We start from the raw sequence: 43,711 nt of genomic DNA on the forward strand, positions 1-43,711 counted from the left end.
CTTTACCGTTATTGCTAACCATATTATCACGCAGCTTGAATCAGGGACTGATTTAAAACCCGTCGCTTTAATACAGAACAATCAAAAGCACCCATTACATTGCTGTCTACCTAAGAGCTCTCTTGGTTCGGTAATGCGTGCGATTACTTCACGGCACTTTAAGTTAATTAAGTGGCTTGAAGATGAAGGGGTTATTTGGGCAACCGGCCCTTCTGTTTGTTTTGACAATGCAAACTCTCTCGAGGACCTAGCCCTTTTAGAAAGATAGATTATCTTAAATACAAACTAACCAAATGGTTAAATGTTGATCTTTATGGTTAATTTGTATACTATCTGTTTCGAAATTCAAACAAGCGTTTTAAAAGGGCGTTTAGATTTAATTAGGGATATTTTAAACATGTTTATTGATGTACATGTCGCATTTCTTTTAGCTGCATTATCTGTTCTTTTTGGTATTACTTATACGCTAGGCACGTTTCTAGATCATCAAACTAAGAAACTTCTTGAACGAAAAAGAAGTGAGGACTCAGCAGCTACGAACGCAGCGATTAAAGCATAGAACATTAAAAAGGCGGGTAACTGATCAAGTCCCCGCCTTTTTAGTTTAATGATCAAGTATTTGACTGAGGAACAGCTGCAAGCGATCAGTTTCAGGGTGATCAAAGAATACATCGGGCGTATTCTGTTCAACGATTTCTCCCGCGTCCATAAATATGACTCGGTCAGCAACCTTTTTGGCGAAGCCCATTTCATGGGTAACACAAAGCATCGTCATCCCTTCATCAGCTAGCTCGACCATCACGTCAAGAACCTCTTTAATCATTTCTGGATCAAGCGCAGATGTTGGCTCATCAAACAACATAATCTGTGGGTTCATACATAGAGACCTAGCAATCGCTACACGCTGTTGTTGTCCACCAGATAACTGTCCTGGGAATTTATTCGCCTGATCCGGTATTTTAACGCGCTCTAGGTATTTCATTGCCGTTGCTTCTGCTTCTTCTTTCGGCTTTTTCTGAACCCAAATTGGCCCTAAGGTGAGATTTTCTAGAATCGTTAAATGCGGAAACAGGTTAAAGTGCTGGAATACCATCCCTACTTCGCGACGAATAGTTTCGATATTCTTAACATCTTCAATCATCTCAATTCCATTAACCACTAAAGAACCACGTTGGAATTCTTCTAAGCGATTGATACAACGAATCATCGTTGATTTACCGGAACCAGAAGGACCACAAATTACTATCTTCTCGCCCTTCTTTACATCTAAATTGATGTTTTTCAGTACATGAAAATTTCCGTACCACTTATTTAAATCTTTAATTTGTATTACCGGTTCATCAGAAGAAGCGGTCTGAACTGTTTCTTGTGTATTTTCACTCATGTGTAATAACCCCTAATTCCTATGACTCGTATCTAGTTTCTTCTCGATATTTGCACTGATCATCGACATACCAAAACAACACACCCAAAATACAACAGCTACAAATATATACCCTTCAGGAGCATGCCCTCCTAACCAATTTGAGTTTGTAAGTGCGGTTTGTGTTGTACTCAACAATTCAAAAATACCAATGATCAATAAGAAAGTTGTATTCTTGAATAGCATGATGAACGTTGCCAAGATGTTTGGCATTGAAACCTTAATTACTTGTGGAAAGATTATCAGCAGTGTTTTTTGCCAGTAACTTAGACCTAGTGAATCTGCGGCTTCATATTGTCCTTGTGGAATTGCCTGGAACCCACCTCTAAATACTTCAGCCATATATCCTGACATAAATAGAATTAGAACAATCCACACACGCAATAACTTGTCTACGTTCGTTCCCTCAGGAAAAAACAATGGAAGCATTACTGATCCCATAAAGAACAATGCGAGAACCGGAACACCACGGAAAAATTCGATCAATACAACACACACACTTCGTATAAAAGGCATGTCTGATCGACGTCCTAGAGCCCATAGGAAACTCAAAGGAAAGGCAATAATGATGCTTGCAGCAGCTAGAAAAATATTAAGAGAAAAACCACCCCAATAATCTGTGCTTACAAATTCTAATCCAAAGAGCCGACCATCTAATAAGGCCGCACAAATAAACGGATAAGCCAAAAATAATGGTACACCCACAGTATTACGCAGATGTTTAGGCAATGCGTATGGCGCAGCAATAACCAAGATCAATGCTACTAAACCTGTATTTACTCGCCACAGTTCTCCTGTAGGATAACTTCCATATAAGAATTGCTGCATCCAAGCAGAAACGAATACCCAACAAGCCCCATTATCATTTGTACAATCAGCCTGTGCGTTGCCGGACCAATTTGCTTGAATGAATAACCAATCAATTAAGCCAGGTAAAACGCTCGCCAATAAGCCTAGAATTACGATCGTGGCGATGGAATTTGGAACATTAGAAAACAAGTTAGCTCTAATCCAAGCAGCTACGCCCATAGTCTCCTCTGGAGCTGGCTGAGCTTCTTGCGGTTTAAAAACTCTCATATCACCCTCTCCTATTTACGTTCGACTAACGCAACGCTAGCGTTAAACCGATTCATTAAGAATGAGATCGTCATATTAATGACGAAATAAACGGCCATCGTCATAAATACAATCTCTATAGCTTGTCCTGTCTGATTAAGCGATGTGCCTACGAAGACTGTAAACAAATCAGGGTAACCAATGGCTGTTGCCAACGTAGAGTTTTTCACCAAACTTTGATATTCAGAATTCAACAGAGGAACAATTACTCGCATCGCTTGAGGAACAATGATCAACGACATAATTCTGTTTTCACGCAGACCAATACTGCGCGCTGCTTCAGTTTGCCCATGTGGAACAGATTGAACTCCCGCTCTTACCGCTTCTGCGATAAAAGCTCCCGTATAAACAGACAGAGCAATAGTCAGTGCCATTAACTCAGGTATAACAGTAATTCCTCCACGGAAATTAAAACCTTTGAGCTCAGGAAAATCCCATGTGAAAGGAACACCCATTATGAAAAGGGTGATAAGTGGCAGCCCCAAAAGGATCCCAAGACTTGTTAACGCAACGGGGAACTGCTCTCCTGTATCGTCTTGACGTTTTTTAGCCCATTTCTTAAGAAAAACTATTGCTGCGATAGCTACAACAATCGAACCATAAACAATGGATGAGCCAGCGCCACCAACTAAATCAGGTAAATATAATCCACGTACATTGAGGAAGATGACTTCGCCTAAACTTAAGCTCTCGCGCGCGCTTGGCAACGATGCTAAAACAGCGAAATACCAGAAGAATACTTGTAACAATAATGGGATATTTCTGAAGGTTTCTACATAAACAACAGATAAGCGTTTAATAAGCCAGTTGTTGGAAAAATATGCAACACCTATAAGAAAGCCTAAAACGGTCGCAAAGAAAATCCCAACGATCGAGACTAAAATTGTATTTAACAACCCAACAACAAATGTCATTCCATATGTTGACGTTGCCGAATACGGCACCAGGGTCATGAGTATATCGAAACCAGAGGCGGTAAATAGAAAATCAAAACCGCTCTTTATGCCTCGCGCCTCCATATTGTTCAGCGCATTTGAAACTATAGAATAGAAAAAATAACCCAGTCCAAACAATAGTAAAGCCTGATATAAGATGGCCCTAACTCTTGGGTTATTGAGCATTGAGCCTGAGCTTGATGCTTTTGCACGAATTTCTTCGGACATATAGTGCCTCTAGTCTTGGGGTGTAATTTAGAACGGCAAAAGGGGCATAAAGCCCCTTTATTTACCTATTCGAATTAACGAATCGGTGGTGAGTATAGGAAGCCACCTTTATTCCATTGCTCGTTAATGCCACGTGCAATTTTAAGAGGAGAACCCATACCTACATTACGCTCGAATGACTCGCCGTAATTACCTACTTGTGAAACGATGTTGTAAGCCCAATCAGCACTTAAACCAAGCTTCTCGCCAGCATCACCTTCAGTCCCAAGAAGACGCTTCTGAGCAGGCTTACCGTTGTCTTTCATATCAGCTGCGTTCGCAGAATCGACACCCAAGAACTCAGCTTCGATCATTGCTACCAAAGACCACTTAGCGATGTTGAACCACTCGTCATCACCCTGACGAACAACTGGACCTAGAGGTTCCTTAGAGATAACCTCTGGAAGAACCATTGCTGAATCTGGATCCTTCAAACCAATACGAATTGCGTATAACTGCGATTGGTCAGAAGTAAGAACATCACAACGACCACTTTCAAAACCAGCACGTGTTTGATCTGAAGTATCAAATGTTACAGCAGTATATTTCATACCGTTTGCACGGAAATAATCTGCTAAGTTCAACTCAGTTGTTGTACCAGCTTGAATACAAGCCGCAGCACCATCTAACTCAAGAGCACTTTTAACACCAAGCTTTTTCGACACCATGAAACCTTGACCGTCGTAGTAGTTAACGCCTGCAAAGTTTAATCCCAGAGAGGTGTCACGAGTGTGTGTCCATGTAGTGTTACGAGATAAGATATCAATCTCACCAGACTGAAGCGCTGTAAAACGCTCTTTAGCAGTTAAAGGCTTGTATTGAACCTTAGATGCATCGCCTAAAACAGCTGCTGCAACAGCTTTACAGACGTCGACATCTAGACCACTCCATTCACCCTTTTCGTCTTTCTGAGAAAATCCAGCAAGACCAGTACTCACACCACAAGAAAGCATTCCGCGTTTTTTAACGTCTTCAAGCGTTCCTGCATTTGCACCAAAAGATAAGCCTACTGCAAGACCTGCAGCGACCAATGAAGAGAATTTCAACATTCGTGTTCTCCTAAGTTTTTGTTTTCTTCCAAAAAGGATTTCGCAGCGCACCTAAGCAACAACAGAAAGCTGACACATGCACTGATGTGAGCTCTATATACAAAATTGATGCCACCACGATTCGCATTATTATTGTTCGCCCGAAAGTTCGGACATTTCAGCGTCATCATTAGCGACTCAATCAGTGTCATCTATTTCAAATAGATTTACAACAGGCTTAAACGCTTAAAAACACCGCATTTATTCAGCCTAGTTCATAATGAGATATTGTATTCTTTCCGTTGATAACTATTGTGAAATGAAATGCTTGTATAAGAAACGCTCACATAGTGCATTAAAGACTTGGGGTTTCTCGGCGTGTAACCAATGAGATGTATCAGGAATGACCTTTAATTGGGCATGAGGAAATAATTTCGTTGTAATATCGCGATATTCTGGCGCAATATAATCTGACAATGCACCAGCTATGAACAATGTTGGACCGTTAAATTCTTCGCCAACCGGCGCTGCAAGAACATTATAATAATTGCTTTGAATTGCGTTTAAGTTGAAACGCCAACCAAGCTTTTTTGATTCTTCCCCTACAGCCTTCAAATTCTTAATAAGAAACTGTCTGACTCCAACATCTTCCACAAACTTATTAAGTGCTGTATCTGCCTCTTGTCTATTTGCTGGAGGATAGTTAGCTAAATACTCTAAACCCTTCAAGATTTGAACATGACCGGGCTTATATTCTACCGGCGCAATATCAGCAACGATTAAAGCTTCAACTGTATCTGGGTAAGATAAAGCATATTGCATTGCTGTTTTCCCTCCCATTGAATGACCAATAAGAGCGACGCTGTTGATATTTTGATGTGTTAGGTACTCATTAACATCATTTGCCATCAATAAATAATTCATATCACTGACATGAAATGAATTGCCATGATTTCTCAAATCCAATAAATGGACGGTGTACCCTTCCGCTAAGTGTTTTCCTAGTCTCAATAAATTATCAGAAGAAGCAAATAACCCATGAAGGATGACGACATGTTTGCTAACTTCTTCTGGTCCTTCAAGAACACGCGCGTTCAATAGCATATTTCATCCACGTATTATTTGTCGTTAGTCAGCTATCAGTCGGAATTTTAACTATAAGTAAATATCTACTAACGCTGAGTAGCAAAGATCAGATAACAAAAAGCCGTACTTTTATTCAAAGTACGGCTTTAACAGAACATTCGATAATGTTCTAGCTATACATCTAGGTTGGTGACTTCTAGAGCATTAGATTGAATGAAGTCTCGACGAGGTTCCACTTCATCACCCATTAGCGTTGTGAATATCATATCAGCTGCAACGGCGTCTTCGATATTTACCTTCATCATTCTGCGAGTGTCTGGATCCATTGTAGTTTCCCATAATTGATCTGGGTTCATTTCACCCAAACCTTTATAGCGTTGGATCGATAATCCTCTCTGTGCATCTTTCATAAGTAAATCAATGAGAGAACCGAAGTCTTTCACCGGAATATTCTTTTCACCCTTCACCACAAATGCATTGTCTTCTAATAAACCAAGTAAGGCTTCAGCAGTTTTCACAATAGCTAAGTAAGAACCTGATTCAAAGAAGTCTGATTTGAATATATATGGTGTCGAAATTCCATGAACATAAGCTTCGATCTTAGGTAAGAACAATCCTGTTTCTTGATCAGCAAAAACTGATGTCACGTAGTTTGTACCGGTAGATGTGTCTAGACCCAAATTCTCAGCCAATACATCAGTCCAAGTTTTTACTTCATTCTCATCTTTTAAGTTTTCAGAAGTAAGGCCTTTGACTTTCAATAATGCTTTAAGGACTTTCTCAGGGTACGTACGAGACAATCTTGAAATCGCATCTGAGGCAATACGATAATCATTTACTAAGGCTTCTAATGCCTCGCCAGTTAAAGCAGGAGCATCTTCATTTACGAATAACTGTGCACCATCTAGCGCTGTTTGCGTCAGATAAGCTTCTAGAGATTTCTCATCTTTTAAATACTGTTCTTGCTTGCCTTTCTTCACTTTATAAAGAGGTGGCATGGCGATAAAGACATGGCCTCGCTCAATGATTTCACGCATCTGCCTGAAGAAGAAGGTAAGCAATAAAGTACGGATGTGTGAGCCGTCAACGTCAGCATCGGTCATAATAATGATGCTATGGTAACGAAGTTTTTCAATATCGTATTCTTCACGACCGATACCACACCCCAGAGCAGTAATTAATGTGCCAACTTCAGCAGAAGACAACATTTTATCGAAACGCGCTTTTTCGACATTTAAAATCTTACCTTTCAGCGGCAAGATCGCTTGGGTTTTTCTATCACGCCCTTGCTTAGCTGAGCCACCTGCTGAGTCACCCTCCACGATGTATAGTTCAGATAAAGCCGGATCTTTCTCTTGGCAATCTGCCAACTTACCTGGTAAGCCAGCGATATCTAAAGCACCTTTACGTCTTGTCATTTCTCGTGCTTTTCGGGCTGCTTCTCGTGCTCTTGCCGCTTCAATCATTTTGCCAACAACAGCTTTAGCTTCTTGTGGAGCTTCCATTAGATATTCACCAAATGAAGCATTCATCTCTTGTTCAACTGCTGATTTAACTTCTGACGAGACCAATTTATCTTTAGTCTGAGAAGAGAACTTAGGATCTGGAACTTTGACAGAGATTACCGCTGTTAGCCCTTCTCTAGCATCATCTCCAGACGTTGCTACTTTAGCGTTCTTACCCAACCCTTCCCGATCAATGTATTGATTGAGAGAGCGTGTTAGAGAGGCTCTAAAACCTGCTAAATGCGTTCCGCCATCTCGTTGAGGAATGTTATTTGTAAAGCAGTATATATTCTCTTGGAAGCCATCATTCCATTGTAAGGCGACTTCAACGCCAACGCCGTCCTCACGCTGAGTTGTAAAGTAAAATACTTTATTGATGGTAGTTTTGTTTGTATTCAAATACTCAACAAAAGCTTTTAAACCACCTTCATACTCAAATACTTCTTCTTTGTCTGTACGATTATCTCGTAGGACAATTCGAACACCAGAGTTCAAAAAAGCAAGTTCACGAATACGCTTGGCCAATAAATCATAATGAAACTTGATATTTGAAAAAGTCTCGGGAGATGGCTTGAAATGAATTTCTGTACCAGTCGTTTCAGTTTTTCCAATTACAGCCAAACGTTCTTGAGGGACACCATCGTGATAAACCTGCTCATGCACTTCACCATTACGACGGATCGTAAGTTTTAAGTTACTCGATAAAGCATTTACAACCGAAACACCTACACCGTGTAAACCACCAGATACCTTGTAAGTGTTGTCATCAAACTTACCACCTGCGTGAAGTACAGTCATGATTACTTCGGCAGCAGATACACCCTCTTCTTCATGTATATCAGTTGGAATTCCTCGACCATCATCAGAGACTGATACAGATTCATCTTCGTGAATCGTAACTCTGATTTCTGAACAATATCCAGCCAAGGCTTCATCGATAGAATTATCAACAACCTCAAAAACCATATGGTGCAAACCGGTTCCATCATCGGTGTCGCCGATATACATCCCGGGGCGTTTTCTTACCGCATCTAAGCCTTTTAGAACTTTAATGCTAGACGAGTCATAAGAGTTTTGAGTATCGCTCATTAGCTTTCCTGAATTACGTCAGATTAGTTTATTTATAATCGCTTATCTTACCATGTTCCACGTGAAACATTCGTGTTTTATCCAGTAAATTACAGCGTTCTAACACTCTGCTATAAAGCATTGTATCGAGCGTTGTTGCTATGACAGACGTTCCGCTTTCATAAAGCAGACATAATAATCGCGCTAAATTGGGTTCATCTAACTCAGCAGCAAGATCATCCAGCAAAAGAAGACTGGTACTATTATTTTGTTCTCGAACAATTCGTAAGTTCGCCAAGTGAATTGCTAAGACAACGAGCTTTTGCTGTCCACGCGACAAACCCTCCTGAATTGGCAAGCCTGAATAAGTTATTTTTAGATCAGCACGATGCGGCCCAAATTGAGTTGTTCTTTTCTTAATATCGGACTCTATGCTTTCGGCCAAAACATTTGATAAATCGTGATTTGAGTCCCAACCAGATTTAAGCGTTATAGTTATGTGTTCAACAATTTCAGGACTTAGTAACTCACCGATTGCTGATTCAAAATAGTTTTGATAACCCTTAAAAATTTCAAACCTTAAGTTATTAATTTGTGAACCGTAGTATGAGAGTTGTCGGTCCCACGGTGCTAAATGCGAAGGTTTCATAACACCTTTTCGTAAAAGAGCGTTACGTTGCTTTAAACAACTTTGGTAGACTTTTAAAAGGTCATTGAATGAATGTTCCACGTGGAACATCATCCAATCGTATAAACGTCTTCTGGAAGAAGCTCCACCATCGAACACATTAAAGCTACGCGGTTCAACAATCTGGGTAGGGTAAATGGATGCAAGCTCGGAGATTGACTGAACAAAATCACCATCGACTTTGGCAACATACTTATCGTTTAAAGATTTTCTTAAAGCTACTTGATGAGATCTATTAGCAAACTCAAGTTCAGCACGGACAATGAAGCTGTCCTTATTACTGTTATTAGAGATTATGTTTTTTGTCTTACCAGAGCGAAAAGACTTACCGTTCAGAGCAGTATAGATACTTTCAAGGAAACTAGTTTTACCCGAGCCGTTATTTCCAAAAACAATCGTGAATGGAGACGAAAACTGGAGTGTTTGATCTTTTAAATTTCGAAAACCAGCTACCTGAAATCTATTAATCATGTTCTAACAAAATCAAATAACTGGTGTATTGAAGAGTACTACAAAAGATTCTAATGCAGCATGCTTAGCCGAGCATCGACAAACATATCTAATTCAGGAGCTAAAATATGAACATAACGATCAAAATAAAGGAACTGTTTTAGCAGCAGGGCAAACTCTCTAGGAAAATGTAATCCATGCTCTTCCCCTACCCTAACCATTTCCATCAAAATATTATTAATATCGTCGTCATCACTACCAGATGAATCCCCTACCAACGCATAATCTGGAACCATTACATCCATCTTATTGAATAAACCACGAAGATCTGCGGCTAAATCCTGTGACTGAACATCTGTGTCAGTAATACCGATACGGATCATCGCATCAGCCATACCTTCAAAATTCCCGATCATAATAGATGAAATAAAATCCGAGACAGCTTCCCACGTGCCAGGATTTATCCGACCAACGATCCCAAAATCAATAAATCCAATTCGACCGTCGTCTAACACCATCAAGTTACCGGCATGTACATCAGCGTGGAAAAATTCACACTGAGTCAAACTGGCAAACCAAGTATTCATAGCTGTAATTAGCGTTTTTTCAGGGTCATCACAATATTTACGAATACTCTCTAAATCCGTTAAAGAGGAGCCGTAAAATCTTTCCATTGTTAGAATACGTCTTGAACATGCCTGTTTATAAACTTTAGGCACCACTACATCGTGATTATCGCTTTCTAATAAAAAAGCACGAAAAGTATCTAGATTTTTCGCTTCTTTAATGAAATCACATTCTTCCATCATGGTCTTTTGAATCTCTTCAACAACACCAGAGATAGATGTCCATGACAACTTCGGTGCGACTTTTTCTAATAACCGAGCACAGACGTAAAGAAAATTAAGGTCCGTCAACAGGACGTTTTCAACACCTGGTTTTTGCACCTTAATAACCACATCTTCACCAGTAACAAGCTTTGCCGCATGTACTTGCGCGATTGATGCCGAAGCTAATGGTTTCTCTTCGATATAGCTATAAACTTTTTCTGGGCTACACCCAAGTTCTTGAGTAATGATTTTTCTAACAACCGAAAATTCAAATGGTGGGGTTTGATCTAAACAATATTGAAACTCATCCACATACTCTTTTGGAAAAAATGTGGGGGAGCTAGCAATAAACTGCCCTAACTTGATATAGGTTGAGCCCAACTGCTCAAAAACCTGTCTCAACAAAACAGGGTTAGGCGGACGCTTACCAAGAACCCATTTGGTCCCCGTTAATCCAAGCACTTTTGCTGTCTGTGTAAGTCGAAATGCACCCTTTACAGAATCTACCAACAACCCTTTCATCCCTATCCCTCGTTATTTAAAGTCGCATAGGCATAACAACATAAAGGCAACCATCCTCGTCGCCAGACTCAAGTAACGCGGACGAACTAGCATTAGAGAGAGTCATTTTTACGCTGTCTGACTTTATTGTATTAAGAACATCAATCAAATAGCCAACATTGAACGCTATTTGCAATTCAGGTCCATCATACATGACATCAATCGAATCCTCTGCCTGCTCGTGCTCAGGGTTATTTGCATACACTTGAACTTGACCGGGAGTTAGATGCAGCTGAATACCTCTAATGTTCTCGTGTGAGAGAATACTTGCGCGCGTAAACATTGCCTTCAATGATTCACGATCGGCGATCATAATTTTGTCGCCGCCCTGCGGTATCACTCGATCGTATTCAGGAAACTTACCGTCTATCAATTTCGACGTAAATTTATAGTTCCCGATTTGAGATTGAATATGATTGTCACCGATAAAGACAGCAACCTCATTATCAGAGTCAGAAAGTAGACGACTAAATTCCTGAACACCTTTTCTTGGAACGATAACCTGTAACTTATCTTGTAATACTTGAACAGTATCAACGCTGGCCAAGGCTAGACGATGCCCATCTGTCGAAACCGTTTTAACATACTGATTTCCAATTTCGAGCAACATTCCATTTAGATAATATCGAACGTCTTGCTGTGCCATCGCAAATGAAGTGGCATCGAGCATGGCTTTGAAATCACCTTCACTAAATCGAACTTCAATATCCTGAGGATTATCTTCCGTATTAGGGAATTGATCCGCTGGTAATGTTGCTAATTTAAAATGACTTTTACCTGCTCTTAGGTGTGCTTTATCCGCTTCTAAACTCAACTCAACCGTTGCTTCTGAAGGTAAAGAGCGACAAATATCAGCTAACTTACGTGCAGGTATAGTAGTACGTCCTTCAGCGGAAATTTCGGCGCCTTGTAGCTGACAAACAAGCTCAACTTCCATATTTGTGCCTGTCAAAGAAACCTGACCTTGCTCTGCAACAACAAGAATATTTGAAAGCACTGGCATTGTTTGCTTTCGCTCAACCACGCCTGAAATAATTTGAAGCGGGCTTAATATGTCATCTCTGCTAATCGAAAATTTCATTCTTTCTGGCCTTGCTTACATCGTTAATTTTTTCATGAAGTTTGAATAATCTTCTCTAATACTTGCATCTGTCTCGTTGAGTTCAGTTATTTTTCTGCAAGCATGTAAAACTGTTGTATGGTCACGCCCACCAAAGGCATCCCCTATTTCGGGTAAACTATGTTCCGTTAACTCTTTAGCTAAGGCCATAGCGACTTGTCTAGGCCGCGCAATAGACCTTGTTCTTCTGGGAGAAAGAAGATCGGCTACTTTTATTTTGTAGTACTCGGCAACCGTTCTTTGGATATTATCGATACTTACCTGCCGATCATGAACAGATAATAGGTCTTTCAAACATTCCTGTGCGAAAGTCGGCGTGATGTCTTGACGTGTAAAACTTGCATTCGCCGCTACCAATCTAAGAGCGCCCTCTAACTCTCTTACATTCGATCGAACACGTCGAGCAATAAAGAAAGCAGCATCTTCACGTAACACAACACGTTCTTGTTCTGCCTTACGCATTAATATCGCTACTCGCGTTTCTAATTCAGGAGATTCTAATTTCGTCGACAAGCCCCAACCAAATCGAGAAGTTAGACGCTCTTCCATATTCTCGATTTCTTTAGGATAACGATCACTCGTCAATATGACTTGTTTATCGCCATCAAGTAAGGCGTTAAACGTATGAAAAAACTCTTCCTGTGAACGCTCTTTTTTTGCAAAAAATTGAATGTCATCAATCAACAATACATCAAGAGATCGATAGTACTTCTTAAATCGCGCAATATCATTAGATTGAAGTGCTTTGATCATATCACCAACAAAACGCTCAGAATGCAGATATACAATTTTCGCATTGGGATTGCGTGCTTTTATCTCATTTCCGACGGCGTGCATGAGATGTGTTTTACCCAACCCAACGTCACCATAAAGAAACAGTGGGTTATATGATGAACCAGGCTCATCAGCTACTCGCATTGCTGCAGCGCGAGCCATATGGTTAGCTTTACCTTCTACAAAGGTTTCAAACGTAAATTTAGGGTTCAGATTACTCTTATGTGAAATATCGTCAGCACCGCTAAACTGGTTAGGCGTCTTAGTGGCTAAGGCCAGACTTTCCTGCTTTGGCGCAGAACTTGATGCGCTAGCTCCACTATTTTGTTCGCGATCAGCATTCGATGATGAATTTCTAGCTTCAAATGGTGCAGTAACTTTGCTTACTTCAACAAGTGGCTTTGCAGGACCTTTATTCTTAGTGGCTTGCCCAATTGACAATCTGATATCGTAATTCGCTCCTGACAACTCTTGGATAAGATCCTTAATACGCTTGACGTATTTATTCTTTACAAAATCCAAAACAAATCGGTTTGGTGCAAACAATGAAATTACATCGCCTTGCATATCAAACTGGAGAGGCTTTAACCACATACCAAATTGATCAGCAGATTCTTCTTCCTCTAAACGAGCAAGACAATTTTCCCAAATTGACTCAGACATCAATTTCCCAAGCACACAAATTATTGATTAATGATTTATCTCAGAGGATAAAAGTTGTCACACTGAGCTCTGTATTGAATAACACAGACACTAGACTGGCTGAAATGACATGAATGTACTGTACAGCGCTACGAACGAGAGTAAGTTTACCTATTGTTTAGCCTTATATCTATAGCAAAAAACAAAGCTATACACAGCCTGTTAATAGTTTTTATTATAAAAATCAAAAAATTAACAACTTACTAACAAGCTTGTGCACAAAATTAAATTTTAAATTTTTTATCCACAGTAAGCATTTACTAACTTGTGTAAATCAAAATGAATAACACGTTGAATAACTACAACTAAAAGTTATCCAAGATTTCTTCCAAGGCTTATTGAGGGCTTATCTACATAGTTAAGCACGTACTTACTAATCCAATAAACTATTGATTTTTTTCATGTTTTTATTGATACCCACAGAAGTTAGCGCCTACTAATAACTACTATTCACTATCTATTTCTTTTTTCTTATATTTATTAACTCTCACTACGTTCGAGAAAAGATAAAAAAGGTTTGCGTGTTTAGATTAAAAGCCATACAATCCTGCTCCCTGAATTTTTGCCAAACCAATTTGTGAGTATTGCAAATGAAAAGAACATTCCAACCAAGCGTACTTAAGCGCAAGCGTACACACGGTTTCCGTGCACGCATGGCTACTAAAAGCGGTCGTCAAGTACTTGCTCGTCGTCGCGCTAAAGGCCGTAAAGCATTGAGTGCATAAGCATTCTATAATGACGGAAACGTCAGATAATACTTTTCCCAAATCGATACGCCTTCTGAATGCGAAAGATTATTCTGACGTATTCAGTGGCGTCGATATCAAATTCTCCACTCAATATTTTCTCTGTCTCGCAAGCAAACAAGAGCTCCAACATCCAAAGCTTGGGATCATTGTTGCGAAAAAAAACGTTAGATTCGCTGTAAACAGAAATCGTATAAAACGCGTTTTACGTGAAAGCTTTCGACAATCCCAACATAAGCTTCCTTCCTATAATCTAGTCTTTATGGCTAAACGCTCGGCTGCCGACGCTGAAAACGAAAACTTAAATAAAGAACTGCAATATATTTGGCGAAAGCTAAAACAAAGAGCTAAATCGTAGTACACTTGCCGGCGGTTTTTTAAACGGTCCATGTAGAAATGCTAAAAAAGCTATTTTTAATTCCAATACGCTTTTATCAACTAGCAATCAGTCCTATGTTGCCTCCATCTTGTAGGTACTCACCTACCTGTTCGGAATACGCAATTGAGGCAATTTCTGTGCATGGGCCACTCAAGGGTTCTTGGTTAGCATTAAAAAGAATTGGACGATGCCATCCTGGTTGTAAAGGCGGATTCGACCCTGTACCGCTAACTAAAGACTCTGAGAATAAAGATATTTTATAGCACCTACGATAATGAATTAGTTGGTTTGACTGAATGGATATTAAAAGAACGATTATTTTTGTTGGCTTAGCCATCGTGTCTTATATGCTTGTTTTAGAATGGAACAAGGATTATGGAACTGCGCAGACGAAAGCCAAGGTAGAACAACAATCAGTTGTAAATGATGTGAGTTTTTCAAACGAAACTAGCTCTGAAGCTGAGTTTGCGGTACCGGGAGAACAGACACAGTTATCTGAATCAACTAGCTCATCAGTAGCAAGTCAGTATATTTCTGTCGTAACTGATGTATTGGATCTGAAAATCAATACTGAAGGCGGTAACTTAGAATCAGCGTTATTGCTCAATTACGATGAAGGTTTTGATACGAATACGCCGCTTCCATTGCTTCAAAATGATAACCAACGATTTTATATTATCGAAAGTGGTTTATTTGGCAAAAACGGTTTTGACTCGTCTAAAAATGGCGGTAAACCGATCTACCAAAGTGCCCAGTCTTCGTATGTGTTAGCAGACAATGAAGAACAGCTACAAGTTGATCTCAACTTCACTTCTGACGATGGCGTAGCTTTAACAAAACGATATACATTTGCTCGCGATGATTATCGTATTAACGTTGAATATTTAATAGATAATCAATCTCAGAACACATTCGAAGCGAATTTTTCTGGCAAGATTGTACGTGATAGAACCGTAGATCCATCACAACAAAATAGCCTGGGTATGCAGTCATATCTCGGTATGGTTCTGTCTAGCGCTGAAGAACCTTATGAAAAAATTGATTTCGAAGACATGCTCGAGTCGCCAGTGAATCAACAGATTCAAGGTGGTTGGATTGCATTTATTCAGCACTACTTTATTTCAGCATGGATTCCCGATTCTGAAGTCGTTCAAACGTATCAAACACGTGTCAAAAATGGTCGTTACTTGATGGGTTATATCAGTCCTGCGACTGTTGTAGCACCTGGCGAGCAAGCAAGTGTTGGTGGGCAGCTATATCTTGGCCCTAAGATTATCGATCGGCTTGAAGCAACAGCGAAGAATTTAGACTTAACCGTAGATTATGGCTGGTTATTCTTTGTAGCTTATCCTTTGTTTTTATTGCTAGATTTCTTGCATGGCCTCGTCATGAACTGGGGTGTTGCAATTATCTTGGTAACTGTCGTCGTCAAAGCCTTATTCTTTAAATTGTCTGCTGCGAGTTATCGCTCGATGGCCAACATGCGTCGTGTTGCGCCGAAATTACAGCAGCTGAAAGAGCAATATGGTGATGATCGCCAGAAAATGTCTCAGGCGATGATGGATCTTTACCGTAAAGAAAGTATTAATCCGCTGGGAGGCTGTTTACCAATCTTGGTTCAAATGCCGGTGTTTATCGCTCTATATTGGGTGTTGATGGAGAGTGTGCAGCTACGTCATGCACCATTCTTCTTATGGATTGAAGATTTATCAGTTCAAGATCCTTTCTTCGTGTTACCTATTTTGATGGGCATTAGTATGTTCATTCAAATGCAGTTGAATCCGACCCCCCCTGATCCAATGCAGGCGAAAATTATGAAGATAATGCCTGTGATGATGACTGTATTCTTCTTATGGTTCCCTTCTGGGCTGGTTCTTTACTGGTTAGTAAACAACATTTTATCGATAGCACAGCAGTGGTACATCACACGCCAGATTGAGAATGGCGCAAAAGCTTAGAGTATGACGGACTATCATTCTGACACCATTGCAGCGATTGCCACAGCAACGGGCCGTGGTGGTGTTGGCATAGTTCGTATATCAGGAGAAAAGGCGGCTACAATCGCGCAGTCTTTTCTTCAACAATCCCCGACGCCACGCCAAGCACTTTACAGCACGTTCTTTGATGAAAATGGACAAGCTATTGATCAAGGCATAGGCCTTTATTTTAAAGCTCCTCATTCGTTTACTGGAGAGGATGTGTTTGAGTTACAAGCACATGGTGGTCCAGTTGTTTTGGATATGCTGCTTAATGCTTGTTTGGCTCATGGCGCTCGACTAGCAGAGCCAGGAGAATTTACCCAACGCGCCTTCCTAAATGACAAGATAGATTTAGTTCAAGCTGAAGCAATAGCCGACTTAATCGATAGTAATTCTGAGGCGGCAGCACGCAGTGCCTTGCGTTCTTTGCATGGTGATTTTTCGAAGCGCATTACAAGTTTGACGGATGAACTGATTAAAATTCGGATGTTTGTTGAAGCTGCGATTGATTTCCCTGAAGAAGAAATAGACTTTCTTGCTGATTCCCAAGTTTTGCAACAATTAGATGACTTGATTCTTAGTCTAAAGGGAGTCTTGAGTTCAGCGAATCAAGGTGCCCTCCTCACTGAAGGGGTTCGAGTTGTTATTGCTGGGCGTCCAAATGCTGGGAAATCGAGTTTATTAAATGCTTTGGCGGGAACGGACTCCGCGATTGTTACTGATATTGAAGGGACAACACGAGACGTCTTAAAAGAGCAAATCAATTTAGACGGCTTGCCTTTACACATTATCGATACTGCTGGCTTAAGAGATAGTTCTGACAAAGTTGAACAAATTGGTATCGAGCGCGCTTGGGCAGAGATAAACCAAGCTGATCTTATTTTGTTAGTTTTCGATGGAAAAAAAGAACCAAATTTTGATCCAAAAAATGATTGGAATGACTTTTTAGCGCGATTAGATCGACAAGATCATATTTTTCTTGTGCAGAATAAAATTGATCAAACAAGTGAGTCATCAGAATTCGTAAGCGATGGGGCTTATCCACTTATTCGTTTGTCCGCCAAGCTAAACAATGGTGTTGATTTGTTAAAACAAGAGCTCAAGAGCTTTGTGGGTTTTAAACAAGTTGAAGAAGGTACATTTACCGCTAGACGACGTCATTTGAACGCCTTAGATACTGCTTTGACGCATGTACGACTTGGGCGAGATCAGTTAGTGGTTGCTAATGCAGGTGAGTTACTTGCTGAAGATTTGCGTCTTGCTCAAGAAGCTCTGAGTACAATTACAGGACGTTTTAGTCCTGATGATTTACTTGGAGAAATATTTGGCAGTTTTTGTATAGGTAAATAAATACTATTACTGCAAATAAAATCTAGAGGTATTCAAGGATGAGCCAAAGTCAGTTATTAAAGAATAAAAAATTCGCTCCATTTTTCGCCACGCAGTTTTTTGGCGCCTTCAACGATAATATATTCAAAAATTGTTTGATGTTGATCGTTGCTTATCATGCCGTTGATAAGATTGCAGTGGATACCAATTTACTGCTCAATCTAGCGGCTGGTTTATTTATCCTTCCCTTCTTTTTGTTCTCGGCCATTGCAGGCCAAATTACCGACAAATATGACAAAGCCATGTTGATGCGGCGAATCAAGTTAGCAGAGATCGTATTGATGTCATTTGCTGCCTTAGCATTTATTTTTGAGTTGTATTACGTATTGTTGGCATTGTTATTTTTGATGGGCTCACAAAGTACGTTTTTTGGTCCTGCTAAATACGCGATTCTCCCTCAGCATTTAAAGCCCGAAGAATTAGTAGGAGGGAATGCGTTAGTTGAAATGGGCACCTTCGTTGCGATTTTATTAGGCACGATTGGTGCGGGCTTTATAGTGCAACAACCCCAATACTTGTGGTGGTCAGCTGTGTTAATAGTCGTCTTTGCAGTGATTGGTTATGTTTTTAGTCGGTCAATTCCATCGGCACCATCATCCCAACCTGATTTGCAGATTTCTTGGAATCCCCTGACTAACACTTATCAGATGGTGAAACTGATTAAGGCTGATAAACCAAGTTATTTGGCTATTTTAGCTATTTCTTGGTTTTGGTTTTTGGGTGCTGCTTATCTCACTCAATTCCCTAACTATTCAAAAGTAACGCTCCAAGGTGACGAGTCGGTTGTTACTCTGCTGTTAGCGATATTTACCTTGGGTATCGGCGTGGGCTCAATGCTCTGTGAAAAACTATCATCATCGCGCGTTGAGCTTGGCATTGTACCGTTTGGGGCGATTAGCTTAAGTGTGTTTGGTGTGGATTTATATTTTGCTAGCCAAGTGAATCTTGATCACTCAATTACATGGTTAATGTATTTTACCGGAGAACAGAGCTCGAGAGTCTTAATTGACCTTTTGGGAATTGGCATATTCGGTGGGATATTTATTGTGCCTCTTTACGCTTATGTTCAGAAACGTGCTGCAGAAGAAGTCAGAGCAAGAACAATTGCTGTTATCAATATTATCAACGCATTGTTTATGGTCGCTAGCGCGATTACGGCGATGATTTTACTCGGAATGCTTAATCTTACTATTCCTGAATTTTTCCTCGCATTATCGATTATGAATGTGATCGTTTGTGTATATATCTTTGTTCGAGTAAAGGATTTCTTTATTCGATTCGTTGTTTGGTGTGTATCTCACACCATGTATCGAGTGAAGCACGTTAATTTGTCCAGTATTCCTGAAACTGGTGCAGGCGTTATTGTCTGTAATCATGTGAGTTACATGGACGCGTTATTGATTGCCGGTGCCAGCCCAAGACCCATTCGGTTTGTAATGGACTACAAGATATTTAAAACACCTGTTCTATCGTGGTTCTTTAAGTTGGTGAATGCGATTCCAATTGCTCCCAAACATAAAGACGAAGAGACATACCACAATGCATTTGATGAGATTTCTAAGGCTTTAAATAACGATGAGCTTGTTTGTATTTTTCCAGAAGGAAAGCTAACTGATGATGGAGAGATAAAGCCTTTTAAAGCCGGGATCGAGCAAATTATAGAAAGAGATCCTGTTCCAGTAATACCATTAGCTTTGGTGGGTCTGTGGGGAAGCTTCTTTAGTCACAAAGATAGGCCTGCTCTTCAGAAAGCTCCAAAGCGGTTTTGGTCAAAGGTAAAGATACTCGCTTCTGCCCCCGTAATGCCTGAACAAATAAGCTCTAAAGCTTTAGAAGATATTGTGTTAACGCTGAAAAATTCCTAGATTCCTGTGGATAACATTGAGTTATTTCTTCGCTCATTAATATAAATATTAGTAAAAACTATATAAAACAATGGTTTATGATGTTTATTTTAAGTCTTATCTCTAAAATTCTGTGGATAACTCTTTGGATAAAAAGCGAATATTTGCAAAAAATCATTTAAGTTCATAGCTTTAGTTAAATTTGATCAAAAAATATACATTTCATTCTGTTAAAGCGAGGCGCGACTCATTATAATTGCGCGCCCTTTTTTATTCCGTTTTTAGAGGTTATTTGTGGAATATCCAAAGCTTTACGATGTCATTGTTATAGGTGGTGGTCATGCTGGTACTGAAGCAGCTCTCGCTTCAGCACGGACAGGCGCGCAAACATTATTGTTGACGCACAATATCGAAACGCTTGGACAAATGTCTTGTAACCCGGCTATAGGCGGCATTGGTAAGAGTCATCTAGTAAAAGAAATTGATGCTCTTGATGGCGCTATGGCGAAAGCGACTGATTTGGCGGGAATACAATTTCGCGTATTGAACAGTCGAAAGGGACCTGCAGTTAGAGCCACGCGCGCTCAAGCAGATAGAATTTTATATAAAGCTGCGATCAGGGATATCCTAGAGAATCAGCCAAACTTAGATATATTCCAGCAAGCTGCTGATGATCTCGTTGTTGAAGGTGATTCCGTAAAAGGTGTGATCACCAATATGGGCTTAACGTTTAGAGCGGAATCGGTCGTACTGACTACGGGAACCTTTTTAGGTGGTGTAATTCACGTTGGCCTAGAAAATCATAGTGGCGGACGTGCCGGAGACCCTCCTTCTATTGCACTAGCCAATCGTTTGAGAGAGCTGCCTTTCCGTGTCGGTAGATTAAAAACAGGAACGCCTCCTCGTATTGATGCAAGAAGTGTAGATTTCAGCGTAATGCAACGCCAGCCAGGCGACTCACCTACTCCCGTGATGTCCTACATGGGGAATGTAGCGCAACATCCGCGTCAAATTGAGTGTTTTATTACACATACCAATGAGCGTACCCATGACATCATTCGTTCAGGCTTTGATCGTTCGCCTATGTTCACAGGTGTGATTGAAGGGACTGGTCCTCGTTACTGCCCATCGATTGAAGATAAGATTAATCGTTTTGCAGACAAAGACTCACATCAGATTTTTGTTGAACCTGAAGGTTTAACAACGCATGAATTATATCCAAATGGCATTTCGACCAGCTTGCCTTTCGATATACAGCTCGCTGCCGTGCGTTCTATTGCCGGATTCGAAAATGCGCATATCACTCGTCCAGGATATGCAATCGAGTATGATTATTTTAATCCCCAAGATCTTAAACATACCCTTGAGACGCGCTTTATCGACGGTTTGTATTTTGCCGGACAAATCAATGGCACCACAGGATATGAAGAAGCTGGCGCACAAGGTTTGCTTGCTGGATTAAATGCTGCGTTGCGAGCTAATGGCGAAGAGCAATGGTATCCGCGTCGAGACGAAGCGTACATCGGTGTTTTGGTTGACGACTTAATTACCTTAGGTACGTCTGAGCCATATCGTATGTTTACCAGTCGTGCCGAATATCGATTGCTGCTTAGAGAAGATAATGCAGATCTCCGATTGACTGAAATTGGTCGCAATCTTGGTGTTGTTGGCGATGAGCGTTGGTCTTTTTTCCAAGAAAAAACAGAAGCAATTATGAAAGAGCAAGCCCGAATTAAGAGTACTTGGGTTCAGGCAAACTCAGAGCAAGCAAATAAGTTGAACGATTTATTATCAAACCCGATTTCGCGCGAATACAGCTTGGAAGAATTATTACGCAGACCCGAAATTGGATATAAAAACATTTCTGAATTAGATCCTGAGCACGTTACTCGAGAAGATGTCGCTGAGCAGATAGAAGTTCAGACAAAGTACGCAGGATATATCTCACGTCAACAAGATGAGATAGATAAGCTGCGTAAGAATGAAAATACTGTTATACCAGATGATTTTGATTATGAACAAGTATCGGGCTTGTCGAATGAAGTGAAGCAAAAGTTGATGACTCAGAAGCCTACAACGATTGCTCAAGCTTCGCGCATTCCTGGCGTAACACCTGCTGCTATCTCACTTGTTCTGGTATTCATGAAAAAAGCGAGTATGAAGCGCGCAATATCCGTGAAAGAGACGAATTAGTTGTGGGCCAGATTAATACCGAAGGGTTTTCTGAACGTCTGTTAGACGCTGCAGGTGAAATCGGCATAGAGCTAAGTGTTCAGAACGCAGATAAGTTAGTTGAGTATGTTTCACTACTGTATCGATGGAACTCCACTTACAACTTAACAGCGATTCGCGATCCGAAAGAAATGTTGGAGCGCCATATTATTGACTCGTTAAGCGTTGTTCCGTTTATCACTGAGTCAGAAATCATGGATGTGGGTACTGGACCTGGTTTACCTGGTATTCCTCTTGCGCTACTGTTTCCCAATAGCCAATTTACCTTGGTCGATAGCAATATCAAAAAAACGCGATTCTTGACGCAAGCAGCGATTACTCTGGGGTTAAAAAATATCGAGGTACTGCATACGCGAATAGAAAAACTTGCTGGTAAGCGTTTTTTCCCCGCCATAATTTCCAGAGCATTTACTGCTGCAGAAAATTTTGCCAGTTTATGTGGCCCTTGTTTATCAGAAAATGGAAAGCTTCTTGCTATGAAAGGAAGCGAAGTGGAAAATGAAGCAAGTGCACTATCGTCAGAGTATGTTTATCAAGATGTGATAAAGCTAACTGTCCCTGGTTGTGATGCACAGCGTCATTTACTTATTATAGAAAAAGCAAAAACATCAAACTAAGTAAGAAATAGGTAAGCCCGTGGGTCAAATCTTTGCAGTAACTAATCAAAAAGGCGGTGTAGGAAAAACGACTACCAGCGTTAATTTAGCCGCGTCTTTGGCAGCGACAAAGCGAAAGATCCTTTTGATTGATCTTGATCCCCAAGGCAATGCGACGATGGGGTGCGGCATTATGAAGAATGAATTAGATCGCACTGTCTATGATTTACTAACGAAAAAAGCCAAATTTGAAGAGGTTGTTGTAGAAACGACACATGGGCAATTTGATGTTTTACCAGCAAATGGCGACTTAGTGGCTGCAGAGGTTGAGTTACTAAATGAAATTGGTCGAGAGCACCGTCTCCGCTTGGGTTTAAACGAAGTACGTACTAACTACGACTTTATTGTTATAGACTGCCCTCCATCATTAAATATGTTGACGGTGAATGCCTTATCCGCAAGTGATGGCGTGATCATACCGATGCAATGCGAATATTACGCATTAGAAGGTTTGGCAGCCCTTATGACTACAATTGAGCAGATTCGTGAAACGATAAACCCTGATTTAAAAATTTCAGGGATTCTACGCACCATGTACGACCCTCGTAATAGTCTAACTAAAGATGTATCAGAGGAGTTAGAAGAGTACTTTGGTGACCAAGTCTACAAGGTAGCGATTCCTCGAAATGTGAGACTAGCAGAAGCTCCTAGCCATGGTATGCCAGCACTGTATTATGATAAATCATCCAGAGGTGCCCTAGCTTATTTAGCTTTAGCTGGCGAAATCGTTCGACGTTCTAAGAAAAAAACACAGCCTAATTTGATGGCTGTATAAGAGGAAGTAAATTGGCTAAGAAGCGGGTAATCGGTGAAAAAGGGCTTGGAGCTCTTTTGAAAGGCTCAAATGTAGAAGCCTTAAAAAAATCGACTCATGACGAAAAGCATCTTCGAGAGATCCCTGTCGAGTTGATCCAGCGTGGTAAGTATCAGCCACGCCGCGACATGGACCAACAAGCGCTTGAAGAGCTAGCGGAATCGATTCGACAGCAAGGTATTATGCAGCCGATTGTTGTTCGTCCTGTCTCGGAGAGTAAGTTTGAGATTATCGCAGGCGAGCGCCGCTGGAGAGCCTCACAAATTGCAGGTTTAGATCGCGTTCCTACAATTGTTCGAGATGTGCCAGACGAAGCTGCTGTAGCTATGGCATTGATCGAAAACATTCAACGTGAAAACTTAAATGCGATGGAAGAGGCAATTGCATTGCAACGTTTGCAAGATGAATTCGATCTTACGCAACAAGAAGTCGCTGAGGCTATTGGCAAATCTCGTTCAACGGTTACAAATTTATTGCGACTGATGAATTTGAACGATGATGTGAAATTAATGCTAGAGCATGGCGACTTAGAAATGGGCCACGGTCGGGCATTGTTAGCGTTAGCCGAAGAAGATCAGTTAGCTGCCGCGAATCAAGTAAATAGTCGATCGATGTCAGTTAGACAAACTGAAGCGCTCGTGCGAAAAATGTTAGAAGCGCCAGCGACGAAAAAAGCAACAAAAGCAGAGAAAGACCCCAATATCTTGCGCCTTGAAACAGATCTCTCTGAGAAGCTTGGCGCAAGCATTGATATTGCTCATTGTAGAGGTGGAAAAGGTAAGTTAGTGATTTCGTACAACTCTCTCAATGAGTTAGACGGCATCCTTTCCCACATAAAATAATAAGAACATCGGCTAAACCGTTAATGGGCAACGAAAAAACTTTATAACGAAAATTATCAATCTAACTTTAATTCGCACTGCCAAGTGTTGAATGGTAGGGGTATTTACCATACAATTGCCGCGCTTTTTTATAGTGCGGAAAAGAACCGTTTTAGGGCATTGTATTCGCTGTTCGCCCAATAAATATTTGGAGTTGAAAATTAAAAAGCCACCATTGATCCAATATTTTGGAATTCAGTGCTTGGTCATGGCCATCTCAGTCGTCAGTTTTTACCTGATTTCTGGTGAGAATAGTGCCTTGTCAGCCTTTATAGGAAGTGTGGTTTTTATTATTCCTCAGCAATATTTTGCATTTAAGTCCTTCAGATATATGGGGGCAAGAGCAGCGGCCAAAACAGTTCAGAGCTTTTACAGTGCGGAAAGTTCCAAATTGCTATTAATCGCAATGGGATTTGCTCTGGCATTTAGTTTTTATAAAGAAGTAGATGTATTTGCGTTAATGACGACTTTTATTGTGCTCGTCTTAACTAATGGGATCTATCCGCTGTTAACAGCCAAATAGACCTTAAACAAGTTTCTTAAAAGTAAGTGTAGGCCCTTAACTATGGCAGGTGAAAACCCAACAACTACCGAGTATATCCAGCACCACTTAACCAATCTCACGTATGGTAAGTTGCCCGCTGGTTACGAACGTTACGATGGTACTGTTTTAGAAGCAGATACTTGGACAATGGCGCACGGCTCAGCAGAAGCTTCTGCTATGGGCTTTAATGCGTTTCACGTGGACAGTTTGGCATGGTCTTTTGGACTAGGTGTCATTTTCTGCGCGTTGTTCGCTCTCGTAGCAAAATCTGTAACTTCTGGTGTTCCAGGACGTCTTCAAAACTTTGTTGAGATTATCGTTGAATTTATCGACAACAATGTTAAAGACATGTTCCATGGTCGTAATCCTTTGGTTGCTCCGCTTGCCCTAACGATTTTCGTTTGGGTATTCCTCATGAACTTGATGGACCTTGTTCCAGTGGACGTTGTTCCTTCGTTGATGATGGCCTTAGGTGTTGAGTACCACAAAATTGTTCCGTCTACGGACCCTAACATCACGTTAGGCATGGCGGTCGCTGTCTTTATCTTGATGCTGTACTACTCAATCAAGATCAAAGGTCTGGGTGGGTTTGTTAAAGAATTGACAATGCATCCATTCAATCACTGGTTATTTATCCCAGTAAACTTGTTCATGGAACTGGTTGGTTTGTTGGCAAAACCTTTCTCTTTAGGTTTGCGACTATTCGGTAACATGTATGCAGGCGAAATGATCTTTATTTTGATCGCCGTTATGTACAGCGCGGGACTATTCTTTGGTCTGTTTGGTGGCTTCTTACAACTAGGTTGGGCGATTTTCCATATTCTAGTTATCACTCTTCAGGCGTTCATATTTATGGTTTTAACCGTGGTTTACTTGAGCATGGCTCACGAAGACCACTAAACGAGTTTTACTCACTTCATTTTTAAATTGAAATCTAAAAGATAGGAGAAAAAAATGGAACTAGTAATCATTGCAGCTGCAATTATGCTTGGTTTGGGTGCACTTGGTGCAGCAGTAGGTATGGGTCTTCTAGGCGGCCGTTTGCTTGAAGGCACAGCGCGTCAGCCAGAGCTTGGCCCAATGCTACAAGGTAAGATGTTCTTACTTGCTGGTTTGATCGATGCTATTCCAATCATCGGTGTTGGTATTGCTATGTACTTGATCTTCGTAGTTGCTCCAGGTGTTGGTGCTTAATCCATTAAGGTTTAAGTATTTCTGACTAAGTAAACCGGCAACAAAGCGAGGTTATTGGTGTGAATCTTAATTACACACTTATAGGACAAATAATCTTCTTCGCTGTTTTCGTGTTGTTCTGCATGAAATATGTATGGCCGCCAATCATGGCTGCCATGCAAGAGCGTGAAAAGAAGATTTCCGATGGTTTAGCTGCAGCTGACCGTGCTTCAAAAGATTTGGAACTTGCTCAACAAAAAGCAGATGAAGAATTGAAAGAAGCAAAAACTAAAGCAGCTGAGCTTATTGAGCAAGCGAACAAGCGTGCTAGCCAAATCGTTGACGAGGCTAAAGAAACTGCAAAAACTGAAGGCGATCGTCTTCTGAATGCAGCGCAAGCAGAAATTGAGCAAGAAAAGAATCGTGTACGTGAAGAACTACGTGCAGAAGTATCAGCAATTGCATTAGCAGGTGCAGAGAAGATTCTTGGCGCAGAAATCGATGCAAGCAAGCACAGCGCGTTACTAGACCAGCTTGCCTCTGAAATTTAACTATTGAGAGTGGATGATGGCAGAGTCAATCACGATTGCCCGACCTTACGCTAAAGCTTCATTTGAAGCAGCAAAAGCAACTGATAGCCTTGACGTTTGGTCAAGTATGCTAGCTGCAGCTTCTGCGGTAGCGAAGGAAGAGAATATGGTTGTTGTTCTCGATCACCCTGCACTAACTAGCAAAGCGAAAGCCGATACATTTTGTGATGTATGCGGCGATGCTTTGAATCAAGAAGCGCGTAACCTGATTCACGTACTATCAGAAAACAATCGCATTGCATTGTTGCCTGAGATTTCAGAGTTATTCGAAGCTTTTAAAGCGCAACTTGAGCAGTCAGTAGACGTAGAAGTAGAAAGTGCATACGACTTGGGTAGTGAACAACAAGAGAAGCTGGCACAAGCATTGAGCAAGAAACTAGATCGTAAAGTAAACCTATCAACAACGACCAATGAGTCATTGTTAGGTGGCGCAATTATTCGCGCGAACGACCTAGTTATTGATGCATCTGTGAAAGGCAAATTAGCCAAACTTGCAGAAGCAGTAAGTGCTTAGGTAGCGGATTCAGATTTGAGGATTTAAAAGCATGCAACAGCTAAACCCAGCTGAAATCAGCGAAATCATTAAGAAGCGCATCGAGCAGCTCGATGTTTCTTCTGAAGCCCAAAACGAGGGCACGATCGTCAGCGTATCTGACGGTATCGTTCTAGTTCATGGTCTTGCCGAAGTAATGTACGGTGAGATGGTTGAATTTGAAAACGGTGTTTACGGTATGGCGCTTAACCTTGAGCGTGATTCTGTAGGTGTCGTTGTATTAGGTGACTACAATGGCCTAGCAGAAGGTCAGAAAGTACGTTGTACTGGTCGTATTTTGGAAGTGCCAATCGGTGAAGCGCTTCTCGGCCGTGTTGTTGACGCACTTGGTAACCCAATCGATGGCAAAGGTCCTATCGAAACAAACATGACGGCTCCTATCGAAGTCGTTGCACCAGGCGTAATCGCGCGTAAGTCTGTTGACGAGCCAGTTCAAATCGGTCTTAAGTCAATTGACTCAATGGTGCCAATCGGTCGTGGTCAGCGTGAGTTGATTATCGGTGACCGTCAAACAGGTAAAACTGCGATTGCAATTGATGCAATCATCAACCAAAAAGGTACAGGCGTTAAGTGCATCTACGTAGCGGTTGGTCAGAAGCAGTCTTCTATCGCAGCAGTAGTACGTAAGCTTGAAGAGCACGGTGCAATGGATCACACCATCATCGTTGCGGCAGGTGCAGCAGATCCAGCAGCAATGCTTTTCTTAGCGCCATACGCTGGTACTACAATGGGTGAATACTTCCGTGACCGTGGTCAGGATGCATTGATCGTATTTGATGATTTGACTAAGCAAGCTTGGGCATACCGTCAAATTTCATTGCTTCTTCGTCGTCCACCAGGTCGTGAAGCATATCCTGGCGACGTATTCTACTTGCACTCACGTCTTCTAGAGCGTGCATCGCGAGTTAGTGAAGAGTACGTAGAGCAGTTCACTAATGGTGAAGTTAAAGGCCAAACAGGTTCTTTGACAGCGCTACCAGTTATCGAAACACAAGGTGGTGACGTATCTGCATTCGTACCCACTAACGTAATTTCGATCACTGATGGTCAGATCTTCCTAGAAACTAACCTATTTAACGCCGGTATTCGTCCAGCGATGAACGCAGGTATTTCGGTATCTCGTGTAGGTGGTGCAGCTCAGACCAAAATTATTAAGAAACTTGGCGGTAACGTCCGTCTAGCACTTGCTCAATATCGTGAGCTTGCAGCGTTTGCTCAGTTTGCTTCTGACCTTGACGAAGCAACTCGTAAGCAATTGGAGCACGGTCAACGTGTAACGGAGCTCATGAAGCAGAAGCAGTATAGCCCGCAGAGCGTTGCTGAAATGGGTGTTGTACTTTACGCAGCCAATGAAGGTTTCCTTGATGATGTACCAGTGAACAAAGTTGTAGCATTTGAAGAAGCATTGCTTTCTTACATGAACGCTGAACAAGCTGATCTTATGAATAAGATCAATGAGAAAGGCGACTACAACAATGATATCGCAGACGGTATCAAGAGTTCTTTGGAGACATTTAAGTCTACCCAAACTTGGTAATTAGATGGGCTTGCCCGTTTAATCGAGTTTTTTAATCAGACTTTATAGGCAACTAACAATGGCCGTTGGTAAAGAAATACGAAATCAAATCTCTAGCGTTAAAAGCACGCAAAAGATTACTAGTGCAATGCAAATGGTTGCAGCTAGTAAAATGCGTAAAGCGCAAGAGCGTATGAGCCAGGGCAAACCGTACGCTGAGAAAATTCGTGCGGTTGTTAGCCACCTGGCAAATGCAACCCCAGAATATCATCACTTATATCTGAAAGATCGTGATGTTAAACGTGTAGGTTATATCGTTGTATCTACTGACCGCGGTTTATGTGGCGGCTTGAACGTTAATTTGTTCAAGAAAACACTAGCCGATATGAAGACATGGGCTGATCAAGAAGTCGAAGTGGACATTTGTGCCGTCGGCCAAAAGGCAATCTCATTCTTCAAAAGTTACGGCGGAAACGTAGTAGCGGCAGTTAGCGGTTTAGGTGAAGAACCTTCTGCGCATGAGTTGATTGGATCAATTAAAGTGATGCTTGACGCTTATGACGAAGGCAAGATCGACCGACTTTATGTTGTATACAACGAATTTGTGACCACCATGACGCAGCAAGCTGAGTTACATCAGTTGCTACCTTTGAAGGCTTCTGGAGAAGAAGAGCTTCAACATCATTGGGACTACATTTACGAGCCCGACGCAAAAGCTTTGCTCGACGGATTATTGACTCGTTTTATCGAATCTCAGGTGTATCAGGGCGTTGTGGAAAACGCAGCATGTGAACAAGCAGCACGTATGATTGCAATGAAGGCCGCGACTGATAACGCGGGCGAAATGATCAACGAGTTGCAACTGGTTTACAACAAAGCACGTCAGGCAGCAATCACTCAAGAAATTTCTGAGATTGTTAGCGGTGCAGCTGCAGTTTAGCGCACAGCGATTAAGAGATTGATAAAGAATATATTTTTAACGAGGAACCGAACATGAGTAGCGGAAGTATCGTACAAATCATTGGGGCGGTAATCGACGTCGAATTCGCGCGCGATTCAGTACCTAATGTATATGATGCGTTGACTGTTGACGGTGGCGAAACCACTCTCGAAGTTCAACAGCAACTAGGTGATGGTGTCGTTCGTACCATCGCAATGGGTAGCACAGAAGGTCTTAAGCGTGGCCTTAATGTAGCAAACACTGGCGCTCCAATTTCCGTACCAGTAGGTACTGAAACACTGGGTCGTATCATGGACGTACTTGGTCGACCAATCGATGAGCGCGGTGAAATCGGTGAACAAGAGCGTATGCCTATTCACCGTAAAGCTCCTACTTACGCTGAGCAAGCGGCAAGTGCAGAGCTTCTAGAAACAGGTATCAAAGTAATCGACTTAGTTTGTCCATTCGCTAAGGGTGGTAAAGTTGGTCTGTTTGGTGGTGCCGGTGTTGGTAAGACCGTTAACATGATGGAACTTATCAACAACATCGCACTTAAGCACTCTGGTCTTTCAGTATTCGCAGGTGTTGGTGAGCGTACTCGTGAGGGTAACGACTTCTACCACGAGATGCAGGAAGCGGGCGTTGTTAACTTAGAGACTCCTACAGACTCTAAAGTAGCAATGGTTTACGGCCAGATGAATGAGCCACCAGGAAACCGTCTGCGTGTAGCGCTAACTGGTTTGACGATGGCTGAGAAGTTCCGTGACGAAGGTAAAGACGTTCTACTATTCGTAGACAACATTTACCGTTACACACTTGCAGGTACTGAAGTATCAGCACTTCTAGGTCGTATGCCTTCAGCGGTAGGTTACCAGCCAACACTAGCAGAAGAGATGGGGGTTCTTCAGGAACGTATCACTTCTACTAAGACTGGTTCGATCACTTCTATCCAAGCGGTATACGTACCAGCGGATGACTTGACTGACCCATCGCCAGCAACAACGTTCTCTCACTTGGACGCAACGGTTGTATTGAGCCGTGACATCGCTTCTAAGGGTATCTACCCAGCGATTGACCCACTTGACTCAACTTCACGTCAGTTGGATCCATTAGTAATCGGTAACGAGCACTATGAAGTTGCTCGTGGTGTTCAAACAGTTCTTCAGCGTTATGCAGAATTGAAAGACATCATCGCGATTCTTGGTATGGACGAGCTTTCTGAAGAAGATAAGCAAACTGTTGCACGTGCTCGTAAGATTGAGCGTTTCTTGTCGCAGCCTTTCCACGTTGCTGAAGTATTTACTGGTTCTCCTGGTAAGTATGTGTCTCTTGCAGATACTATCCGTGGTTTCCAAGGCATTCTTAACGGTGAGTTCGATGACCTTCCAGAACAGGCGTTCTACATGGTTGGTTCTATCGATGAAGCGATCGAGAAAGCGAAGGACATGTAATCTGAGTTATTAGTGTCGTGATAATTATTACGACACTGATTTCTACCGGAGAAGACCTATGGGTACAACTGTACAATGCGACATCGTAAGCTGCGAAGAACAGCTTTTTTCTGGCTCTGTTGAGCTAGTGATTGCGTCAGGTGAGTCTGGTGATTTAGGTATCGCTCCAGGCCACGCAGCGTTGATGACTAGTCTTAAACCTGGTCCAGTACGCGTCGTTAAAGAAGGCGGTGAAGAAGAGGTTTTTTATGTCACTGGTGGTTACCTTGAGGTACAACCAAACGTAGTAACTGTTCTTTCAGATACTGCTCAACGTGCTGATCACATCGATGAAGCGGCCGCCCTTGAAGCGAAAGCTGAAGCGGAACGTGAATTTGCTAACTTAAAAGGCGACATGGACTATAACCGTGTTGCTTTGCAGCTAGCAGAAGCGACAGCTCGTTTGAGAGCGGTACAATACATTCGTAGAAAGTAATTTTCAGCGAGTGCTAGAAAAGGCAGCTATAAGGCTGCCTTTTTTATTTAAGAAAAATAAATTGTGAGCGGATCAAAGTTTAAAGTTCACGCTACACTTAATTTTATTAACTAGAAAATCATGGAAGTGGTTATGGATTTACATGTTGTAGTATTGGCCGCGGGAAAGGGCTCTAGAATGAAGTCTGCAAAACCAAAAGTTTTGCACGAATTGGCCGGAAAGCCGATGCTTGAACACGTTTTAGATACGGCACAACGGTTAAATCCAACAAGTCTTCATGTAGTAATCGGACATGGGGCTGATCAAGTACAGAAAGCATTTTCTAATTCTCCATTTCCAATCAATTGGGTTCAGCAAACCGAGCAACTTGGCACAGGTCACGCCGTGGCTCAGGCTGCTGGTAACATAACTTCCGATTCCAAAGTACTCGTATTGTACGGCGATGTGCCACTAATTGGTGTAGATTCGCTTACTGAGCTAGTAGAGATGGCTGATGAAGAAACGCTTGCGCTACTTACTATGGAGCTAGCCGATCCAACAGGTTATGGTCGAATCGTTCGTAATATCGCGCAAGAAGTAAATGCGATTGTCGAGCAAAAAGATGCAACTGACGAACAGCTAGCGATCCAAGAAGTAAATACAGGATTCATGGCATTCAGTTCGAATAATATGAATGTATGGCTTCCACAACTTAGGGCTGATAATGCACAAGCAGAATACTACCTGACTGACTTTGTTGCTTTAGCGGTTAATCAAGGAAAAGAAGTTGAAGCGTGTTTTCCGAATTCTCCAGAAGAAGTTCAAGGCGTAAATGATCGCTTACAACTGTGTGAACTTGAATGTTGGTATCAATCCCAACTTGGTGAAGCCTTGTTAAGAAACGGCGTGAGCCTATTTGATCCAAACCGTATTGATATCCGTGGTACTTTGGCCTGTGGTCAAGACGTAACAATCGATTTAAATTGTATCTTTGAAGGCAATGTTTCAATAGAAGACAACGTTTCAATAGGTCCTAATTGCTTGATTAAAAACACTACTATTGCCTCAGGTACGGTTATCAAAGCGAATTCAGTCATCGAGGACTCTATTGTTGGATCGGATTGCGATATTGGCCCCTATGCTCGACTCCGCCCCGGAACTAAGCTTTCTGACAACGCTAAAATCGGTAATTTTGTCGAAACGAAGAAAGCAAATATTGGCGAAGGTTCGAAAGTGAATCACTTGAGCTATATCGGAGACGCAGAGATTGGCGCGGGTGTAAATATCGGTGCAGGCACGATCACCTGTAACTATGACGGTGTAAACAAATACCAAACAGAACTTGGCGATGATGTGTTTATTGGTTCGAACTCGTCTCTCGTCGCCCCAGTAAAAATTGAGAAGGGTGCAACGGTAGGTGCAGGTTCTGTCGTGACAAAAAATGTCGATGAGCATCAACTCGCTGTAGCGCGAGGTAAGCAAGTAAATATTTCCAATTGGAAAAAACCAACGAAAAACTAGGTTTTCTCAAGGAACGAGTATAAATAAGGGTTTCAAGTATGTGTGGCATTGTAGGAGCGATTGCTCAGCGTGACGTGGCTAATATCTTAGTCGAGGGTTTACGCCGCTTAGAGTATCGAGGTTATGACTCTGCAGGTGTAGCTGTGTTATCTCAAGACGGAGAATTTCAACGTGTACGTCGTGTCGGTAAAGTGAAAGCATTAGCCGACGCGCTAACAGAAACTCCTTGCTTAGGTGGTACTGGCATCGCACATACCCGTTGGGCAACACACGGTGAGCCTAATGAACAAAACGCCCATCCACACACATCAAGTAACGAAATTACCGTCGTACATAACGGGATTATCGAAAACTATTTGGACCTAAAAAAAACGCTCATTGGATTAGGGTATATTTTTACGTCCGATACCGATACCGAAGTAATTGCCCATCTTATTCATCATGAACGTAAAACTAGTTCCACTCTTCTAGAAGCATTCCGTCAAGCCATTCGTCAACTAGTCGGTGCATATGGAACCGTGGCAATGGAAACAGCAGATCCAGATAGATTGGTCGCAGCGCGTTCTGGTAGCCCACTCGTCATTGGTTATGGCATTGGAGAAAATTTCTTAGCGTCCGATCAGCTAGCATTACTTCCCGTTACGAATAGATTTGCCTTTCTTGAAGAAGGAGATATTGCTGAGCTAACTCGCCACAGCGTAACAATTTTTGATCTCAACGATGAACAAGTTGAGCGGGAAGTAAGCGAATCAGATATAACGCATGACGCTGGAGATAAGGGTAAATTCAAACACTACATGCTGAAGGAAATTTATGAGCAGCCTGTCGCTTTGAAGAATACTTTAAATGGACGCGTTGAAAACGGTGCAGTGTTAGCGAGTGCTTTCGGTAACAATGCTGAAGAAATTTTAAAGGATATTGATCACGTTCAGATCATTGCATGTGGCACGAGCTACCATAGTGGTATGGTCGCACGATATTGGTTTGAGCAATACGCTGGCGTGTCTTGTAATGTCGAAATCGCTTCTGAGTTCCGTTACCGCAAATCGTTTGTTTATAACAATGCTTTAATCGTAACTATCTCTCAGTCTGGAGAAACAGCAGATACGCTAGCGGCCCTGCGTTTAGCGAAAGAACTCGGTTATAAATCGAGTCTCACTATCTGTAATGTTCCTGGTTCATCTCTAGTACGTGAATCAGATCTTGCTTACATGATGGAGGCCGGTGTTGAAATCGGTGTCGCTTCTACAAAAGCATTTACAGTTCAATTAGCTGGTTTACTTCTGTTAGTCGCAGCGATTGGAAAACATAAAGCGCTTAACCCAGACCAAGAAAAAGAGATCGTATCGGCACTACAATCGTTACCGAGTAAAATTGACCAAGCTTTAGAGATGGATGCGCAGATTAAACTGCTCGCTGAAGATTTTGCAGATAAACATCATAGTCTGTTCTTGGGTCGTGGAGATCAATATCCGATTGCAATGGAAGGTGCGTTAAAGCTTAAAGAGATCTCGTATATCCATGCAGAGGCCTACGCTGCAGGAGAGTTAAAACACGGTCCATTAGCACTTATTGATGCCGATATGCCGGTGATTGTGGTGGCACCTGATAACGATCTTATGGAAAAGCTTCATTCAAACGTGGAAGAGGTACGTGCTCGCGGTGGCTTGATGTATGTCTTCGCAGATAAGGCATCTAAGTTTGAAAGTGATGCAACAATGAAAGTATTAGATGTACCGCATTGTGACGATGCAATCGCTCCAATTCTCTACAGTGTGCCTTTGCAACTACTAAGTTATTATGTCGCAGTGATTAAAGGTACGGATGTAGATCAGCCTAGAAATTTGGCGAAGTCTGTAACGGTAGAATAGTTATGTTAGGTGGGCTGATTTGTGCTCACTTAGATTAGTTATCGCATCAAAAACATGAATAATTGATTGCTCATCGATCATATGAATGTCTTGCGTTTGAACATCCGATACTAGCTTATCAAAGGCATCGGATGTGCCATTAAGTGTGACGATTGGCATCTGTGACCAGTCTTTAAAATACCGATCCGTGATCTTATCAAAATACAGTAACTGTATATTTTGATGCCTGTTGTCTTTTTTGACTCGCTCGAAGCATTTCTCTAAATGCACTTTTTCTCCTTCTAGACGCTGAAGAAAGTGTTCTCCTTTTAGCAGCAATTTACCTGTAATGTGTTGCTTTGAATTATTGATTTCAGATTTTTCTTTAATCTGATTAAGGACATCCAATATGCCTTCTTTAGGTACTAATGATTCACTGATATACGTCAGTGAATATAGTTTTTTACAGGTTTTGTCAGCTTCATTGAGTTCGAGTGTGTGAGATATATCAGATCGACCGTTAGCATCACGTGACTTTTCTCTATACATCGCACGGTCTGCATGCTGTATTAGAGACGTGTAGTCTTTCCCGTCAGCAGGAAATGTTGATGAACCAATACTTGCACTGATCGAGATAGAGTAATCTTCATAAGCAATATTTTTTCTTAGCTCACTCGCATACCTTGCGATAATGAATTTTAGTTTTGAGTTGTTTTTCAACTCAGATATGACAACCACGAACTCATCACCACCGATTCGAGCACATAAGTCTTCTTGACGAGTTAAAGCGCTGATTCGTTTTGCGATGCTCTTGAGTACTGCTTCCCCTACCTCATGCCCGTGTAGATCATTAATTGGTTTGAAGTTGTTCAGGTCAATAAACAAGATTGCGAACAAACGGTTTGATCTATGTGAACTTCTGATGAGCATGTTCACGAATTCTTCGAGTTTGCGTCTTGTAGATAAGCCCGTTAACTGATCATGCGTCGCTTCCTTGACCAGCTTTTCGCGCAGCGAAACTTCTTTGCTAATGTCGCGCAAAACTCCGACAAATTTGTATTCACGACCATCTTTGTATTTAGAAATGGCTAAGTGAACCGGTAGTGAATAGCCGTCTTTGTGTCATGCTTTGACTTCCCGGCCGATACCAATGATTTTAGCATCCCCTGTATCAAGGTAATTTTGAATATATTGATCATGATGTTTAGCTAAGTTATCAGCCATGAGCATGCTGACATTCTTATCTAAAAGTTCTTCTTCGCTATACCCCAATAATCGAGAGCAGCTTGGGTTTATTTGCGTAATTTTTCTCGTTCATCAATGATGATCAATGCGTCTACGATCGTTTGTAAGATCGCTTGTTGTTCACGTTTATACTTAGTGAGTTCTGCGCCTTGCTCAGTTGATTTTGTAAGAGAGCCCTTCGTAAAGGAACGCTTGACAAGAAAGAATAAAATGAGATAGCAAATGACCACGCTAGCGATAGCCACGTATAACAAGTTCGTGCCTAAAACGTGATGAGCTGCAACAAGCAGGCAAGTAACCGCGACGGTACTAAGAATGAGTAAATGCTTGATGCGTTTCAAAAACATATAACAGTTTTTCTGAGGATGAAGTCCTACTAGCGTAGTCGATAATTATTAATCTATTGTTCTACTGAGCCGAATAATAATGCAGTTAATCTCGAGCTTTCCAAACTAATAAACGGTTGTTGGCTGGCATGGCATGATCTTCTACGAGACTTAAATCATGGTCTTCCGCAAGTTGGTTGATCGTTTCAAAATCTCGAATTCCCATATGTTCACCCTGCTCTTTCAACCACACATCAAATTGAGCATTGCTATCACTAGTGTAACTGCCGTTGTAATTAAAAGGGCCGTAAACAAATACCATTCCTTTGTCATTAAGAAGTGATGGCAACAAGCTGAAAAATGCTTCAACTTCACTCTCGCTCATTATATGCAGTGTATTTGCAGTAAATACATAATCGTAGCGGTGGACCAATAGTTTTGGGTTAAATGAATTAACGTCTAGCTCGAATGGCGGAAGGAAGTTTTCGTGTTTGGACTCACTGACCCACTCTTCAATACCATCGTGGTACTCAACGCGGTCACTTGTTTGCCAAATTAGTGACGAAAACTTGCCTGACATATAAGCGCCGTGTTGCCCAGTGCCAGAGCCAATTTCGAGTAGATGGCCGCCTTGATCAACATAGGTTGATAGTGTGTCGCTAATGACGGCTTTGTTGTTTTCGCAAGACTGGGAAAAAGGTTTTGGCATTAAGGTCGCTCTACGGTCGTGGTTTTAATCTCAAGAGTCCGGCCCGTGTCATATACAAATTGCTCTTCTATAAAAGGGCTCGGTGTTTCGGGGAATGCATTCTGTTCTGCGTCTTGCCCTTTTCGGGTTTCTGTTTCTTCTCGTTCGATTTTCTTTTGCGATTCCTCGCGTTCTGCTACGCGTTCATATGCAGGTTTATCAGTCCCCTCACCGGAAAACTCGACACTCGTTTTGAGCGCACCAGCGATGGCTGCATCGGAGAGTTCTGGATTGTCAATAGACTCAAGCGACACGGTATCGATTGTTGATTTGGGTGTGAAGGTGAAGTCAAAATCGAACTCTTCATCGAAGCTTTCGTTGAAGTTGTCAAAACTGCCGAACTCACTATCCTCTGACAAGGCAACATTTTGTATGCTAAGGATGATCAAAAAGCAGAATAAACGAGTCATTATGTTCAATTCTATCTGTAGCTAGAAAATTTCAATCATAACAATTGTTGTCACGAGATGTTGAGGTACTCTCATGATATTGGGTAGTGATATGGCGTATTACTTGCTTTTTGTGAAGACGATATATTATCGCGGAAGTATTTTTCCGTTCAAAAATTACATGGCATAGAAATTATGAAACCGTCTTACTTATTACCCGTTTTGCTTGTGACCGTATTAACGGCGTGTAGTTCAACTAATAATAGTGCACAAAACAATGAAGGCTTATGCGAAAGTAGTACCGGCGATTCCTATCCATGTGATGATTTAGAGATTCCTCAAACGGGCGCGAGTGATGGCGATTTTAGCTATGACACTGGTGGTGCTAATTTCAGGTTGTTACATGAGTATACTGAGCAAATGGCTGGTAATTTGTACGATGATTTAGAGGGAGCTAAATTAAACGGCCTTATTTTGGTTGCGTCATTTGTATACTTTGATACGACTTTGCAAAAGACGAGTCATCTAGGAAATCAGCTTGCGGAATATTTTATTAATGATCTTCAGGCACTTGGTCTTCCTGTTAGTGATCATAAACTGAGAGCAACGATTCAAGTGAATGAGCTTGGAGATTTCGCATTATCGCGTGATTTAGATGAGTTGAATCCAAACTTAGTGATTGAATATGTTCTTACCGGCACACTCGTGCAAAGTGAGCGAGGCGTTGTGGTGAATGCACGTATTACGCATCACAAGACGAATAAGGTCGTTGCATCGACATCAAAGTTTTTGCCAAATATTATTGTAGCGAATCTATAAGATCATCAATACTTGTCGAAGAATTTTCGGTGAGCGCAAAACTTAACCGCCTGTAACATGAATCGTTGGAGCTTGATGCCCTCGGGCATTATCCAATATGGCTTGACTTGCTTCTCTAGAAATAAATGCTTGAGCTGAAGAAACAACGGCTTTTGAACTAACGCCGATAATGCGTGCATTTACTATATATCCGCCTTGTTGTTGGGCTAAGGTGCCTGCGATAACAAACTGAATTGGAAGATTTTCAGCAAGTTTGTTCGGATCTTTACTGAAGAAAAAATCACCTGAGTTGGTTACCTGAATATCACTGGTAGATTTGAAATCAATGACAGGAATACCAAATTTGTTCACTTCATGTATGAGTGATTCTGATATTTGTAAGCCAAGTAAGTTTGTTTCTTGATAGTTGCTGTCGAGCAATACAAAGGAACTAACTGCGATGGGGGTTTTGTCATTGACGAAACTTAGATTAGCCATCAAATCTTGCATTAAGCCGCGAACAAAATAGTTTACGTCTTTATGTAAAGGCTTGATTGGATGAGGTGTGCCTTCTGTAGTTTTGGTTCGCTGCCCTAAATGTTCTTGTTGCTCTTCACTAAATGAAACGCTGACTTGTGTTGATGGCGATAATGTTGAGGTCTCTTCATCTTTTGTTTCTACTTCATCAGTATTTGCAATGGCTACAGATTGGCTGAGAGTGAGTAAACCAACACATAAGTGCTTTGAAAGAAAGCGTGGAAGAATGAGTCGCATATCTGTTATCCCTTAGTAAATACCTTGGTAAAGACTGCCAGCTTGATTAGAGGTGCTTGGTGTTGAGCCTGCCCACATCATTCCGATAGGAATGGTATCTGTGGCAGCGGCTACAACTTTTCGACTTGAGACATCAATAAGACGAATATTTACAACGACCGATTGGCCTTGGCTATAGTACGTTCCTGTCAGAAAGTAGTTAGCATCCAGGGTGAGATCTAAATCTTTAAGCGTTCTGGTTAACATGACATCTTGATCATCTGTCATATGAATCGTTTTGGTTGTCTTAAATTCAATAACATCTAAACCAGACTGCGCGGCAAGAGTAACTAAGCTTTCTTGAAGTTGTTGCCCTAAGACATTGGCTGGTGGGCGGTTTTTGCCACTTAATTCAGTGATGGGCAAGATAGTGCCGACAGCTACACTTTGACCAAGTGTTAATTCGTCTGATGATGTTAGCAATAATTGGCGAGTTAATTGTTCGACGTGATGATGCAAAGAGCGCTGCGTTTGCTCTAAATCGCTTGTAAATAGACTGTTTTGCGATGTATTCGCGCATGCACTGAGAAGCAAAGTGAAGATTGCTGCAATATAGGCATATAAGGGCATAATGAAGTGCCTGTATGATCAAGTCGGTTTTTATAAAATAACGAGTTAGTGAAAAAGCAAAGCTAATGCCAAGTTAGTTTTTGCAATATTTAAACAAGAGAGAGTGCTGTTTGGCGACTAATTTAATAACAAAAGAAGGGTATTTGGCTTTAAAAGAAGAGCTAGATTATTTATGGCGAGAAGAAAGACCTGAAGTCACCAAAAAAGTTAATTGGGCGGCTTCTCTGGGCGATCGATCGGAGAATGCAGACTATCAATATAATAAAAAACGTTTGCGTGAGATTGATCGTCGCGTTCGATTTTTGCGAAAGCGCATCGAGGCGCTTCGAGTTGTCGAATACGCTCCAGAACAAGAAGGTAAGGTTTTTTTTGGCGCATGGGTTGTTGTATATAATGATGACGGGGAAGAAAAAAAGTTTCGCATCGTTGGTGTCGATGAAATTTATGATCGACATGATTATATCTCGATTGATTCTCCAATGGCTCGCGCACTGCTTTCAAAACAAGTTGATGATGAGGTTGACGTACGCACGCCTACTGGCACCAATACTTGGTATGTTGTATCAATTTCTTATCCTAGTTAAGCGTTGACCTCTTATTCTTCCTGACTATGCTTATTGTCGTTGGCCTATACCGAATTTAGGTCTGAGACGTCAGTTCTTATTGATAACTAAATAGAGATGAGCTCCATGAGGCGTAGTCTAGGCAAGGTTTCTTTCCCATTTTTGTTTGTATTGATGATGCAACTGTCTTGCGTTGCCGTAGCTGAGTAGGATGATGATTTCGATTGGATTGCTGTGACGCTAGATAATGATCTTTTTGTCGGCAATGACAATGGGTATACAAATGGTTTTTATGTCACAGTACTAGATTTATCTGATAACAAAGGATATATGCCCACGAACGTTTTTTGGGTGTGGCCGCTGTTATGGACTCTAGATGACTCAGAGGTTGAAGGGGCTGTAAATGTTTATTCTATTGGCCAAACTTTGTTATCTCCGAGTGATATTACGATCGAAGTTCCTGCAGAAAATGAATTGCCTTATGCAGGGCTTTTAACATTTTTCAATACGTATTTAACTGCAAATGTGAATACTGCTGATCGTATTTCGACAACCATAGGCATTATTGGTCCTTGGGCTTTAGGTGAAGAAACACAAAAAACTGTGCATAAAGCTAGTGGAGCAGATGAACCTCAGGGTTGGGATACTCAGTTAGAAAATGAATTGGTATTTCAGTTTCATCGCTCCAGAGCATGGAGGCAGTTGCACTTCAATGATGGCCGTACCGATATTATTACGGCTGCTTCGATAGAAGCTGGGACTATAAGTAGCTCTGTCGAGGGCATGATTGCACTGCGATTCGGGCAAGAGTTAGAGAGATCTTTTCCGACAACATTGTTATCGAGTTCAAGACTCTCTAATCCAGTCGCAGCCAATCAAGGTTGGTTTTTTATCTCGGATTGAATACGGGATATTTGTTTAATCGAATTTTTACCGACGGCAATACCTTTCGAAACAGTCGTTCTATCCCATGTGACAAAGAATACTTAGGTGCGTCGGCTGGGCTTACTTTGGCGTATCAGAATTGGGCATTTACGATGGCGTTTTCCGATTCAAATATAATTGCCAATAGTAGAGATGATGAGGCTCTTGAGAATCTAACGAGATTCGGAACCTTCACTATTGTATGGCGTATTTAAATCTCGATCAGATTTAAGGGCGTTTTAATCGCCTACATATTTCCATGTTGCGTCACCTTCATTGCAAAACCGATATTTTCCGCTCAGCATTGCGCTTTTATCATCCAAGATAGAAAGTGATAATACGCGACACCTTGTATTTTGATCAGAGGGTGAGTCGAAAGGAACTGCGACAAGATCAAGCGATGCGTCAGAATAATGAAAGTTCGCTGGCTCCCCGTCTGCTTTGTTATCTAGCGTATCGAATATGTCGTTAGCAATCGCACTGCGTTGTGATGTTGATAGCTCAGCTAATGGAGCTTTAGAAAGTTGCCAGCGATTTCCATTCTGACATAAGGTCCAAAGCATTGTTTGGAAGCGACTATGTTTTGCAGATTTTACGGCAAATTTGACGCGACGACAGGATGTGTCACCTTGTTTGTAGTCCGCAATAATCTTGAATAAAGCTCTAGAACCTTTTTTGCTTTTCCATTCTGCTTTTTCTAATTGTTTGTAGTTGTTAAGGCCGTTCACGACGAATGCTTTCAAAGAGTCTTGCTCTTCGTCATTGAGAGAGCCAATCTCAGTGCTGGATAGAAAATTAATGTTTGACGCTGCGCCCGTCATTGAGAACAGTAAAGAGATAATAAAGATATAAGTACGCATAGGTATGGCTTCCATGTCATCAAACATTGGCTTTGAGGTTTGTAGTAAGCAGTATAGCTTGAAGAATAATCACGGGCAGTAGTTATGCGTGATATTTTTGAGTGAGGCAAATTAGGTTGAAGCGCCTAGGGAAAACTCGTATCGTTCCGGCCATCAGTGCAAACATACCTTTATTTGTTAAGCGTATGTGATTTGCACAGTTCAGACGACTTTACACGAGAAAACATCATGAACAGAAAGCTACAACAAATAGGCGAGTTAGTATTTAAACAAGTAGATAACTTAGGCTTTCAGCTTGATAGCATGGGAGTTGAAAATCAGATCAATCGACATACACTGATTGCTGCGATTTTTGCAGGACAAAAACGTGTTGAAGGCGAAGTAGATAGCTTAAAAGCACGCGCGGAAAGCACGAAAGCAAACGTTGAAGAGACATTTTCTGCTGCTGAAAAGCTAGCAAAAAGTGGCTTCGAATTAGTTACCTTTCCCGCGACTTACGCGTTTAAGCGAGTAAAACGCGCGGCATAATTAGCATTTTTCAAATGTTTAAGCAGGTGTAGAAACTTCTATTCCTGCTTGTTCATTTTTAATCTCATTCCCTTCTACGATATCAATTTCAGGCAACTCAAGGGTCACAATCAAACCTGGTTCATTATCGCTAAGTTTAATTTCTCCTTGATGCAGTTCGACAACCGCTTGTACAAGACTCAAGCCTAAGCCATTCCCCGGTTGAGAGCGGCTTTTAGCAACACGATAAAAGCGATCAAAGACTTTGGATCGTTCTTCTTCAGGAATACCAATACCAGAATCTGCAATAGACAACCTTACTAGCTTATCGTGGAGATCGAGCTCAATGGATATATCTCCATCATTGGGCGTGTATTTGATTGCGTTATCGATCAAGTTGCTGACAGTTTGAAAGATTAGGTCTTTGTCACCATGGATTTCGATATCTTTTTGAACCCTTATGCGAAGCGTTTGTTGTTTATCTTCAGCAACCAATTCATAAAGCTCTGCCGAATCTAACAGTAGGTTGGATAGATTAAAGCGTTTAAAGTTATCAGTACGACCACCCATTTCTAGGCGTGCAATGCGCAGCAGTGCATTGAAGGTGGCAAGTAACTGGTCTGCTTCGGCAACAGCACTCGCGACGAGCTCTCTTTGATCTTCGTTTTCTACTTTTAATAGAGTGTTTTCTAACTTATTTCTAAGTCGGGTAAGAGGTGTTCGAAGGTCGTGCGCAATATTATCTGAGACGTGCTTAATACCTTCCATCAATTGAAAAATGCGATCCAGCATTTCGTTCAGGTTACGCGCGAGTTGGTCAAAATCATCATTGGTTCCGCGATCGGGTATGCGCAATGATAAGTTGCCCTTCATAATTTTCTGGCTGGTTTGGTTGATAATTTC

General features: G+C 41.5%; 45 protein-coding genes and 1 pseudogene. 27 read left to right on the plus strand and 19 right to left on the minus strand.

All coding sequences use genetic code 11. The features are described 5' to 3' along the window. The coding region (locus A3762_RS28485) for a hypothetical protein (protein WP_231878868.1) at positions 1 to 268 on the plus strand (268 nt) is incomplete at its 5' end. 129 nt (positions 269 to 397) lie between these two features. Next, positions 398 to 559, plus strand: a complete 162-nt coding sequence (locus A3762_RS26645) for a hypothetical protein (RefSeq protein ID WP_156493609.1) — start codon at positions 398 to 400, stop codon at positions 557 to 559. Positions 560 to 604: 45 nt separating this feature from the next. On the opposite strand, the gene A3762_RS19565 is transcribed toward A3762_RS26645, so the two are convergent. The 10 genes from A3762_RS19565 to dnaA form a co-directional block, all read right to left on the minus strand. Then, positions 605 to 1,384, minus strand: a complete 780-nt coding sequence (locus tag A3762_RS19565; protein WP_068757218.1) for an amino acid ABC transporter ATP-binding protein — start codon at positions 1,382 to 1,384, stop codon at positions 605 to 607. Positions 1,385 to 1,396: 12 nt separating this feature from the next. Next, entirely contained in the window at positions 1,397 to 2,500 is a 1,104-nt protein-coding gene (locus tag A3762_RS19570; RefSeq protein ID WP_068757219.1) for an amino acid ABC transporter permease, read from the minus strand. Between the two features lie 11 nt (positions 2,501 to 2,511). Continuing rightward, a complete protein-coding gene (locus tag A3762_RS19575) occupies positions 2,512 to 3,702 on the minus strand; it encodes an amino acid ABC transporter permease (RefSeq protein ID WP_068474934.1) in 1,191 nt (396 codons plus the stop codon). A gap of 74 nt (positions 3,703 to 3,776) precedes the next feature. Next, the gene (locus tag A3762_RS19580; RefSeq protein ID WP_068474931.1) at positions 3,777 to 4,790 is read right to left on the minus strand and encodes an amino acid ABC transporter substrate-binding protein; all 1,014 of its coding nucleotides are present in this window, start codon (positions 4,788 to 4,790) and stop codon (positions 3,777 to 3,779) included. A gap of 288 nt (positions 4,791 to 5,078) precedes the next feature. Then, positions 5,079 to 5,867, minus strand: a complete 789-nt coding sequence (locus tag A3762_RS19585) for an alpha/beta fold hydrolase (protein WP_231878869.1) — start codon at positions 5,865 to 5,867, stop codon at positions 5,079 to 5,081. Positions 5,868 to 6,028: 161 nt separating this feature from the next. Next, positions 6,029 to 8,449: a DNA topoisomerase (ATP-hydrolyzing) subunit B gene (gene gyrB, locus A3762_RS19590; RefSeq protein WP_068757221.1), complete on the minus strand. Its 2,421-nt coding sequence runs from the start codon at positions 8,447 to 8,449 to the stop codon at positions 6,029 to 6,031. A 28-nt stretch (positions 8,450 to 8,477) separates the two neighbouring features. Further along, positions 8,478 to 9,587: a DNA replication/repair protein RecF gene (locus A3762_RS19595; protein ID WP_068757222.1), complete on the minus strand. Its 1,110-nt coding sequence runs from the start codon at positions 9,585 to 9,587 to the stop codon at positions 8,478 to 8,480. Between the two features lie 50 nt (positions 9,588 to 9,637). Continuing rightward, complete coding sequence (locus A3762_RS19600) at positions 9,638 to 10,918, minus strand: AarF/ABC1/UbiB kinase family protein (RefSeq protein WP_068757223.1); 1,281 nt, start codon at positions 10,916 to 10,918, stop codon at positions 9,638 to 9,640. A gap of 16 nt (positions 10,919 to 10,934) precedes the next feature. Continuing rightward, positions 10,935 to 12,038 carry a DNA polymerase III subunit beta gene (dnaN, locus tag A3762_RS19605; RefSeq protein ID WP_068477560.1) on the minus strand — a complete coding sequence of 368 codons (1,104 nt, stop codon included), beginning with the start codon at positions 12,036 to 12,038 and terminating at the stop codon, positions 10,935 to 10,937. 15 nt (positions 12,039 to 12,053) lie between these two features. Further along, positions 12,054 to 13,514, minus strand: coding sequence for a chromosomal replication initiator protein DnaA (dnaA, locus tag A3762_RS19610; RefSeq protein WP_068757224.1), 1,461 nt, complete (start codon positions 13,512 to 13,514; stop codon positions 12,054 to 12,056). Positions 13,515 to 14,143: 629 nt separating this feature from the next. Here dnaA and rpmH point away from each other — a divergent pair. The 21 genes from rpmH to glmS all read left to right on the plus strand — a co-directional run bounded on the left by rpmH (position 14,144) and on the right by glmS (position 35,086). Beyond that, entirely contained in the window at positions 14,144 to 14,278 is a 135-nt protein-coding gene (rpmH, locus tag A3762_RS26090; protein ID WP_082869251.1) for a 50S ribosomal protein L34, read from the plus strand. 10 nt (positions 14,279 to 14,288) lie between these two features. Continuing rightward, the gene (rnpA, locus tag A3762_RS28925; RefSeq protein WP_068757225.1) at positions 14,289 to 14,657 is read left to right on the plus strand and encodes a ribonuclease P protein component; all 369 of its coding nucleotides are present in this window, start codon (positions 14,289 to 14,291) and stop codon (positions 14,655 to 14,657) included. A gap of 38 nt (positions 14,658 to 14,695) precedes the next feature. Then, positions 14,696 to 14,941 carry a membrane protein insertion efficiency factor YidD gene (yidD, locus tag A3762_RS26095; RefSeq protein ID WP_082869252.1) on the plus strand — a complete coding sequence of 82 codons (246 nt, stop codon included), beginning with the start codon at positions 14,696 to 14,698 and terminating at the stop codon, positions 14,939 to 14,941. 33 nt (positions 14,942 to 14,974) lie between these two features. Continuing rightward, the gene (gene yidC / locus A3762_RS19620; RefSeq protein WP_068757226.1) at positions 14,975 to 16,636 is read left to right on the plus strand and encodes a membrane protein insertase YidC; all 1,662 of its coding nucleotides are present in this window, start codon (positions 14,975 to 14,977) and stop codon (positions 16,634 to 16,636) included. Between the two features lie 3 nt (positions 16,637 to 16,639). Next, positions 16,640 to 18,007 (plus strand): tRNA uridine-5-carboxymethylaminomethyl(34) synthesis GTPase MnmE, encoded by a 1,368-nt coding sequence (mnmE, locus tag A3762_RS19625; RefSeq protein WP_068757231.1) that lies wholly within the window; start codon positions 16,640 to 16,642, stop codon positions 18,005 to 18,007. A gap of 38 nt (positions 18,008 to 18,045) precedes the next feature. Then, entirely contained in the window at positions 18,046 to 19,911 is a 1,866-nt protein-coding gene (locus A3762_RS19630) for an MFS transporter (protein WP_068757233.1), read from the plus strand. 273 nt (positions 19,912 to 20,184) lie between these two features. After that, positions 20,185 to 22,083, plus strand: coding sequence for a tRNA uridine-5-carboxymethylaminomethyl(34) synthesis enzyme MnmG (gene mnmG, locus A3762_RS19635; RefSeq protein ID WP_068757236.1), 1,899 nt, complete (start codon positions 20,185 to 20,187; stop codon positions 22,081 to 22,083). 2 nt (positions 22,084 to 22,085) lie between these two features. After that, positions 22,086 to 22,739 (plus strand): 16S rRNA (guanine(527)-N(7))-methyltransferase RsmG, encoded by a 654-nt coding sequence (gene rsmG, locus A3762_RS19640; RefSeq protein ID WP_197469414.1) that lies wholly within the window; start codon positions 22,086 to 22,088, stop codon positions 22,737 to 22,739. Between the two features lie 19 nt (positions 22,740 to 22,758). After that, complete coding sequence (locus tag A3762_RS19645) at positions 22,759 to 23,553, plus strand: ParA family protein (protein ID WP_068757237.1); 795 nt, start codon at positions 22,759 to 22,761, stop codon at positions 23,551 to 23,553. An 11-nt stretch (positions 23,554 to 23,564) separates the two neighbouring features. Next, complete coding sequence (locus A3762_RS19650; protein WP_068757238.1) at positions 23,565 to 24,434, plus strand: ParB/RepB/Spo0J family partition protein; 870 nt, start codon at positions 23,565 to 23,567, stop codon at positions 24,432 to 24,434. Positions 24,435 to 24,525: 91 nt separating this feature from the next. After that, entirely contained in the window at positions 24,526 to 24,996 is a 471-nt protein-coding gene (locus A3762_RS19655; RefSeq protein WP_082869254.1) for an ATP synthase subunit I, read from the plus strand. Positions 24,997 to 25,038: 42 nt separating this feature from the next. Continuing rightward, the gene (gene atpB, locus A3762_RS19660) at positions 25,039 to 25,917 is read left to right on the plus strand and encodes a F0F1 ATP synthase subunit A (protein WP_068757239.1); all 879 of its coding nucleotides are present in this window, start codon (positions 25,039 to 25,041) and stop codon (positions 25,915 to 25,917) included. A gap of 54 nt (positions 25,918 to 25,971) precedes the next feature. Then, a complete protein-coding gene (gene atpE, locus A3762_RS19665) occupies positions 25,972 to 26,211 on the plus strand; it encodes a F0F1 ATP synthase subunit C (RefSeq protein WP_068453646.1) in 240 nt (79 codons plus the stop codon). Between the two features lie 59 nt (positions 26,212 to 26,270). Next, positions 26,271 to 26,741, plus strand: a complete 471-nt coding sequence (locus tag A3762_RS19670) for a F0F1 ATP synthase subunit B (protein WP_068756867.1) — start codon at positions 26,271 to 26,273, stop codon at positions 26,739 to 26,741. Between the two features lie 16 nt (positions 26,742 to 26,757). Next, entirely contained in the window at positions 26,758 to 27,294 is a 537-nt protein-coding gene (locus tag A3762_RS19675; RefSeq protein ID WP_068481440.1) for a F0F1 ATP synthase subunit delta, read from the plus strand. Positions 27,295 to 27,325: 31 nt separating this feature from the next. Then, positions 27,326 to 28,870, plus strand: a complete 1,545-nt coding sequence (gene atpA / locus A3762_RS19680; protein WP_068482980.1) for a F0F1 ATP synthase subunit alpha — start codon at positions 27,326 to 27,328, stop codon at positions 28,868 to 28,870. A gap of 58 nt (positions 28,871 to 28,928) precedes the next feature. Continuing rightward, a complete protein-coding gene (gene atpG, locus A3762_RS19685) occupies positions 28,929 to 29,789 on the plus strand; it encodes a F0F1 ATP synthase subunit gamma (protein WP_068482977.1) in 861 nt (286 codons plus the stop codon). A 53-nt stretch (positions 29,790 to 29,842) separates the two neighbouring features. Further along, positions 29,843 to 31,240, plus strand: a complete 1,398-nt coding sequence (gene atpD, locus A3762_RS19690) for a F0F1 ATP synthase subunit beta (protein WP_068482973.1) — start codon at positions 29,843 to 29,845, stop codon at positions 31,238 to 31,240. A gap of 58 nt (positions 31,241 to 31,298) precedes the next feature. Then, a complete protein-coding gene (locus A3762_RS19695; RefSeq protein ID WP_068475520.1) occupies positions 31,299 to 31,715 on the plus strand; it encodes a F0F1 ATP synthase subunit epsilon in 417 nt (138 codons plus the stop codon). Between the two features lie 132 nt (positions 31,716 to 31,847). After that, positions 31,848 to 33,215 carry a bifunctional UDP-N-acetylglucosamine diphosphorylase/glucosamine-1-phosphate N-acetyltransferase GlmU gene (gene glmU, locus A3762_RS19700; protein WP_068757268.1) on the plus strand — a complete coding sequence of 456 codons (1,368 nt, stop codon included), beginning with the start codon at positions 31,848 to 31,850 and terminating at the stop codon, positions 33,213 to 33,215. Positions 33,216 to 33,253: 38 nt separating this feature from the next. Beyond that, positions 33,254 to 35,086, plus strand: coding sequence for a glutamine--fructose-6-phosphate transaminase (isomerizing) (gene glmS / locus A3762_RS19705; protein ID WP_068757242.1), 1,833 nt, complete (start codon positions 33,254 to 33,256; stop codon positions 35,084 to 35,086). Here glmS and A3762_RS19710 read toward each other — a convergent pair whose 3' ends face one another. The 5 genes from A3762_RS19710 to A3762_RS19725 all read right to left on the minus strand — a co-directional run bounded on the left by A3762_RS19710 (position 35,087) and on the right by A3762_RS19725 (position 37,794). Further along, positions 35,087 to 36,106, minus strand: a complete 1,020-nt coding sequence (locus A3762_RS19710; protein WP_068757243.1) for a diguanylate cyclase domain-containing protein — start codon at positions 36,104 to 36,106, stop codon at positions 35,087 to 35,089. An 81-nt stretch (positions 36,107 to 36,187) separates the two neighbouring features. Further along, positions 36,188 to 36,337, minus strand: a complete 150-nt coding sequence (locus A3762_RS28930; protein ID WP_197469415.1) for a PAS domain S-box protein — start codon at positions 36,335 to 36,337, stop codon at positions 36,188 to 36,190. Between the two features lie 20 nt (positions 36,338 to 36,357). After that, positions 36,358 to 36,657, minus strand: coding sequence for a hypothetical protein (locus A3762_RS19715; RefSeq protein WP_068757245.1), 300 nt, complete (start codon positions 36,655 to 36,657; stop codon positions 36,358 to 36,360). Positions 36,658 to 36,742: 85 nt separating this feature from the next. After that, positions 36,743 to 37,345 (minus strand): DUF938 domain-containing protein, encoded by a 603-nt coding sequence (locus A3762_RS19720; RefSeq protein ID WP_068757246.1) that lies wholly within the window; start codon positions 37,343 to 37,345, stop codon positions 36,743 to 36,745. Beyond that, entirely contained in the window at positions 37,345 to 37,794 is a 450-nt protein-coding gene (locus tag A3762_RS19725; RefSeq protein WP_068757248.1) for a hypothetical protein, read from the minus strand. The genes A3762_RS19720 and A3762_RS19725 overlap by 1 nt, the downstream gene beginning before the upstream one ends. Positions 37,795 to 37,968: 174 nt before the next feature. On the opposite strand from A3762_RS19725, the gene A3762_RS19730 reads away from it, so the two are divergent. After that, a complete protein-coding gene (locus tag A3762_RS19730) occupies positions 37,969 to 38,592 on the plus strand; it encodes a FlgO family outer membrane protein (protein ID WP_082869256.1) in 624 nt (207 codons plus the stop codon). Between the two features lie 42 nt (positions 38,593 to 38,634). On the opposite strand, the gene A3762_RS19735 is transcribed toward A3762_RS19730, so the two are convergent. After that, on the minus strand, positions 38,635 to 39,345 hold the full coding sequence (locus tag A3762_RS19735) for a FlgO family outer membrane protein (RefSeq protein WP_068757254.1): 711 nt from the start codon (positions 39,343 to 39,345) through the stop codon (positions 38,635 to 38,637). A 12-nt stretch (positions 39,346 to 39,357) separates the two neighbouring features. Continuing rightward, a complete protein-coding gene (locus A3762_RS19740; RefSeq protein WP_082869257.1) occupies positions 39,358 to 39,954 on the minus strand; it encodes a FlgO family outer membrane protein in 597 nt (198 codons plus the stop codon). A 110-nt stretch (positions 39,955 to 40,064) separates the two neighbouring features. Between A3762_RS19740 and greB the strand changes: the two genes are divergently transcribed. Beyond that, positions 40,065 to 40,538, plus strand: coding sequence for a transcription elongation factor GreB (gene greB / locus A3762_RS19745; protein WP_068757257.1), 474 nt, complete (start codon positions 40,065 to 40,067; stop codon positions 40,536 to 40,538). 213 nt (positions 40,539 to 40,751) lie between these two features. Next, a pseudogene (locus tag A3762_RS19750) lies at positions 40,752 to 41,656 on the plus strand (lipid A deacylase LpxR family protein). 24 nt (positions 41,657 to 41,680) lie between these two features. On the opposite strand, the gene A3762_RS19755 reads toward A3762_RS19750, so the two are convergent. Further along, positions 41,681 to 42,301 carry a hypothetical protein gene (locus A3762_RS19755; RefSeq protein ID WP_156493610.1) on the minus strand — a complete coding sequence of 207 codons (621 nt, stop codon included), beginning with the start codon at positions 42,299 to 42,301 and terminating at the stop codon, positions 41,681 to 41,683. 228 nt (positions 42,302 to 42,529) lie between these two features. On the opposite strand from A3762_RS19755, the gene A3762_RS19760 reads away from it, so the two are divergent. Then, positions 42,530 to 42,829: a hypothetical protein gene (locus tag A3762_RS19760; protein ID WP_068755255.1), complete on the plus strand. Its 300-nt coding sequence runs from the start codon at positions 42,530 to 42,532 to the stop codon at positions 42,827 to 42,829. Between the two features lie 18 nt (positions 42,830 to 42,847). Here A3762_RS19760 and A3762_RS19765 read toward each other — a convergent pair. Beyond that, on the minus strand, positions 42,848 to 43,711 hold an 864-nt coding region (locus A3762_RS19765; protein WP_231878871.1), incomplete at its 5' end, for a HAMP domain-containing sensor histidine kinase.

Source organism: Oleiphilus sp. HI0125 (genome assembly GCF_001635355.1).

What these genes read in the sequence shown, in the direction of transcription:
- A3762_RS26645 (WP_156493609.1), top strand. Translation starts at nt 398, where the DNA reads ATGTTTATTGATGTACATGTCGCATTTCTTTTAGCTGCATTATCTGTT.
- A3762_RS19565 (WP_068757218.1), bottom strand. Translation starts at nt 1,384, where the DNA reads ATGAGTGAAAATACACAAGAAACAGTTCAGACCGCTTCTTCTGATGAA.
- A3762_RS19570 (WP_068757219.1), bottom strand. Translation starts at nt 2,500, where the DNA reads ATGAGAGTTTTTAAACCGCAAGAAGCTCAGCCAGCTCCAGAGGAGACT.
- A3762_RS19575 (WP_068474934.1), bottom strand. Translation starts at nt 3,702, where the DNA reads ATGTCCGAAGAAATTCGTGCAAAAGCATCAAGCTCAGGCTCAATGCTC.
- A3762_RS19580 (WP_068474931.1), bottom strand. Translation starts at nt 4,790, where the DNA reads ATGTTGAAATTCTCTTCATTGGTCGCTGCAGGTCTTGCAGTAGGCTTA.
- gyrB (WP_068757221.1), bottom strand. Translation starts at nt 8,449, where the DNA reads ATGAGCGATACTCAAAACTCTTATGACTCGTCTAGCATTAAAGTTCTA.
- A3762_RS19595 (WP_068757222.1), bottom strand. Translation starts at nt 9,587, where the DNA reads ATGATTAATAGATTTCAGGTAGCTGGTTTTCGAAATTTAAAAGATCAA.
- A3762_RS19600 (WP_068757223.1), bottom strand. Translation starts at nt 10,918, where the DNA reads ATGAAAGGGTTGTTGGTAGATTCTGTAAAGGGTGCATTTCGACTTACA.
- dnaN (WP_068477560.1), bottom strand. Translation starts at nt 12,038, where the DNA reads ATGAAATTTTCGATTAGCAGAGATGACATATTAAGCCCGCTTCAAATT.
- dnaA (WP_068757224.1), bottom strand. Translation starts at nt 13,514, where the DNA reads ATGTCTGAGTCAATTTGGGAAAATTGTCTTGCTCGTTTAGAGGAAGAA.
- rpmH (WP_082869251.1), top strand. Translation starts at nt 14,144, where the DNA reads ATGAAAAGAACATTCCAACCAAGCGTACTTAAGCGCAAGCGTACACAC.
- rnpA (WP_068757225.1), top strand. Translation starts at nt 14,289, where the DNA reads ATGACGGAAACGTCAGATAATACTTTTCCCAAATCGATACGCCTTCTG.
- yidD (WP_082869252.1), top strand. Translation starts at nt 14,696, where the DNA reads ATGCTAAAAAAGCTATTTTTAATTCCAATACGCTTTTATCAACTAGCA.
- yidC (WP_068757226.1), top strand. Translation starts at nt 14,975, where the DNA reads ATGGATATTAAAAGAACGATTATTTTTGTTGGCTTAGCCATCGTGTCT.
- mnmE (WP_068757231.1), top strand. Translation starts at nt 16,640, where the DNA reads ATGACGGACTATCATTCTGACACCATTGCAGCGATTGCCACAGCAACG.
- A3762_RS19630 (WP_068757233.1), top strand. Translation starts at nt 18,046, where the DNA reads ATGAGCCAAAGTCAGTTATTAAAGAATAAAAAATTCGCTCCATTTTTC.
- A3762_RS19655 (WP_082869254.1), top strand. Translation starts at nt 24,526, where the DNA reads ATGGTAGGGGTATTTACCATACAATTGCCGCGCTTTTTTATAGTGCGG.
- atpB (WP_068757239.1), top strand. Translation starts at nt 25,039, where the DNA reads ATGGCAGGTGAAAACCCAACAACTACCGAGTATATCCAGCACCACTTA.
- atpE (WP_068453646.1), top strand. Translation starts at nt 25,972, where the DNA reads ATGGAACTAGTAATCATTGCAGCTGCAATTATGCTTGGTTTGGGTGCA.
- A3762_RS19675 (WP_068481440.1), top strand. Translation starts at nt 26,758, where the DNA reads ATGGCAGAGTCAATCACGATTGCCCGACCTTACGCTAAAGCTTCATTT.
- atpA (WP_068482980.1), top strand. Translation starts at nt 27,326, where the DNA reads ATGCAACAGCTAAACCCAGCTGAAATCAGCGAAATCATTAAGAAGCGC.
- atpG (WP_068482977.1), top strand. Translation starts at nt 28,929, where the DNA reads ATGGCCGTTGGTAAAGAAATACGAAATCAAATCTCTAGCGTTAAAAGC.
- atpD (WP_068482973.1), top strand. Translation starts at nt 29,843, where the DNA reads ATGAGTAGCGGAAGTATCGTACAAATCATTGGGGCGGTAATCGACGTC.
- A3762_RS19695 (WP_068475520.1), top strand. Translation starts at nt 31,299, where the DNA reads ATGGGTACAACTGTACAATGCGACATCGTAAGCTGCGAAGAACAGCTT.
- glmU (WP_068757268.1), top strand. Translation starts at nt 31,848, where the DNA reads ATGGATTTACATGTTGTAGTATTGGCCGCGGGAAAGGGCTCTAGAATG.
- glmS (WP_068757242.1), top strand. Translation starts at nt 33,254, where the DNA reads ATGTGTGGCATTGTAGGAGCGATTGCTCAGCGTGACGTGGCTAATATC.
- A3762_RS19715 (WP_068757245.1), bottom strand. Translation starts at nt 36,657, where the DNA reads ATGTTTTTGAAACGCATCAAGCATTTACTCATTCTTAGTACCGTCGCG.
- A3762_RS19720 (WP_068757246.1), bottom strand. Translation starts at nt 37,345, where the DNA reads ATGCCAAAACCTTTTTCCCAGTCTTGCGAAAACAACAAAGCCGTCATT.
- A3762_RS19725 (WP_068757248.1), bottom strand. Translation starts at nt 37,794, where the DNA reads ATGACTCGTTTATTCTGCTTTTTGATCATCCTTAGCATACAAAATGTT.
- A3762_RS19730 (WP_082869256.1), top strand. Translation starts at nt 37,969, where the DNA reads ATGAAACCGTCTTACTTATTACCCGTTTTGCTTGTGACCGTATTAACG.
- A3762_RS19735 (WP_068757254.1), bottom strand. Translation starts at nt 39,345, where the DNA reads ATGCGACTCATTCTTCCACGCTTTCTTTCAAAGCACTTATGTGTTGGT.
- A3762_RS19740 (WP_082869257.1), bottom strand. Translation starts at nt 39,954, where the DNA reads ATGCCCTTATATGCCTATATTGCAGCAATCTTCACTTTGCTTCTCAGT.
- A3762_RS19755 (WP_156493610.1), bottom strand. Translation starts at nt 42,301, where the DNA reads ATGCGTACTTATATCTTTATTATCTCTTTACTGTTCTCAATGACGGGC.
- A3762_RS19760 (WP_068755255.1), top strand. Translation starts at nt 42,530, where the DNA reads ATGAACAGAAAGCTACAACAAATAGGCGAGTTAGTATTTAAACAAGTA.